54 protein-coding genes are annotated in these 46,961 nt (G+C 72.8%); 29 read left to right on the forward strand and 25 right to left on the reverse strand.

Features of this window, described 5'->3' with window-relative positions; translation table 11 throughout:
- Nucleotides 1-336: 336 nt before the first annotated feature.
- The 3 genes from SNR22_RS27015 to SNR22_RS27025 form a co-directional block, all read right to left on the reverse strand.
- Nucleotides 337-759 (reverse strand): hypothetical protein, encoded by a 423-nt coding sequence (locus SNR22_RS27015; protein WP_320069484.1) that lies wholly within the window; start codon nucleotides 757-759, stop codon nucleotides 337-339.
- 11 nt (nucleotides 760-770) lie between these two features.
- Nucleotides 771-944 carry a hypothetical protein gene (locus tag SNR22_RS27020; protein ID WP_320069485.1) on the reverse strand — a complete coding sequence of 58 codons (174 nt, stop codon included), beginning with the start codon at nucleotides 942-944 and terminating at the stop codon, nucleotides 771-773.
- An 83-nt stretch (nucleotides 945-1,027) separates the two neighbouring features.
- Nucleotides 1,028-1,405, reverse strand: a complete 378-nt coding sequence (locus tag SNR22_RS27025; protein WP_320069486.1) for a DUF2089 domain-containing protein — start codon at nucleotides 1,403-1,405, stop codon at nucleotides 1,028-1,030.
- Nucleotides 1,406-1,661: 256 nt separating this feature from the next.
- On the opposite strand from SNR22_RS27025, the gene SNR22_RS27030 reads away from it, so the two are divergent.
- From SNR22_RS27030 to SNR22_RS27040, 3 genes are all read left to right on the forward strand, one after another.
- Entirely contained in the window at nucleotides 1,662-2,195 is a 534-nt protein-coding gene (locus SNR22_RS27030) for a SigE family RNA polymerase sigma factor (RefSeq protein WP_320069487.1), read from the forward strand.
- 46 nt (nucleotides 2,196-2,241) lie between these two features.
- Nucleotides 2,242-2,910, forward strand: coding sequence for a hypothetical protein (locus SNR22_RS27035; protein WP_320069488.1), 669 nt, complete (start codon nucleotides 2,242-2,244; stop codon nucleotides 2,908-2,910).
- A gap of 202 nt (nucleotides 2,911-3,112) precedes the next feature.
- Nucleotides 3,113-3,958 (forward strand): hypothetical protein, encoded by an 846-nt coding sequence (locus SNR22_RS27040; protein ID WP_320069489.1) that lies wholly within the window; start codon nucleotides 3,113-3,115, stop codon nucleotides 3,956-3,958.
- Between the two features lie 164 nt (nucleotides 3,959-4,122).
- Here the strand turns inward: SNR22_RS27040 and SNR22_RS27045 are convergent, their stop codons facing one another.
- The 3 genes from SNR22_RS27045 to SNR22_RS27055 form a co-directional block, all read right to left on the reverse strand.
- Entirely contained in the window at nucleotides 4,123-6,183 is a 2,061-nt protein-coding gene (locus SNR22_RS27045; protein ID WP_320069490.1) for a glycogen debranching N-terminal domain-containing protein, read from the reverse strand.
- A complete protein-coding gene (locus SNR22_RS27050; protein ID WP_320069491.1) occupies nucleotides 6,180-6,560 on the reverse strand; it encodes an SCP2 sterol-binding domain-containing protein in 381 nt (126 codons plus the stop codon). The genes SNR22_RS27045 and SNR22_RS27050 overlap by 4 nt, the downstream gene beginning before the upstream one ends.
- A 94-nt stretch (nucleotides 6,561-6,654) precedes the next feature.
- Complete coding sequence (locus SNR22_RS27055; protein ID WP_320069492.1) at nucleotides 6,655-7,017, reverse strand: DsrE family protein; 363 nt, start codon at nucleotides 7,015-7,017, stop codon at nucleotides 6,655-6,657.
- A 23-nt stretch (nucleotides 7,018-7,040) separates the two neighbouring features.
- On the opposite strand from SNR22_RS27055, the gene mtfM reads away from it, so the two are divergent.
- The 6 genes from mtfM to SNR22_RS27085 all read left to right on the forward strand — a co-directional run bounded on the left by mtfM (nucleotide 7,041) and on the right by SNR22_RS27085 (nucleotide 11,277).
- Nucleotides 7,041-7,145: a small membrane protein MtfM gene (mtfM, locus tag SNR22_RS27060; RefSeq protein ID WP_036376929.1), complete on the forward strand. Its 105-nt coding sequence runs from the start codon at nucleotides 7,041-7,043 to the stop codon at nucleotides 7,143-7,145.
- A 114-nt stretch (nucleotides 7,146-7,259) separates the two neighbouring features.
- Complete coding sequence (locus SNR22_RS27065) at nucleotides 7,260-7,850, forward strand: FABP family protein (RefSeq protein WP_320069493.1); 591 nt, start codon at nucleotides 7,260-7,262, stop codon at nucleotides 7,848-7,850.
- 19 nt (nucleotides 7,851-7,869) lie between these two features.
- Nucleotides 7,870-8,298, forward strand: a complete 429-nt coding sequence (locus SNR22_RS27070; protein ID WP_320069494.1) for a Fur family transcriptional regulator — start codon at nucleotides 7,870-7,872, stop codon at nucleotides 8,296-8,298.
- Nucleotides 8,295-9,407, forward strand: coding sequence for a folate-binding protein (locus SNR22_RS27075; RefSeq protein ID WP_320069495.1), 1,113 nt, complete (start codon nucleotides 8,295-8,297; stop codon nucleotides 9,405-9,407). The genes SNR22_RS27070 and SNR22_RS27075 overlap by 4 nt, the downstream gene beginning before the upstream one ends.
- Nucleotides 9,408-9,463: 56 nt before the next feature.
- The gene (locus SNR22_RS27080; protein WP_320069496.1) at nucleotides 9,464-10,321 is read left to right on the forward strand and encodes a 3-keto-5-aminohexanoate cleavage protein; all 858 of its coding nucleotides are present in this window, start codon (nucleotides 9,464-9,466) and stop codon (nucleotides 10,319-10,321) included.
- Nucleotides 10,318-11,277 (forward strand): asparaginase, encoded by a 960-nt coding sequence (locus SNR22_RS27085; protein WP_320069497.1) that lies wholly within the window; start codon nucleotides 10,318-10,320, stop codon nucleotides 11,275-11,277. Before SNR22_RS27080 ends, SNR22_RS27085 begins: the two co-directional genes overlap by 4 nt.
- 15 nt (nucleotides 11,278-11,292) lie before the next feature.
- Here the strand turns inward: SNR22_RS27085 and SNR22_RS27090 are convergent, their stop codons facing one another.
- On the reverse strand, nucleotides 11,293-12,090 hold the full coding sequence (locus SNR22_RS27090) for an alpha/beta hydrolase (protein WP_320069498.1): 798 nt from the start codon (nucleotides 12,088-12,090) through the stop codon (nucleotides 11,293-11,295).
- Between the two features lie 113 nt (nucleotides 12,091-12,203).
- Between SNR22_RS27090 and SNR22_RS27095 the strand changes: the two genes are divergently transcribed.
- The 4 genes from SNR22_RS27095 (at nucleotide 12,204) to SNR22_RS27110 (ending at nucleotide 14,913) form a co-directional block, all read left to right on the forward strand.
- Entirely contained in the window at nucleotides 12,204-12,854 is a 651-nt protein-coding gene (locus SNR22_RS27095; protein ID WP_320069499.1) for a helix-turn-helix transcriptional regulator, read from the forward strand.
- The gene (locus tag SNR22_RS27100; RefSeq protein ID WP_320069500.1) at nucleotides 12,851-13,633 is read left to right on the forward strand and encodes a hypothetical protein; all 783 of its coding nucleotides are present in this window, start codon (nucleotides 12,851-12,853) and stop codon (nucleotides 13,631-13,633) included. Before SNR22_RS27095 ends, SNR22_RS27100 begins: the two co-directional genes overlap by 4 nt.
- 81 nt (nucleotides 13,634-13,714) lie before the next feature.
- A complete protein-coding gene (locus tag SNR22_RS27105) occupies nucleotides 13,715-14,029 on the forward strand; it encodes a DUF2516 family protein (protein ID WP_320069501.1) in 315 nt (104 codons plus the stop codon).
- Nucleotides 14,026-14,913 (forward strand): alpha/beta hydrolase, encoded by an 888-nt coding sequence (locus SNR22_RS27110; RefSeq protein ID WP_320069502.1) that lies wholly within the window; start codon nucleotides 14,026-14,028, stop codon nucleotides 14,911-14,913. The genes SNR22_RS27105 and SNR22_RS27110 overlap by 4 nt, the downstream gene beginning before the upstream one ends.
- 20 nt (nucleotides 14,914-14,933) lie before the next feature.
- On the opposite strand, the gene SNR22_RS27115 is transcribed toward SNR22_RS27110, so the two are convergent.
- The gene (locus SNR22_RS27115) at nucleotides 14,934-15,617 is read right to left on the reverse strand and encodes a DNA polymerase beta superfamily protein (RefSeq protein WP_320069503.1); all 684 of its coding nucleotides are present in this window, start codon (nucleotides 15,615-15,617) and stop codon (nucleotides 14,934-14,936) included.
- Nucleotides 15,618-15,694: 77 nt separating this feature from the next.
- Between SNR22_RS27115 and SNR22_RS27120 the strand changes: the two genes are divergently transcribed.
- The gene (locus SNR22_RS27120) at nucleotides 15,695-16,615 is read left to right on the forward strand and encodes an SDR family oxidoreductase (protein WP_320069504.1); all 921 of its coding nucleotides are present in this window, start codon (nucleotides 15,695-15,697) and stop codon (nucleotides 16,613-16,615) included.
- A gap of 68 nt (nucleotides 16,616-16,683) precedes the next feature.
- On the opposite strand, the gene SNR22_RS27125 is transcribed toward SNR22_RS27120, so the two are convergent.
- Nucleotides 16,684-17,673, reverse strand: coding sequence for a YafY family protein (locus tag SNR22_RS27125; RefSeq protein ID WP_320069505.1), 990 nt, complete (start codon nucleotides 17,671-17,673; stop codon nucleotides 16,684-16,686).
- A 97-nt stretch (nucleotides 17,674-17,770) separates the two neighbouring features.
- Between SNR22_RS27125 and SNR22_RS27130 the strand changes: the two genes are divergently transcribed.
- The 3 genes from SNR22_RS27130 to SNR22_RS27140 all read left to right on the forward strand — a co-directional run bounded on the left by SNR22_RS27130 (nucleotide 17,771) and on the right by SNR22_RS27140 (nucleotide 19,850).
- On the forward strand, nucleotides 17,771-18,661 hold the full coding sequence (locus tag SNR22_RS27130; protein WP_320069506.1) for an EI24 domain-containing protein: 891 nt from the start codon (nucleotides 17,771-17,773) through the stop codon (nucleotides 18,659-18,661).
- 1 nt (nucleotide 18,662) lies between these two features.
- Entirely contained in the window at nucleotides 18,663-19,178 is a 516-nt protein-coding gene (locus SNR22_RS27135) for an O-acetyl-ADP-ribose deacetylase (protein WP_320069507.1), read from the forward strand.
- 138 nt (nucleotides 19,179-19,316) lie between these two features.
- Nucleotides 19,317-19,850 carry a hypothetical protein gene (locus SNR22_RS27140; protein WP_320069508.1) on the forward strand — a complete coding sequence of 178 codons (534 nt, stop codon included), beginning with the start codon at nucleotides 19,317-19,319 and terminating at the stop codon, nucleotides 19,848-19,850.
- Here the strand turns inward: SNR22_RS27140 and SNR22_RS27145 are convergent.
- From SNR22_RS27145 to SNR22_RS27180, 8 genes are all read right to left on the reverse strand, one after another.
- Nucleotides 19,833-20,729 carry a GNAT family N-acetyltransferase gene (locus tag SNR22_RS27145; RefSeq protein ID WP_320069509.1) on the reverse strand — a complete coding sequence of 299 codons (897 nt, stop codon included), beginning with the start codon at nucleotides 20,727-20,729 and terminating at the stop codon, nucleotides 19,833-19,835. The two genes, SNR22_RS27140 and SNR22_RS27145, sit on opposite strands and share 18 nt — an antisense overlap.
- Nucleotides 20,726-21,142: a RidA family protein gene (locus SNR22_RS27150; protein ID WP_320069510.1), complete on the reverse strand. Its 417-nt coding sequence runs from the start codon at nucleotides 21,140-21,142 to the stop codon at nucleotides 20,726-20,728. The genes SNR22_RS27145 and SNR22_RS27150 overlap by 4 nt, the downstream gene beginning before the upstream one ends.
- A 120-nt stretch (nucleotides 21,143-21,262) precedes the next feature.
- Complete coding sequence (locus SNR22_RS27155) at nucleotides 21,263-22,270, reverse strand: LacI family DNA-binding transcriptional regulator (protein WP_320069511.1); 1,008 nt, start codon at nucleotides 22,268-22,270, stop codon at nucleotides 21,263-21,265.
- Nucleotides 22,271-22,289: 19 nt separating this feature from the next.
- Nucleotides 22,290-23,672 (reverse strand): GH1 family beta-glucosidase, encoded by a 1,383-nt coding sequence (locus SNR22_RS27160; protein ID WP_320069512.1) that lies wholly within the window; start codon nucleotides 23,670-23,672, stop codon nucleotides 22,290-22,292.
- Nucleotides 23,669-24,502, reverse strand: a complete 834-nt coding sequence (locus SNR22_RS27165) for a carbohydrate ABC transporter permease (protein ID WP_320069513.1) — start codon at nucleotides 24,500-24,502, stop codon at nucleotides 23,669-23,671. Before SNR22_RS27165 ends, SNR22_RS27160 begins: the two co-directional genes overlap by 4 nt.
- Nucleotides 24,499-25,515, reverse strand: a complete 1,017-nt coding sequence (locus SNR22_RS27170; protein ID WP_320069514.1) for a sugar ABC transporter permease — start codon at nucleotides 25,513-25,515, stop codon at nucleotides 24,499-24,501. Before SNR22_RS27170 ends, SNR22_RS27165 begins: the two co-directional genes overlap by 4 nt.
- 77 nt (nucleotides 25,516-25,592) lie before the next feature.
- A complete protein-coding gene (locus SNR22_RS27175; protein ID WP_320069515.1) occupies nucleotides 25,593-26,897 on the reverse strand; it encodes an ABC transporter substrate-binding protein in 1,305 nt (434 codons plus the stop codon).
- A gap of 247 nt (nucleotides 26,898-27,144) precedes the next feature.
- Nucleotides 27,145-27,903 carry a maleylpyruvate isomerase family mycothiol-dependent enzyme gene (locus SNR22_RS27180; RefSeq protein ID WP_320069516.1) on the reverse strand — a complete coding sequence of 253 codons (759 nt, stop codon included), beginning with the start codon at nucleotides 27,901-27,903 and terminating at the stop codon, nucleotides 27,145-27,147.
- A gap of 68 nt (nucleotides 27,904-27,971) precedes the next feature.
- On the opposite strand from SNR22_RS27180, the gene SNR22_RS27185 reads away from it, so the two are divergent.
- The gene (locus SNR22_RS27185; protein ID WP_320069517.1) at nucleotides 27,972-29,063 is read left to right on the forward strand and encodes a UDP-N-acetylmuramate dehydrogenase; all 1,092 of its coding nucleotides are present in this window, start codon (nucleotides 27,972-27,974) and stop codon (nucleotides 29,061-29,063) included.
- A 254-nt stretch (nucleotides 29,064-29,317) separates the two neighbouring features.
- Here the strand turns inward: SNR22_RS27185 and SNR22_RS27190 are convergent, their stop codons facing one another.
- Entirely contained in the window at nucleotides 29,318-30,097 is a 780-nt protein-coding gene (locus tag SNR22_RS27190) for a class I SAM-dependent methyltransferase (RefSeq protein ID WP_320069518.1), read from the reverse strand.
- A 58-nt stretch (nucleotides 30,098-30,155) separates the two neighbouring features.
- Entirely contained in the window at nucleotides 30,156-30,923 is a 768-nt protein-coding gene (locus tag SNR22_RS27195; RefSeq protein WP_320069519.1) for an SDR family oxidoreductase, read from the reverse strand.
- Between the two features lie 192 nt (nucleotides 30,924-31,115).
- On the opposite strand from SNR22_RS27195, the gene mshA reads away from it, so the two are divergent.
- From mshA to SNR22_RS27210, 3 genes are all read left to right on the forward strand, one after another.
- Entirely contained in the window at nucleotides 31,116-32,480 is a 1,365-nt protein-coding gene (gene mshA / locus SNR22_RS27200) for a D-inositol-3-phosphate glycosyltransferase (protein WP_320069520.1), read from the forward strand.
- 52 nt (nucleotides 32,481-32,532) lie between these two features.
- On the forward strand, nucleotides 32,533-33,054 hold the full coding sequence (locus SNR22_RS27205; protein WP_320069521.1) for a YbjN domain-containing protein: 522 nt from the start codon (nucleotides 32,533-32,535) through the stop codon (nucleotides 33,052-33,054).
- 79 nt (nucleotides 33,055-33,133) lie between these two features.
- Entirely contained in the window at nucleotides 33,134-34,084 is a 951-nt protein-coding gene (locus SNR22_RS27210) for a hypothetical protein (RefSeq protein WP_413775719.1), read from the forward strand.
- Nucleotides 34,085-34,451: 367 nt separating this feature from the next.
- On the opposite strand, the gene SNR22_RS27215 is transcribed toward SNR22_RS27210, so the two are convergent.
- On the reverse strand, nucleotides 34,452-35,741 hold the full coding sequence (locus SNR22_RS27215; RefSeq protein ID WP_320069522.1) for an MFS transporter: 1,290 nt from the start codon (nucleotides 35,739-35,741) through the stop codon (nucleotides 34,452-34,454).
- A gap of 152 nt (nucleotides 35,742-35,893) precedes the next feature.
- Here SNR22_RS27215 and SNR22_RS27220 point away from each other — a divergent pair, with 152 nt between their 5' ends.
- The 3 genes from SNR22_RS27220 (at nucleotide 35,894) to SNR22_RS27230 (ending at nucleotide 38,794) form a co-directional block, all read left to right on the forward strand.
- Nucleotides 35,894-36,661, forward strand: coding sequence for a phosphoglyceromutase (locus SNR22_RS27220; protein ID WP_320069523.1), 768 nt, complete (start codon nucleotides 35,894-35,896; stop codon nucleotides 36,659-36,661).
- Between the two features lie 142 nt (nucleotides 36,662-36,803).
- Entirely contained in the window at nucleotides 36,804-38,075 is a 1,272-nt protein-coding gene (locus SNR22_RS27225) for a sensor histidine kinase (RefSeq protein ID WP_320069536.1), read from the forward strand.
- A gap of 35 nt (nucleotides 38,076-38,110) precedes the next feature.
- Nucleotides 38,111-38,794 carry a response regulator transcription factor gene (locus SNR22_RS27230; protein WP_320069524.1) on the forward strand — a complete coding sequence of 228 codons (684 nt, stop codon included), beginning with the start codon at nucleotides 38,111-38,113 and terminating at the stop codon, nucleotides 38,792-38,794.
- Nucleotides 38,795-38,825: 31 nt separating this feature from the next.
- On the opposite strand, the gene SNR22_RS27235 is transcribed toward SNR22_RS27230, so the two are convergent.
- On the reverse strand, nucleotides 38,826-39,635 hold the full coding sequence (locus SNR22_RS27235; protein WP_320069525.1) for a hypothetical protein: 810 nt from the start codon (nucleotides 39,633-39,635) through the stop codon (nucleotides 38,826-38,828).
- Between the two features lie 75 nt (nucleotides 39,636-39,710).
- On the opposite strand from SNR22_RS27235, the gene SNR22_RS27240 reads away from it, so the two are divergent.
- Together SNR22_RS27240 and SNR22_RS27245 are read left to right on the forward strand one after the other, a co-directional pair.
- On the forward strand, nucleotides 39,711-40,655 hold the full coding sequence (locus SNR22_RS27240; RefSeq protein ID WP_320069526.1) for a Ppx/GppA phosphatase family protein: 945 nt from the start codon (nucleotides 39,711-39,713) through the stop codon (nucleotides 40,653-40,655).
- Nucleotides 40,656-40,730: 75 nt separating this feature from the next.
- Nucleotides 40,731-41,537: a sugar phosphate isomerase/epimerase gene (locus SNR22_RS27245; RefSeq protein WP_320069527.1), complete on the forward strand. Its 807-nt coding sequence runs from the start codon at nucleotides 40,731-40,733 to the stop codon at nucleotides 41,535-41,537.
- A 31-nt stretch (nucleotides 41,538-41,568) separates the two neighbouring features.
- Here SNR22_RS27245 and SNR22_RS27250 read toward each other — a convergent pair whose 3' ends face one another.
- From SNR22_RS27250 to SNR22_RS27260, 3 genes are read right to left on the reverse strand one after another with little or no spacing between them, the layout of a single operon-like run.
- Nucleotides 41,569-42,141, reverse strand: a complete 573-nt coding sequence (locus tag SNR22_RS27250) for a CGNR zinc finger domain-containing protein (RefSeq protein WP_320069528.1) — start codon at nucleotides 42,139-42,141, stop codon at nucleotides 41,569-41,571.
- Between the two features lie 19 nt (nucleotides 42,142-42,160).
- Nucleotides 42,161-43,327, reverse strand: a complete 1,167-nt coding sequence (locus SNR22_RS27255) for a glutathionylspermidine synthase family protein (protein ID WP_320069529.1) — start codon at nucleotides 43,325-43,327, stop codon at nucleotides 42,161-42,163.
- 1 nt (nucleotide 43,328) lies between these two features.
- Nucleotides 43,329-43,607, reverse strand: coding sequence for a hypothetical protein (locus SNR22_RS27260; RefSeq protein WP_320069530.1), 279 nt, complete (start codon nucleotides 43,605-43,607; stop codon nucleotides 43,329-43,331).
- 74 nt (nucleotides 43,608-43,681) lie between these two features.
- Between SNR22_RS27260 and SNR22_RS27265 the strand changes: the two genes are divergently transcribed.
- From SNR22_RS27265 to SNR22_RS27275, 3 genes are all read left to right on the forward strand, one after another.
- Nucleotides 43,682-44,602 (forward strand): proline dehydrogenase family protein, encoded by a 921-nt coding sequence (locus tag SNR22_RS27265; RefSeq protein WP_320069531.1) that lies wholly within the window; start codon nucleotides 43,682-43,684, stop codon nucleotides 44,600-44,602.
- A gap of 120 nt (nucleotides 44,603-44,722) precedes the next feature.
- Complete coding sequence (locus SNR22_RS27270) at nucleotides 44,723-46,030, forward strand: hypothetical protein (protein WP_320069532.1); 1,308 nt, start codon at nucleotides 44,723-44,725, stop codon at nucleotides 46,028-46,030.
- A 39-nt stretch (nucleotides 46,031-46,069) separates the two neighbouring features.
- The gene (locus tag SNR22_RS27275) at nucleotides 46,070-46,201 is read left to right on the forward strand and encodes a hypothetical protein (protein ID WP_320069533.1); all 132 of its coding nucleotides are present in this window, start codon (nucleotides 46,070-46,072) and stop codon (nucleotides 46,199-46,201) included.
- Here SNR22_RS27275 and SNR22_RS27280 read toward each other — a convergent pair.
- The coding region (locus SNR22_RS27280; RefSeq protein ID WP_320069534.1) for a WYL domain-containing protein at nucleotides 46,172-46,961 on the reverse strand (790 nt) is incomplete at its 5' end. The genes SNR22_RS27275 and SNR22_RS27280 overlap by 30 nt on opposite strands.

A 46,961-nucleotide genomic window follows, 5' to 3' on the forward strand; every position in this document is an offset into this window, starting at 1 on the left:
CTGAGCCTCGGTGATCATTAAGTTAATGCCACACAAACGGGGGTTTGCTGGCCAGAACAACCAGCTACCCAGACCGGGGCCGGGGCCGGCGCCCCCCCGGGGGGGGGGGGGGGGGGGGGGGGGGGCCCCGGGGGGGGGGGGGGGGGGGGGGGGCTGACGAAACGTTCGTCTCGGTTACCGGTACGCAGACCTCGCCGCGCCCGGTGTTGGTGTCGACCCGGCTGGTCGCGCGGCTGGACTGCAGGTCGGAAGTTCAACTCGTGCCCTGCTGTGGCGGGTGCGGCTTTGGGAGGGTGTTCCAGCACCCTCCTCGGGGTTCGTTCAACCGGGCAGCGTCTACTCGCAGAAGATACGCACTTTGGCATCGGGCTGGTCGACCTCCACGGTCATCTCGTCGAGGTGCTCCACGAGTGCCTCGAGCTGTTCGGGCTTGAGCTGCGTCAGGTCGAACGGCATGCCCGACTTCTTCAGTTCGGCGTTGGCGTGACCCAGTGCCTGCGGCGGGATCAGGGCCGCCAGCCGTACGCCGGCCCGCAGCAGTTGCAGCGGCACCCGCACGTTGACCCGCGCCGACTCACCGTTCTCCAGGGCATCCACCACCACCCGCAGATACTTCATCTTGTCCTTCGGCCGGGCGTCGAGACTCGACGTCGCAGCCGGCTGGTCCCGTTCGAGCGCGGAGATGAGCTGCTCCGCCTCCGCTGCGGTGATTTTGCCCTCGGCCAGGATGTCGAGGATGGCCTTGCGCTGTTCGTTCATCGGAACATCTCCTATCGGATGGTTACCAGCAGAGCCGTACGGCCCTGCTCGACGTCGACCCGGGTGCCGGGCAGTGCGGAGATGACGCGCCAACCGGCACCGAGTGCGCGCCCCACGTTGACGCGATACACGAGGCAGATCACGGCCGCCACCAGCGCGGCCAGGACTACGACCGGTAAGAACACGAGCACTACGGGGAGTACTGGAACCCAGATTCGGATAGGACGACCGTCCGGGCGTTTGATCCGTACGGTCAATAGCTGCGGCATCATGTGCGGCCCTCCAGCTCGGACAACGCCTGCTCTGCGGTGACCTCGCCGCGCCGCAGCCGATCGATGATGTCGGCCCGCGACGGCGCCGGATCGGTCTCGACGAAGTCGAGCATCTGCATGATTCGGTTCAGTCGCGATTTGATCGTCGGGTAGCTCACCCCGAAGACCCGCTCCATCTCCTTGATGGAACCGTGGCACCGCACGAACGCCGTGACGAAGACCTGATCCTCGACGTTGAGCTGCGCCAGTTGCGGTAGGCCGAACTCGCCCTCGATCGCGACGCCGCTGCCCGTCAGGCGCACCCGCTCGACGACGAACGGCCGGCCCTGGGTCAGGTTTGTGAGCTCCTGCCAATCCATCGCCTGATCTGCCATATATAAATTTGTACCCGGCTAGAACTGAACTTTCAAGAAGTTGATCTTAATTTTTTCAAACAATAGGCCCGGTGGTGCGCCCGGGGCCGCCAGTGCCCGCCCGGGGTGGTCCGGATCGTGGCGGCGGGCCTCGGCGGCGACGGGGGCGCCGTGCCCGGGAGAAGCCGGCGTCGAGTCGACCCGAAATCTGATCGCCGCCGTCGTCAACCCTTTGTCTCCGAGGCCCGTCATTGGGCTGTAGGGAGAAGGAGGCAACGTGACAAGCGAACGAGACGAGCAGTTCGGAAAGTTCGTGCTGGACCGGCGTGCCGAGCTGGTACGGACGGCCAGGCTGATCACCGGCGGTGACCATCATCTGGCCGAGGACCTGGTTCAGACGACGCTGACGAAGCTCTACGTCAAGTGGCCGGCGTATCGCCGGGCCGGCAATCCGGGCGGCTATGTGTACCGAATCATGGTCAACGCGCTGACCGATGAGCGGCGTCGCCCGTGGTGGCGGCGGGAACGCTCCACCGCCGCCCTGCCCGATATCGCGCAAGCCGAGTCGGGGCTGGACCGTGAGGGCGTCGACGAACTGATGACCGCGCTCAAGCGGTTGCCGCCGAGGATGCGGGCCACCCTGGTGTTCCGGTACTTCCACGGCCTGGACGTGGCCGAGACCGCCGGCGCGCTGGGTTGCAGTGAGGGCTCGGTGAAGACCCAGACGGCCCGTGGGCTGCAACGGCTGCGCGAAGCCCTGGAGGTCACCCCCGGCCGGTTGAGCTACCTGCCCGGCAACATCCATCCCTGACCCGCGGCCCTGCCCCGCGCCGGAACACCCACCCGAGGAGAAGGCTATGAACACCGACCTGCACGACCGTTTCACCGATATCGCCGGCCCGGCCCCCGCGCCGTCCGCCGCAACGCTCACCGCAGATCTGGAGCGCGGGCACAGTGCCCTGCGCCGGCATCGACTCGCCCAGGTCGGTGGTGCCGGGCTCCTGGCCGCCGTACTGGCCGCCGTGCTTGTCGTGCCCGGAGTACGCACCGGCGGTGTCTCGACGAACATCGCCGGGCCGCCGGCCGCCACCGGAACGGCAGCCGACGAGATGACCAGCCGGTCCCCGGCCAGGCTGGTGGCCTACACCGGCGCGCAGCCCCACGGGTTCACCGTCGACGAGGTGCCCGAAGGCTGGGAGGTCCAGGGCTCGGACGAGTCCGCCTTCATGCTCGCCCCGAAGGGCATCGCCGACCAGGACCCCGCGTCCTTCGTCGGAAAGATCGGCATCACCCTCGAGAAAAGGGTGCCGGATGTGACGACGAAGAAGGTGACCGTCAACGACAAGCCGGCCCTGCTGGCCACGATGGCCGGCAACGACCGGCCCGGCACCGTCTTCATCGCGCAGCCCTCCGGCGCGTACCTGGTGATCCAGGTGTGGAAGACCCTCAACTGGGGCGAGCAGGAGCTCGTGCGGTTCGCCGGGGGCGTACACGTCGGGAAGGATGCCCGCCCGATGGTGGGCTGAGCTCCCCACAGCCCGTCACCCGATCCGTAGCCCGCCCGGCGCGCCCTCGCGCGACGGGCGAGCTGCCTGCCGGCGTACGCGTGGCCTGCCGGCCCCGCCCGACGAGATGGAGCGGGGCGACCAGATCGGCCGGCGCGGCCACCGGACAGGCGCGGCCACCGGCCCCCGTGGCCGGGACGACGCGACGTGACACCATGGCCGCGTGACCGGTCCTGTCCAGACGGGGTACGCCCCGCCCAGTGGTCCCCCCAGTCAGCCGACGCATGGCTGGCCGCGCTGGCTGATCGTGGTCGTCGTGCTCTGGGCGCTCCTGCTGGCGGCGTTGACCTGGGTGTCCGTACGTGATGACGGGCCGACCGTCCGTGAGCAGCGCAGCCTGACCCAGGCCGGGCCGGTGGTCGACCGGGCGGTCGGCGAGCTGGTGGCGGCGGCCGGCGACCGGGTCGTCGCGCTCGAGCCGGACCGGATCGAGCACGGCTGCCGGGTGACCCCCCTGCTCGACGGCGCGACGTTGGAGCGTGGGGTGGAGGTCCTCGACCCCGGCGCCGACCCGCGTACGGTGCTCACCCAGATCGCCGACCGGCTCCCGGCGGGCTGGCTGGCCGGGGTCCGGGTCACCGGCGAGGGCCCTCGGCTGCGCGCCGACGCGGGGGAGTTCGTGCTGGTGGTGGGGCGACCGGCCGGCGACGGCCGGATCCGGTTGACCGTCCGCACCGGGTGCCGCCCGATCGGCGACGGCTACCGTGCACCCGCCGCCCAGGCGGGCCCGGAAGCGGACGCCCTCGCCGCCGCCCTACGCACGTTCGGCTACCCGCCCACCCCGCCCACGCAGCAGATCGCCGCGCCCTGCCCCGGCGCGAATCGCCAGGCCCGCACCGCCCGCCTCACCCTCGACCCCGCCCCGGCGGAGCCGCCCCGCGGGCTCACCCCGGCCGCTGGCGACACCGTCCTTCTCGACACCCCCGAGGTGTACGCCTACCGCCACGCCACGGTCACCATCGCCCTGACCGGCCCCCACCTAACCGCCACCACCCCCTGCACCCCCTGACCCCCTGCACCCCACCCCCGCACCCCCGCACCCCCGTCCGGGCCTCCGTCCGGGCTCCGTGATCATGAAGTTATTGCCATCCACCCCTGGTTTGGGTGGCAATAACTTCATGATCACCGGGCCGGGGCCGGGGCCGGGGTTGGGGTTGGGGTTGGGGGGTTGGGTTAGGGGGTTGGGTTGGGGGTGGGGGGTTGGGGGGTGCGGCTGCGGCCCAGGGCGTCGACGTGGCCCCAGCGGCCGGGGATGTCGAGCAGTTCGACCCGGCCGATGCCCTCCGGTACCGCCGGGTCGATGATCAGATGCTCGCCCTGCGGTTCGAGGCCGAGCATCACCCGTAGCAACAGCAGTGGGGTGCCGGCCGACCAGGCCTGCGGGCTGCACGCGGTCGGGTACTGCACCGGGTAGTTGGTGAGGTTGCGCTCGTAGCCGGCGAAGGCCTCCGGCAGCCGCCCGGCGAAGTGCTGGGACGCGGCCAGCATCGCCGCGCAGATCCGCCCCGCCTCCTCCCGGAACCCGTACCGCCACAGGCCCCAGGCGATGATCGAGTTGTCGAAGGGCCAGACCGTGCCGACGTGGTATCCGATCGGGTTGTATCGGCTCTGGTCGTCGGCGAGCGTCCGTACCCCCCAGCCGGAGAAGAGCCGCGGCCCGAGCAGGTCCTCGGCGACCCGGCCGGCCCGTGACTCGTCGACGATCCCGCTCCAGAGCAGGTGGCCGATGTTGGAGGAGAGGCTGTCGACGGGGTGGCCCTCCGGGTCCAGGGCCAGCGCGTAGTGCTCGCGGTCGGGGAGCCAGAAGTCCCGGTTGAACCGCTCCTTGAGTGCCGCCGCCTCCCGTTCCAGCCGGTCGGCGTACGCCGGGTCGTTCCAGAACGTGCGGGCCAGTCGGGCCCCGCGCAGCTTCGCGTCGTACGCGTACCCCTGGGTTTCGCAGGAGGCCCGGGGGAAGCCGGGCAGCCGGCCGTCGCGGTAGGAGATCGAGTCCCAGGAGTCCTTCCAGCACTGGTTCTGCAACCCCGTTTCCGGGTTGCGGGTCTGGTACCAGATGTACCCCGTGCCGAGTAGGTCGCCGTACGAGTCGAGCCAGTCCAGCGCCGCCCGGGCCTGGAACTCCAACTGCCGTACGAGGGTGGCGTCCCCGGTCCACCGCTCGTACTCGTCGAGCAGGATGACGAACAGTGGGGTCGAGTCGGCGGCCCCGTAGTACGGGGAGTGGGGTTGCTCCTCGAAGCCGGCTGTCTCGCCGTACCGGAGCTCGTGCGGGATCTTGCCGGGTTCCTCGTCCCGGAAGTCGTCCAGCCGGCTTCCCTGAAGACCGGCCAGTATGGCGATCGTCGGCGGTACCAGCTCCGGCAGGAACGGCAGCAACTGGAGCGAGGTGAAGACGCTGTCCCGTCCGAACAGGGTCATGAACCAGGGCAGCCCGGCGGCCACCAGCCGGACCCCTAGGGTGATCGATTCGTAGCGCAGGGCCGCGAGGTCGTTCAGGCTCCGCCGGTACGCCCGGGCCAGCGGCTCGCTGTCACAGCTGAGCTTCGGGGCCCGGTCGAGCAGGTCGTCCTGCTCGGCCTGGATCGCGGCGACCGAGCGGTGGCTGCCGAGCGGCAGGGTGGCCCGGATGTCCTCGCCCCGGGCGCCATAGATCACCGCGGCGACGCGTAGCCGGGTCGTCCACTCCCCGTGCTGGCCGATGCGGATCCGGAACGTCATGCCGGTCTCGTCGATGGCGCCTTCGTCGTTGGTGCTCACCACCGTCTCCCGGTGGAAGCCCTCCCGTCGGTAGGTGAACCGCAGTTCCCGCTCCCCGACGGCGGCGACGGACCGGCCCTGCTTGCTCCGGACGTGTTTGACCTCGAACAGGTCGGCGAAGTCGGCCGCCATGTCGAGGCGGACGGTGAACTCGACCTCCCGCCCGGTGTGGTTCAGCACGGTCAGTTCCTCGGTGAAGCCGCCGCCGATGGATCGGCTCCGGATCACCGAGGCCTTGGCGTCGAGGTAGTGCGTCGGCTCGCCCGGCACCAGGAAGAACCGGTTGCGGTACGAGTTGGCATCGTCGATGGAGAGCACGTGGAGCCGTTCCCCGTCCAGGGTGAGCAGCCAGGCCGAGAGGAACCGGGTGTCGAACGAGAACAGCCCGGCAGGGAAGTCGTCCGACGGCTCGATGTCCCCCTGCCGATCGCTGACCAGGAAGGTGTTGCCGTCGAGGATGCTGACCGGTTCCCTCACCCCGGCCGCCCGGCCTGCTCCCGGGCCACGTCCCGGGGGTCCCGGGTGCCGGGCCGGTCGGGGAAGAACCTGCGGAAGGAGAGGAAGAGCACGACGCTGCCCGTGAACCTGCCCTCGTTGCGCAGCATCGCGGAGACTCCCTGCGCCGCCCCGACGGTGAGCCGGTCGAAGAGGTCGACGCTGCTGTACCAGGTCGCGTCGGCCGGGCCGGCGTCCCGGGTGGCCCGGGCCCAGCCCGGTTTCATCTCGACCCACCAGTTGTCGGTGCGGTCGCCGGCGGAGAGTTCGAACTGGATGATGCCGCTGAGCGGGCCGCGCAGAACCGCCGGGGCGCGCGCCGGCAGTGATTCGAAGAACCTCTCCGTCGCCTCGGTCACAGGGGAAATCGTAGGCAGTGATCGGACGAACCGGGCTGATATCGGCAGTCCGCGCAGAACGGGCGAAGTGTTCGGCGGTGGGCGGTGGGGGCGGTCAGTAGACCAGCGCCTGCGCTCCCTCGGCCATCGCTTCCTCGACGAAGACCGCCGCCCCGGCGATCCGCACCCCCGGCAGTACGTCGTCCGGGCCGATGTCCCGGCGGGCCGCGCACTGGGTGCACGCCGTGACCCTGCCGGTGGTCAGGATCACGTGCAGCAATTCGGCCAGCGGGGCGGAGTGCGGCAGCTCGAACTCCTGTGCCCGGCCGGGCAGCGCGAACCAGGTGGACTCGCCGGTCAGCCAGAGCGAGACGTCCACCCCGGCTGCGGTGGCGGTGGCGGCGACGGTGAAAGCCTGTGCGCACCGCTCGGGCGCGTCGACGCCGGCGGTGACCTTGACGACGAGAGTGCGGGCCATGGCGCCAGCATAGGATGGCCCGGATGGTTACCGAGATCGGGTTCGTCAGCCTGCTCGTAGCGGGCCTGGGCGCGCTCGCCGGTGGCCTGGTCTACCTTGCCGTACGCATGTCGAGAGGACGCTGGTGAGCGCGAGGAGTGAGCCGGTTTTGCGAGCCCCGCAGTCGCGAACGAAGGTGGCCTGGTGAGCGCGAGGAGTGAGCCGGTTTTGCGAGCCCCGCAGTCGCGAACGAGGGTGGCCTGGTGAGCGCCGAGAATCCCCTTCAGCCGCCGTGGCTGAATGCGCCCCCGGTCGACCCGTACCCGTACGAGGAGAGTCACGACCTGCGGGTGGGCCCGAAGCTGCACCCCGCGCTGGACGGCCTGCTGCCCTACGTCGGGGTGTGGCGGGGGCGGGGCCGGGGCGGCTTTCCGACCATCGAGGACTTCGACTTCGCCCAGGAGATCCGGATCAGCCACGACGGCCGGCCGTTCCTGTTCTACGAGTCGCGGGCGTGGATCCTCGACGAGGAGAGCCGGCCGGTGCGACCCGGCGGCCGTGAGGTGGGCTGGTGGCGGCCGGTGCTGGACGACGGCCGGGCCACCGACGAACTGGAGGCCCTGATGTCGGTGCCGACGGGCGTGATGGAGCTGCACGTCGGCAAGCGCAAGGGCACCCAGTTGGAGTTTGTCACCGACGCCGTGGTCCGCACCTCCACGGCCAAGGAGGTCACCGCCGGGAGCCGCCTCTTCGGCATCGTCGAGGGTGCCCTGCTGTACGCGCAGGACATGGCCGCGGTCGGCCAGCCCCTGACCCCGCACCTCTCCGCCCGCCTCATCCGCGTGGCCGGCTGACCCCGCCTATGATCGGACGGTGTCCGAATCCTCCCTCGCGGAAGTGCTCCGCGCCCGTGGGCTACGGCTCACGGCGCAACGGCAGTTGATCCTCCAGGCGGTGCTGGACCTTGGCCACGCCACACCGGAGCAGGTGCATGGCGCGGTTCGTGAGGTGGCCGCCGGCGTCAACATCACTACCATCTACCGGACGCTGGAGTTGTTGGAACGCCTCGGCCTGGTGACCCACACCCACCTGTCGCACGGCTCACCCACCTACCACACGGCCGGCGAGCACCAGCACGTCCACCTGGTCTGCCGTGGGTGCGGCGCGATCGACGAGATCGACCCGGAGCTGTTCCGGCCGCTCGCCGACCGGTTGGCCGGCGAGCGGGGTTTCCGGGTGGACATCGGGCACGTGGCGCTCTTCGGCGTCTGCGGCCGTTGCGAGGACGGGAAGCTGAAATGATCGACATTGCGGGCGCGATCGCCGCCGAGGCCATTGACGAGCAGACGCGGGACCAGCCGGAGCCGGCGCACCGTGCGGCCGGGGTGCGGGGAGTCGCCGCCCACTACGGCGACCCGATGCGGGAGCAGCGCACCCTCGACACCGCGGTCGGACTGGTCGACCGGTCGCACCGGGGGATCGTCGCGGTGCCCGGCGAGGAGCGGATCGGCTGGCTGCATACCGTGACCACCCAGCACCTGGCCACGCTGACCGCCGGTGAGGGCACCGAGTTGCTGGTGCTCTCCCCGCACGGGCACGTCGAGCAGCACGCCATGGTCGCCGAGGACGGCTCGACCACCTGGCTGGACACCGAGCCGGGTGCCACCGGCGGCCTCCTGACGTACCTGGAGAAGATGCGGTTCTTCAGCAAGGTCGAGCCGCGTGACGCCACCGCCGAGCACGCCCTGCTCTCCCTGGTCGGCCCGGAGGCGACCGGCGCGCTCGGCACGCTGGGCGTGATCGGGTTGGCCGAGCCCGACGCGGTCGCGGTGCCGGGCCCGAAGTTCCGCTCCGGCGAACTGCCGGCGCGGCCCACCGTCCGGTACGCCGTCGCGCCGCTGCCGATCGGCGGCTGGGCCCGTCGGGGCCCGCTCGGCGTGGACCTGCTGGTGCCCCGGGCGGCGATGGACCAGGTGGTCGCCGAGCTGCGTGGGGCCGGGGTGCCGGTGGCCGGGCTGTGGGCGTACGAGGCGATCCGGGTGGCCGCCCGGCGTCCCCGGGCCGGGGTGGACACCGACCACCGGACCATCCCGGCCGAGGTGGACCTGATCGCCCCGGCGGTGCACCTGGACAAGGGCTGCTACCGGGGCCAGGAGACGGTGGCCCGGGTGCACAACATGGGGAGGCCGCCGCGTCGCCTCGTACTGCTGCACCTGGACGGGGTGACCACCGACCAGCCGCCGGCCGCCGGCACGCCGGTGACCCTGGACGGCCGGGCGGTTGGTTTCGTCGGCACCGCCGTGCACCACCACGAGCTGGGTCAGGTCGCCCTCGCGGTGGTCAAGCGCAACGTGCCCGACGACGCCCGCCTCCTGGTCGGTGAGTCCGCCGCCGCTATCGACCCGGCCTGAACCGGCGTTCAGTCCAGCGGTCGCCCTGCCCGGGTGGGGCGTCTAGGATCGCCGGCATGACCACAGGAACGTTGATCACGGTTGCCCCCACCGGCGCGGAGTCGGCGAAGACGGAGGTCCCGGCGCTGCCGGTGACCCTCGACGAGCTGCTGCTGACCGCCAAGGAGTGCGAGGCGCTCGGCGCCGCCGTGATCCACGTCCACATCCGCGACGCCGGGGCGAGGCCGACGCTGGACCAGGGGCGGCTGCGGGAGACCGTAGCGGCGCTGCGGGAGGGCACCGACCTGATCGTGCAGCTCTCCTCCGGCGGGGCGGTGACCGACCCCGAGGCCGACCGGCTGGCCGTGCTGGACGCCGCCCCGGACATGGCCTCCTGCACCATGGGGACGCTCAACTTCGGCGACGACGTCTTCCTCAACCGCTGGGAGTTCATCGTCGACCTGCACACCCGGATGCAGGAGCGCGGGATCGTGCCCGAGTACGAGATCTTCGACCTCGGCCACCTCACGGCCCTTGCGCGGCTGCTCGGCAAATACGGCCTGCCGCACGGCGGGCACGTGCACGTCGACTTCGTGATGGGGGTCCCGGGGGGCATGCCGGGCACCCCGCACGCGCTGGTCGCCGCCCACCAGGCGCTGCGCGACCTGCCGGAGGGCACCACGTTCTCGGCCACCGGAATCGGCCGCAGCACCATCCCGGTAATGCTGGCCTCGCTGTCGGCCGGCGGGCATCTGCGGGTCGGCATGGAGGACACCGTCACGTGGGCCAAGGGCCGGCCGGTCGAGTCGAACATGCAGCTGGTGGCGCGGGCGGTGAGCTTCGCCCAGCTCGCCCAGCGGCCCCCGCTCACCACGGCCGAGGCCCGCGATCTGCTCGGAATCGGCTCCCGCTCGCCGGTACCGTCCACTTCGTGAGCAAGACGTACGAGGGCGGCGTGCCGCTCGCCGAGGTGGTCCGCTCGGGCTTCGTGGAGGGGCTGCACCGCGGCTCGGTGGTGGTGCTCGACGCGGCCGGCGTGCAGGTGGACGCCGCCGGTGACGTTACCTCCCCGGTCTTCCCCCGCTCGGCCAGCAAGCCGTTGCAGGCCGTCGGCATGCTCCGCGCCGGGCTGTCGCTGGCCGACCCCGCCGACGTGGCCCTGGTGTCGGCCAGTCACGCGGGGGAGGAGTTCCACCTGGCCCGGGTGGGGGCGCTGCTGGCCGCCGCCGGGCTGGACGAGTCCGCCCTCGGGTGCCCGCCCGACCTGCCGATGGACGAGCTGGCCCGAGCGGCCGTGCTGCGCGCCGGCGGCGGGCCCACCCGGGCCCGGATGAACTGCTCCGGCAAGCACACCGGCATGGTGCTCACCTGCCTGGCCGCCGGTTGGTCCCGGGACGGGTACTGGCGACCGGACCACCCGTTGCAGCAGCGGCTGCGGGAGGCCGTCGAGGAGTTCACCGGCGAGCCCGTGGCGGCCGTCGGGGTGGACGGCTGCGGCGCCCCCGTGCTCGCCGTCTCGCTGACCGGGCTGGCCCGGGCGTACCTGCGGCTGGTCTCCGGCGAGCCCGGCTCGCCGGGGCGCACGGTCGCGGACGCCATGCGGGCGTACCCGGAGATCGTGGGCGGCACCTGGGCCGAGGACAGCCGGCTGATGCGCGGCCTTCCCGGCGCGCTCGCCAAGATCGGCGCGGAGGGAGTGATCGCCGCCGCGTTGCCGGGGGTGGGCGCGGTCGCCGTGAAGATCGACGACGGGGCCACCCGGGCCCGGATGCCCGTCCTGGTCTCCGCGCTGCGCCGGCTGGGCGCCCGGGGGCCGGTCCTCGACGAGTACGCCGCGCCGCCGCTGCTCGGCGGCGGGGTCCCGGTCGGGGCGGTCCGCCCCCTCTGGTGACCGTGACCGTGACGGTCACCGGAGGAAGTCGAGCAGGGCGGAGTTGACGGCGTCGGGGCGTTCCAGGGGAAGCAGGTGGCCGGCGTCCGGGACGTCGGGCAGCCGCACCGCGCCGGGGACCTCGGCGGCGATCCGGTCGGCGAGCCGGCCGATGTCGGGCACGTCGGCCGCCCCGGCGGTCACCAGCACCGGTATGCGCAGCTCGCCGAGCCGCTCGATCGCGGGCGGGTCGAGTTCGGCCACGTCCACGGCGCTCAGCGCCCGTTCGGCGGCGAGGGCCCGCCGGTCCATCTCATCGGCGAACCGGATCAGCTCCGGGTCGACGTCCTCCGGGCGGCGGCCCGGGCCGACCACCCAGAACCGCACCTCGCCGGCCGCACTGGCCGCGAAGTCCTGCGGATCGGTGTCGCCGACCAGGTCGTCCCAGAGGTCGTTGGCCTCCTCGGACCACTCGTTGCCGCCGACCGCCGTGCCGAACAGGGCCAGCGCGCTGACCCGATCCGGGTGTGTCAGGGCGGTGTCGATCGCCACCGCCCCGCCGAACGAACAGCCGACCAGCGCGCCTCGGGGCACCGCCAGCGCGTCCAGCAGTCCGATCACGTCGTCGTGGTGGGCGAAGGGGGCTGCGGGTAGCTCGGAGTCGCCGTAGCCGCGCAGGTCCACGGCGATCACCCGGTGCTGGGCGGCCAGGGCGGGGATCTGCTCCCGCCACATCCGCCGGTCGGCGATGCCGGCGTGCAGCAGCACGACCGGGGTCCCGCTGCCGGTGTCGTCGTATGCGAGGTTCGCGCCGTTGATCTCGATCTTGGTCACGACCGGGAAAGGTACAGACCGGACAGTCCCTGCGCAACCCGGCTTCTGAGACCTTGCTAACTCGGGCTAGCGTTTTGCTTGCAGCAGCTAGCAGTGGTGGTTAGCGTGGGGGCATGGCCAGCTCAGAGCTTCCCGATGTCGGCGGGTTCATCCGCGATCTGCGCCGCAACGCGAAGATCTCGTTGCGACAGCTCGCCGAGCAGGCGGGTGTCAGCAACCCGTACCTCAGCCAGATCGAGCGCGGCCTGCGCAAGCCCAGCGCGGAGGTGCTCCAGCAGCTCGCCAGCGCGTTGCGGGTCTCCACCCCGGCGATGTACCTGCGCGCCGGCCTGCTCGACGACAAGGAGGGGCAGGGCGTGCTCGCCGCCATCGCGATCGACCCCGATCTGACGATGGCGCAGAAGCAGTCCCTCACCCAGATCTACGAGACGTTCCGTCGGGAGAACGCCCGGCTGGCCGAGCCCACCGCCGGCTCGGCCCCGGCCACCGCCCCCGGTGGGGCCGGTGCCCCGGCCGCGTCCACGCCGGCCACCGCGCCGGCGGCCCCCGCCACGGTGGCCCCGGCCGCGACCGGGCCGACCACGCCGGAGGGCACCCCGACCGAGGCGGTCCTGGAGTCGGTCGCCGTCACCGAGGCCGGTCGGGCACCCGCCCCGCCCAGCAGCACCCCCGAGAGGAAGGCCGCCTCGACGGCGGCCCCGAAGACCGCCGACGCGGTCGATGACGAAAAGACCGCCGACGCGGTCGAGGAGGAGAAGTCATGACCCAGCCGAAGACCAACCGCATCCCGGCCCCGATCTACGCCGCCGCCGGCGTCGGCGACCTGGCGCTGGAGCAGCTGCGCAAGCTGCCCACGGTGGTCAGCGACCTGGGGGGCAGGGTCGTCGCCGACCTCGGCGGCAAGGCCGTCGTGACCGGCTTCGAACTGCGCCAGAAGGCCACCGAGACGCTGCGCACGGCCAACCAGAGCGCCGCCGAGCTGCGCGGCAAGGGCGTCCAGGCCGAGCTGAACCGGCTGCGCGAGGCGACCGACGGCCGGCTGCGCGAGGCCACCGACCTCAACCGGCTGCGCGAGGCCACCGACCTCGACCGGCTGCGCGAGCTGGCCACCCGGAACGCGGCCGTCGTCGTCGCCGGTGCGCAGGCCGCCCAGGAGCGGGCCCTTGTCGCATACGCCGAGCTGGTCGCCCGCGGCGAGCGGGTGGTCGGCGCCGGGGTGCTGGAGGCCGCCGACACGGTAAACGCCGACATCGAGGCGACCAAGGCCGAGCTGACGGCCACCCCGGCGGGCACCCCGACCGTGGCGACCGAGGCCGAGCTGACCACCACCCCGGCCGAGTCGCCGGCCAGGGCGAGGACCGGGAACGAGGTCCCCACCCCGGCCGACGTGGCCGAGATCGTCGAGGCCAAGCCGGCCGCCGCCAAGACCCCGCGTACCCGGGCCACCAAGGCGACCGCGACGAAGGCGGCGAAGGCTACCGCCGAGAGCCCGTCGGCCAAGCTGCCGAAGGCCACCGGGCGCACCCGGCCGACCGCCGAGTAGTCCGCCCCGCCGATGCCGCACGGCACGACCCCGGATCCGCCCTGCGGACGGATCCGGGGTCGTCGGCATAAGCTTGGCGGCATGGCCAACGCCGCGCCGATCTTCGCCTTTGAGATTCAGTACTGGATCACCATGCTGCTGCTGGTGTTCGCCCTCGTCATCGAGGGGGTGGCACTGGTGCACGCGATCACCCAGCGTGGCGACGGATTCGCCGCGATCGGCACGCTGCCCAAGGGTGGCTGGATCGCCATCCTCGCGGCCTGCCTGGTGCTCACCGTGCTGACCAGCGCGACCTACATCTTCGGGCTGATCGGCATCGCCGCCGCCCTCATCTACCTGCTCGACGTCCGGGTGGGGCTGCGCGACCTTCGCGACGGTCGGGGGTCGTCCTGGTGAGAGGGTTCCGGTGGCCACCGCCGCCGGACGGCGGGCCGCGGACCTGGGGCCCGGGTCCCGGCGCCCCGCGCACCGGCCGGCCGGCCCTGCCCGAGCCGGCGACCGAGCTGGTCATCACCCCGCACGGGGTGCGGCTCGAACAGTTGGTCACCGGCGTCGGCGACCCGGTCACCGTTTTCGCGCACGGGCTGGGCAACGGCATCGCCAGCACCCGCCCGTTCGGCAGCGGAATCACCGGCCGCAAGATCTTCTTCCAGTTCCGGGGGCATGGCCGTTCCGACGCGCCCCCCGGCCCGTGGAGCTACCTCGACCTCGCCCGTGACCTGCGGGCCGTCGCCGACCTCAGCGGCGCCACCCGGGCCTTCGGCGCCAGCCTCGGCGCGGGCGCGCTCTGCCGCCTGCTCACCGAGAGCCCCGAGCGCTTCGAGCGGCTGGTCTTCTTCCTTCCGGCGGCGCTCGACCGGCCCCGGGGCCAGGTGGCCCGGGACCGCCTCACCGACCTGATCGACGCGGTGGAGAGCGGCGATGCCTCGGCCGTCGCGGACGTGGTCTCGATCGAGCTGCCGCCCGCCGTGCGCAACACCCCTCCCGGCTGGGCATACCTACGACAACGGCTGGACCAGCTCCTCCGCGACGGCCTCGCGGCGGAGCTGGCCTCCCTGTCGGAGCAGGCCCCGCTGGGCGACCGGGCCGAGTTGGCCGCGGTGACCGCCCCCGCCCTGGTGATCGCCTGCGCGGGCGACGACCTCCACCCGGTCGAGGTCGCCGAGCAACTCGCCGCCGCCCTGCCCCGGGCCACCCTGCATGTGTACGACCGCCCGGGCGTGCTCTGGTCGGAGCGCGCCGACCTGCGGGAGCGCCTCTCCGGGTTCCTCAACGGTTGACGGTGCCGGTGTCACGGGCGTCACACCGGTGGCAGGTGGGCGGCCCGCACGTCGAGTAGCCAGCGCTCGACCGTCGCGGAGTCCGGCCGGTCCGGCAGCGGGCTGCGCGCCGTGTCGAAGTCCCGTTCCGCCTCCGCCAACAGGGCCCGCGCCTCGTCCAGTTCGCCGCCGGCCACCCGCTCGCCGAACGCCCGGAACCGCTCCGGGGCGGCCAGCCGGATCTCCAGGACGCCGGTGGCGTACAGCAGCCGGCCCTGGTGCACCAGCCGGGCCAGGTGTCGGGCATGCTTCGCCGTCCGTCGCCGGGTGTCGGCCGAGAACGTGCCGTCGTCCCGCGAGGCCAGCCTGCGGAACTGCTGCACGGCGTACCCGAGGTAGGCGTCGCGGACCCGGGGTGCGCTCAGGAACGCCGAGCGGATGGCGATCAGCCGGTCGCCGAGCTCCGTGCGGGTCTCGTAGCAGTCGTCGGGCAGCCACATTAGCTCGGTGGCGGTCGGGTTGCCGCCCAGCGCCAGCCGGGCGTACTTCCCGGCCTCGTGCAGGGTGACGTCCGGGTCGGTGGTGACCACCGACTCGCGGGGCGGGCGCAGGCCGTGGAAGGCGACCGTCGGTGCGGCGAAGACCCCGATCCGGTCGACGTCGGAGCCGGGTCGGGCCAGCCCGTACGCGACCGAGCCGACGATGCCGGAGAGCAGCAGGTGCATGCCGCCGAGCATGACGCAGCGGACCCGTCCGCGAAACCGGACTTCGGCTGTCAGGTATTGCTGTCAGGGTCGACCGCATGACAACAAAACCCCTGACCGGAAAGATCGCGCTCGTCGCCGGGGCGACCCGGGGCGCCGGCCGGCAGATCGCGGTCCAGCTCGGCGCGGCCGGGGCCACGGTGTACGCGACCGGGCGCAGCAGCCGCGCCGCCGGCCGCTCGGAGCTGGACCGGCCGGAGACCATCGAGGAGACCGCCGAGCTGGTCACGGCGGCCGGTGGCACCGGCATCGCGGTCCGGGTGGACCACCTCGTTCCCGACCAGGTCCGCGACCTGGTGGCCCAAATCGACGCCGAGCAGGGCCGGCTCGACGTGCTGGTCAACGACGTCTGGGGGGCCGACCCCCTGATCACCTGGGAGAAGCCGGTCTGGGAACAGCCCCTCGACGCCGGCTTCCGCACCCTGCGGCTGGCGGTCGACACCCACATCATCACCAGTCACTTCGCCCTGCCACTGCTGATCCGCCGCCCCGGCGGCCTGGTGATCGAGATCGGCGACGGGACCAGGGAGTACAACGACGCCCGCTACCGGCTGTCGGTCTTCTACGACCTCGCCAAGACCTGTGTCAACCGGCTCGCCTTCACCCAGGCGCACGAGCTGGAGCCGCATGGCGGCACGGCGGTCGCGCTCACCCCCGGCTGGATCCGCTCCGAGTTCATGCTGGAGCACTTCGGGGTCACCGAGGCCAGCTGGCGCGACGGCGCGGCCACCGACCCGCACTTCCTGATCTCGGAGACCCCGGCGTACGTGGGGCGGGCGGTGGCCGCGCTCGCCGCCGACCCCGACCGGGCCCGCTGGAACGGCAGGTCCGTCTCCAGCGGCGAGCTGGCCCGGGTGTACGGCTTCACCGACCTCGACGGCAGCCGGCCGGACGCCTTCAGCTACCTCACCGACGTGGTGCACGGCGGCAAGCAGGCCGACGTGGCCGACTACCGCTGACCGTCCCGGCCCTGTCGCCGGCAGTCCCGGCCCCGCCGCCGCTTCCGGCCCTGTCGCCGGCCGCCCGGTCAGTGCGCCCCGTCGCCCGGCCCGCCGTACAGCGCGGCGAGCCGGGCGACGGTCTCGGCCACCCGCGCCCGCAGCTCCGGCGGGTCGAGCACCTCGACCTCCGGGCCGAGGCGCAGCAGCAGCTCGTACGCCACGTCGACGGACTCGACGGGCACCCGGGTGACCATCCAGCCCTGCCCGTCGGGTGGGCCGGCGGCGCGGGTCGCCTCGGCGTACCCGAAGGGGGCCTCCGCAGCCCGGTGGAGGGCGCGCAGGCCGGCGGGGCTCAGCCGCACGCCGACCTCGGTGCGCTGCATGCTCCGCAGGAACGCCTCGGCCTGCTCCCGCCAGTACCCGCCGAGGTCGAAGCCCTCGTCCCGGGTGTACGTCTCCTCGCCGGCCACCACCTCGACCACCCGGTCGACCCGGTAGGTACGGGTGCCGTCGCCGACCCGGCCGACCAGGTACCAGACGCCGCTCTTGAGCACCAGCCCGTACGGCTCCACCCGCCGGACGACCTCCCGCTCGCCGCGCCGGTAGCGCAGCTCCACCACCCGGTCCCGCCACACCGCGCGGGCCAGTTCGGCCAGCCACGGCGGCGCAGTGGCCTCCCGGAACCACCCCGGTACGTCCAGGTGGAACCGCTGCCCGACCCGGGCCGGCGCGTCCCGCAGCATGGGCGGCAGCGCGGCCAGCACCTTCAGCTCGGCGGAGGCAACCGCGTCGGCCAGCCCCATGTCCCCGGCCGGGCCGGGCAGCCCGGTCAGGAAGAGCGCTTCCGCCTCGTCGCGGGTGAGCCCGGTCAGCCGGGTCCGGTAGCCGCCGAGCAGCCGGTACCCGCCGGCCCGCCCCCGGTCGGCGTAGACCGGCACCCCGGCGGCGGAGAGCGCCAGCACGTCCCGGTACACGGTCCGCTCGGAGACCTCCAGCTCCCGGGCCAGCTCGGCGGCCGTCATGGTCTCCCGGGACTGGAGCAGCAGCACCACCGAGATCAACCGCGAGACCCGCACCCGCCCATTGTGCAGGGGAGGGCCCCTTCTTCAACGCCTGCGGTATTGAAGGGAACCCCTCTCACCCCGCGGCGAGGCGTGCCGGTGCGCGAGCCGGATGGGCCGGTCGCCGTTAGGCTCAGCGGTCGTGAACGTACCCAGCAATCTCACCGCGCCGGTGACCGGCGCCGTCGGTCGCTTCTTCTCCGGGGCCGGCCTGCTCCTGCGCGGTCTCGGCCTGTACGTCCGCAGCCCCGGCCTGATGCTGCTCGGCGTCGTGCCCGCGCTGCTCTCCGGGGCGATCTTCGTGGCGGCGTTCGCCACCCTGGTGTACTTCGTGGACGACCTCTCCGCACTGGTCACCCCGTTCGCCGACGACTGGTCGACCACCGCCCGCAGCCTGGTCCGGGTGATCGCCGGGTTGGCCTTCCTCGGGCTCGGCGGGCTGCTCGGGGTGCTCACCTTCACCGCGGTCACCCTGGTCATCGGCGACCCGTTCTACGAGAAGATCTCCGAGAAGGTGGAGGAGCGGTACGGCGGTACCCCGGGCGCGGTGGAGGTGCCGTTCTGGTCGTCGCTGCGCCGCAGCCTCGTCGACTCGCTGCGACTGGTCGCGATCTCCGTGCTGATCGGCATCCCGCTCTTCGTGGCCGGGTTCATCCCGGTGGTCGGCCAGACCGTCGTGCCGGTGATCGGGGCGGCGGTGGGCGGCTGGTTCCTCGTCCTGGAGCTGGTCGGCGCGCCCTTCTACCGGCGCGGCATGCGGTTGCCGCACCGGCGTGCGCTGCTGAAGGCCGACCGGCCCACCGCGCTCGGCTTCGGGGTGGCCGTCTTCGTCTGCTTCCTGATCCCGCTCGGCGCGGTGCTGATCATGCCGGCGGCGGTGGCCGGCGCCGCCCTGCTGACCCGCCGGGCCCTCGGCCAGCCCATCGACGAGCCCCGCCGGTCCCGGGGCGGGCCCGTGGACGAGCCCCGCCGGGTCCCGGGTGGGCCCCACGAGGAGCGCTGACGTGGAGATCAACCTGGTCGAGGGGGACATCACCGCTCAGCGGGTCGACGCGATCGTGAACGCGGCCAACTCCTCGCTGCTCGGCGGCGGGGGAGTGGACGGCGCGATCCACCAGCGGGGCGGCCCGGCGATCCTGGCCGAGTGCCGGGCGCTGCGGGCGTCCCGGTACGGCCGGGGCCTGCCGACCGGCCAGGCGGTCGCCACCACCGCCGGTGAACTGCCGGCCCGCTGGGTGGTACACACGGTCGGCCCGGTCTTCTCGGCCGCCGAGGACCGGTCGGCGCTGCTGCGGGACTGCTACGCCAACAGTCTGGCCGTCGCCGACGGGCTGGGCGCGGCCACGGTGGCGTTCCCACTGATCTCGGCCGGCGTCTACGGCTGGCCGGTGGAGGACGCCGTACGCCAGGCCCTCGCGGTGCTCCGGGCCGCGTCCCTGGCCCACGTCACCGAGTCCCGCCTGGTCCTCTTCGGAGCCGACACGTACGCGGTGGCGCACCGGCTCGCCGCCGCCCGCTGAGCGGTCGCCCGGGCGGGCGACGGGGGACCGCTCAGCGGACGGGGGGAGGCCGGAAATCGACGTATCGCCGGACGTCGGCGGCGCGGGCGACTATCTTGACAATCGGCAAATGGTGCAAAACCGGCAGGAGTGCGTGGCGTGGAAGCTGCCCGGGTCAGGTTCGCGGTCTCGGTGACCACGGCCTGCATGATGGTGCTCGGGGCTGCCGGTCTCGCTCGGGGCGGGGCGGGGTCCGCGTCGTGGCCGGCCGCGCGCTCGGGCGGCGAACGGCCAGTGTCGCTCCCGCCCGGCCCCCGTACCACGGTCGAGCTGGACCCCGCCGACGCGCCCACGACCGCGACCGACCGTGAGCCGGCCTGCTCACCCGCGCTGGGCGGTGGCCCCCACCCCGACGAGGACGTCTGGCTCTTCGGCCTGCCGCCGGGCGGGGTCCCGGCCCGGTTCGTCGCGGTGACGCCCGAGTTCGCCACCCCGGACCAGGGGCGGCTCGCCCCCGCCGTGCCGGCCGAGGGCGGCACGATCGCCGACGACCGGGGTGCCGACGTGGCCTGGCTCCGCCTGCCGGCCGGCTGGACGCTGGTGGGCGGGACGGCAGTGGTGGCCGGGGCCGCCGACCGCTACACGCTCGTCGGGGTCTGCGCGGCGCGTGGACCGTCAGCGCAGCTCGCGTAGGCAGGACCACTGGCTGGCCACCGGCCGGTACCCCAGCCCCTCGTTGATCGTCAGCATCGGCGCGTTCGCCGCGTCGTTCGACGTGTACGCCACGCGTACCCCGGTGGCGGCGGCCCGGTGCAGGGCGGCCGTCTTCGCCAGCCGGGCCAGCCCCCGGCCCCGGTGCTCCGGCACCGTGGCGGTGTAGTCCGACCACATCCGGTCGCCATCCCGCTTGACCAGGCTGAACGCGAGCACCTTCCCGTCGGACTCGACCGCGGTGCTCGCCTCCCGGTCCAGCCCGAGGTTGTTCCAGATCTCGTACCGGAAGCTCTCGTAGCTAATGGCGTCCCTCGACACGTCGCCCGGCTCGTCGACGGCCGTCGCCCGGTTGGCCAGGTAGACCTGGTGCGGGTCGACGTCGGTCAGCGGGGATAGGCGTACATGCGGGGGAGCGGCCGGCGGCGGGGGAACCGGGCGCAGCTCCAGCGCCGAGTAGCGCATCTCCCGGCCCGTCGTGAAGCCGTGCCGACGGGCGAAATCCAGCCCTTCGGCCGCCGCCCAGCCCTGCACCCGGCGGACGCCGAGCGGGAGCAGATGCGCCAGCGCCGCGGCCAGCAGTCCCGAGCCGAGCCCGCGCCCCCGCTGGTCGCCGCGGACGTGCAGCAGTGACACCGAGCCGACCCCCCGCTCGGACGTGGTGCCCACGCGGTACGCCGACACCCAGCCGACCACGGTGCCGTCCACCTCGGCCACGAACGCCGTCCAGGGCTCGCTGGGCGGCGGCTCGGCGATCATCTGCCGGGTCGAGGCCACACCCCGCACGAGGTACGGGTACACGAGCGCCCGCAGGGCCACCACGGCGGCGGCGTCCTCCGGCCGGGCGAGGCGGATCGTCACCGGTCCCGCCCCGGCACGGCGGCGACCGCCTCCACCTCGACGAGCTGGTCGCAATAGCCGAGCACGGCCACCCCGAGCAGGGTGCTCGGCGGGTCGTGGTCGCCGAACGCGTCCCGGACCACCTCCCACACGGTCACCAGGTCGGCCTGCCGGGTCGACGCGACGTACACGGTGGTCTTGACGACGTCGTCGAGGCGGGCACCGGCGGCGGCGAGGGCGAGGGCCAGGTTGGCCATCACCTGCCGGGCCTGCGCCGCCGGGTCGCCCGGTGCGACCGTGCGGCCCTCGGCGTCCAGCGGGCAGGCGCCGGCGGTGAGGACCAGCCGGGCCGTCGGGTCGACGGTCGCCGCGTAGGCGTACTCGGCGGTGTCGGAGAGCTCGGGTACGCGCACCAGCGCCACGGAATCGCTCATCCGCGCGACGCTAGCGCCCGGCACTCCGGGTTGCCACGCAATTACCGCCGCCCGCGCCCCCGACGTCGGGCGTGCGAAGGGGACCCTTCTTGACCGCAGGCGTTAACAAGGTGCCCTTCCCTACCCTGAGGCGCGGATGACCAGCTCCGTGGGGAGAACGAGGGCCACCTCGACCTCCTCGCCGGCCGCCATCCGCAGCAACTGGCGGGCCGCCTCCCGGCCCAGTTCCAGCAGCGGCTGCCGCACCGTGGTCAGCGGCGGCTCGGTGTACGCGGCGGTCTCGATGTCGTCGAAGCCGATCATCGCGACGTCGTCGGGCACCCGCCGACCCGCCTCGCGCAGCGTCCGCATGGCGGCGTGCGCCATCAGGTCCGACGCGGCGAAGACGGCGTCCAGGTCGGGGTGGGCGTCGAGGAGCCGACGCATCGCCGCCGCCCCCGACTCGCGGGTGAAGTCCCCGAACGCGACCCGCTCCGGCAGCCCGGCCGCGGCGACCGTCTCCCGGTATCCGGTCAGCCGTTCCATCCCGGCGATCATGTCCTGCGGGCCGGCGATGGTGGCGATCCGCCGCCGCCCCGAGTCGAGCAGGTGCCGCACCGCCCGACTCACCCCGCCGACGTGGTCGACGTCGACGTACGGCACCCCGACGTCGCCGAGCGGGCGGCCGCTGCACACCACCGGGATGCCCAGCCGGGCCAGCTTCCCCGGCAGCGGGTCCGCCCCGTGCAGCGAGGCGAAGATCGCCCCGTCGACGTGCCGCCCGGTGGTGTACCGCTCCACCCGGGCATGCCCGGCCGGCGAGCCGGCCAGCATCAGCACGAGCTGTTTGTCGGCCGCCTCCAACTCCTGGGCTACCCCCCGGATGATGCTCGGGAAGACCTGGTCGTCGGAGAAGACGCGGGTCGCCTCCTCCGGCAGGACTAGGGCGATCGAGTCGGTCCGCTGGGTGACCAGGCTGCGGGCGGCCAGGTTCGGCACGTACCCCAGCTCGGCCACCGCCCGGCGGACCGCATCCCGGATCGGCTCGGCGACGGTCGTGGAACCGTTCACCACCCGTGAGACGGTCGCCCGGGAGACGCCGGCCCGCCGGGCCACCGCCTCCAGGGTCGGCCGTTGAGCCGTCGTCATCGCCGTGTTCACCACCTCGTCACAGCCCGTTCCGGGAGATCACCTCCTGGTACCACCGGGCACTGGACTTCGGTGTGCGCCGCTGGGTCAGGTAGTCGACGTGGACGATCCCGAACCGCTTGAGGTACCCCTCGGCCCACTCGAAGTTGTCCAGGAATGACCATACGAGATAGCCGCGCAGATCCACTCCCCGGGCGACGGCCTCGTGTGCCGCCCGCAGGTGCCCGTCGAGGTAGGCGATCCGGTCGGCGTCGACGACCTGGCCGGGCCCCCCGTCCGGCCCCGCCTCGCCGGCCCGGTCCGGGAACGCCCCACCGTTCTCGGTGATCATCAGCGGCAGACCCGGGTAGTCGGCGGCGAGCCGCTCCAGCAGCCGGGTCAGCCCCGCCGGCTCGATCGTCCAGCCCATCTCGGTCAGCGACCCGGTCGACGGCAGGAACTCCACCGCCCCCTCGGTGCCCGGGTACGCCCCGCCGCCGGCGCCGTCCGGGCGGCCGGCCACGTACGTCGGGGAGTAGTAGTTGATCCCGAGCAGGTCGATCGGGGCGGCGATCAGCTTCTCGTCGCCGTCCCGGATGAAGGTCGGCTCCACCATCCGGGAGACGTGCTCCAGCACGTCGGCCGGGTAGCCGGCGCCGGTCAGCGGGTCCAGGAAGATTCGGTTCTGCAACCCGTCGACCAGCCGGACCGCCGCCGCATCCGCCGCGCTGGCCGGGTTCGCGGGCTGCACGTCCGCCGGGTTCAGGGTGATCCCGACGACCTCCGCGCCGGCCGCGCGCAGCGCCCGGGCCGCCAGGCCGTGGCCGAGCAGCAGGTGGTGTACGGCGGCGAAGGCCGCCCCCGCATCCCGCACGCCGGGGGCGTGCACGCCGTTACCGTACCCGAGGTAGGCCGAGCACCAGGGCTCGTTGAGCGTGGTCCAGGTGCGGATCCGGTCGCCGAGTCGGCCGTACACCGCCGTGGCGTACGCGGCGAAGTGCTCGGCGGTCTCCCGGTTGGTCCAGCCGCCCCGATCCTCCAGGGCCTGCGGCAGGTCCCAGTGGTAGAGCGTCACGATCGGGTCGATGCCCCGGTCGAGCAGCGCGTCGGTCAACCGGTCGTAGAAGTCCAGGCCGCGCGGCTCGACCGGGCCGGTGCCGTCGGGCTGGATCCGGGGCCAGGCGATCGAGAACCGGTACGCCTTCAGCCCCAGCTCCGCCATCAGGGCCACGTCGTCGGCGTACCGGTGGTAGTGGTCGCAGGCGACGTCGCCGGTGTGGCCGGCCTGGACCTTGCCCGGCGTACGGCTGAAGGTGTCCCAGATGGACGGGCCGCGACCGTCGTCGCGGGCCGAGCCCTCGATCTGGTAGGCCGCCGTGGCCGCACCCCAGACGAAGCCGTCGGGAAATCGGAGCTCGCTCACGCTTTTACCGCGCCTTCCATGATCCCGCCGATGATCTGGCGGCCGAACAGGACGAAGACCAGCAACAGGGGCAGGGTCGCGATGGCCGTGCCGGTGAAGACCTGCGACATGTCCTGGTAGTAGCCGTCCGACAGCGCCCGCAGGGACAGTTGCACCGTCGGGTTCTCCGGGTCGTTGAGGACAGCGTACGGCCAGAGAAAGTCGTTCCAGGTCGTCATGAAGGTCAACAGGCCGAGGACGGCGGCGGCCGGGCGCAGCGCCGGCAGCACCACGTTCCAGTAGATCCGCGCGGTGCTGCAGCCGTCGATCCGGGCCGCCTCGATCAGCTCGGTGCTGACGGCCTGGCCGGCGTACTGGCGCATCATGAACACTCCGAAACCGGTGACCAGCGCGGGGACGATCACCGCCGGCAGCCGGTCGTTCCAGTTCAGCTTCGTCATCAGCAGATACAGCGGAATGACTCCGAGCTGGGTGGGAACCATCATCGTCGCGATGATCGCCAGCAGCAGCGCGTTGCGGCCCCGGAACCGCAGCTTGGCGAAGGCGAACCCGGCCAGGGTGGAGAAGAAGACCACCGACACCGTGACCGTGATCGCCACGATCGCGGAGTTGATCAGGCCGGTGAGGAAGTACGCGTCGGTGTTCGCGAAGAGCCGGGCGATGTTCGCGCCCAGGTTGCCGCCGGGGGTGATCGGCGGCGGTATCTGGCCCATCGCGTCGCTGGACCGGCTCGCCACCACGAACATCCAGTAGATCGGGAAGATCGACAGGAGGGCGGAGGCGGCCAGGGCGGCGTAGGTGAGCCGGCTCGCGGACAGGAGTCGGTTCATCGGGGGCGCTCCTTCCGGGCCCGTCGGGTCTTCGCCGGCCCGTCGGTCCCGCCGAGCCGGCGCAGGAGGACCACGTTGATCGCCGCGACGATCGCGATGAGGGCGAAGAGCATCCAGGCGACTGCCGAGCCGTACCCGAAGTTGTAGTGCGGGGCGAAGGCGTTCTCGAACATGTACATGGTCATCGTCTGCGACTCGCGCAGTGGCCCGCCCCGGATCGGGTTGGTGCCGGAGTGGAACATCCGGGGCTCAGTGAAGAGCTGGAGGCCGCCGATGGTCGAAATGATCACCGCGAAGATGATCGTCGGCTTGAGCAGCGGCACCGTGATAGACCAGAACTGGCGGGTCCGTCCGGCCCCGTCGATCGACGCCGACTCGTAGAGGTCACGGGGGATGGCCTGCATGGCGGCCAGGAAGATCAGCGCGTTGTAGCCGGTCCACCGCCAGTCGACCATGGCGGAGATGGCCACCCAGGAGGCGACCCGGTTCGCCTTCCAGTCGATCGCGTCGAGGCCGACCACGTCGAGCAGCCAGTTGATCATGCCGAACTGCCGGCCGAACAGCACGCCGAAGACGATCGCCACGGCGGCCGTGGAGGTGACGTTCGGGACCAGCACCGCCATCCGCCAGGTGGTCCGGGCCCGGAGCTGCCGGTTGAGCAGGCTGGCCAGCCAGAGCGCGGCGAGCAGCTGCGGCACGGTGGAGATGACGAAGATGCCGAGGGTGTTGACCACCGAGTGCCAGAAGTCCGGGTCGGCCAGCAGCCCGGTGTAGTTCTCCGCCCCGACGAAGGGGTGCTCGGCGCCGAGCAGGTCCCAGTCGTGCAGCGAGACCCAGAACGTGTAGGCCAGCGGGTACGCCCCGAAGACGCCGAAGATCAGGAAGAACGGGGCGATGTAGAGGTAGGGGGAGTACTTCTCGTCGAGCCGGCTGAACCGGAACGCCCGTGACTGGCGGGCGGTGTGCCGTGCCGCCGGTCGCGCCGGCGGCCGGGCGTCGAGCTGGACGCTCATGCCCGGTCACTCCTTTCCGCGGCGCGGGCGGCGCTCCGCAGGACACCGGAGCCCCGCCCGCACACCTGGGTTGGGGCCTACTTGGCGGCGGCCTTCTTGGCGTTGTTCACCGCGTCGGTCCAGCCCTTCCCGGGGTCACGCTGGCCGAGCTCGACCGTGCGGACGGCGTTCTCCACCTCGGTGCGGACGGCCTGGTTTTTCGGTCCCATGTAGACCGGCTTGAGGCTCTTGGCGCCGGCCGCGAAGATCTTGCCAACCGGTGCGTCGGAGAAGTACGCGTTCTTGGAGTCGACCACTGCCGGGTCGTCCAGTGCCTGCGGGCTGGACGGCAGCGGGCCCTTGGCCTTGAACGCCCCGATCTGGCCCTTGGCGCTGGTCAGGAACTTGGCCAGCTCGATTGCCTCGGCCTGGTGCTTGCTCTGCTTCGGCACGGCGAGGAACGAGCCGCCCCAGTTGCCGCCGTTGCCGGGCACCTGGGCGATGTCCCACTTGCCCTTGGCGGCCGGGCCGGCGTGGCCCTCGATGACCCCGGTCATCCAGGCCGGGCAGGCGACGGTGGCGAACTTGGCCTGCTTGAACGCGGAGACCCACTCCTCCGACCAGGAGCCGTACTTGCCGGACAGGCCCGAGTCGATGATGTCCATGGTGATGTCCCAGGCCTGCTTTACGGCCGGGTTGCTGTCCACCACCAGGTTGTTGCTGGTGTCGTAGTAGTGGTAGCCCTGCGCGTTGCCGGCGGTCTGCAGCACGATGGTGTTGAAGATGTTCGTCGCCGCGTCGAGGAACGACGCCCCGGTGTTGGCGGCCTTGAACTTCTCGCCGGTGGCGACGTACTCCTGCCAGGTCGGCCAGAGCTTGGACACCGCGTCCCGCTCGGTCGGCAGGCCGGCCTTGGCGAAGAGGTCCGTGCGGTAGCACATCGCCATGCCGCCGACGTCGGTGCCGAGTCCGATGAGCTGCTTGCCGTCGGCGGTCATCCCCTGGTTCCACTTCCAGTCCAGGAAGTTGCCCTTGAGGTCGGCCGCGCCGTGGTCGAGCAGGTTGACGAAGTTCTGCGGGTTGGCCTTGTACTCGACCAGCAGGCCCTCTTCGATGGCGACGACGTCACCGGCGCCCTTGCCGGCGGCGAGCCACTGGGTGAGCTTCGGGGAGTACTCGTCGAGGTTGCCGCCGGTGCCCCGCTCGACGATCTTCACGTCGGGGTGGGCTGCCATGTACTCCTTGTAGAGCTCTTCGTAGCCCATCTGGCCGAAGACGTCGACGGTCAGCGTGACCGGCCCACCCTCGGCGGGCTCGTCCCCGCCGCAGCCGGCAGTGGTGAGCAGTGCGGTGGCCGCAACGAGGGCCACGGCCGCAAGGCGGCGGCGCGGAAAGACACCCATCTGTTCTCGGACCCCTCTCAGGTCGTGCGGGTGGTGGGTCGGGTAAACCTGCTGGTGGACGAGCCTTGACCACGGGGCGGGCAGGCTCGAAAAGGTGCGTGAGAGCGCTCTCACAAGAGAGTGGTCCCTGACACACCGGATGTCAAGAGAGCGCTCTCATGGTCTCGGCCCGCCCACACCAGAGGGGCCCTCCGCAGGCGGAGGGCCCCTCTGGTGTGGCGTTGCGGCCGGGCTGCGGCCGGGTGCGTCAGCCGGTGCGCAGACCGTTGAGCAGACCCCGGTCCCCGGTCACGCTGAGCGTGTCGAAGCTGATCCGACCCATCAGGGCGAGCAGCAGGTCGCTGGCCGTCCCGCTGACCTCGGCCCGGGCGTGGTGGTCGTCGTGGTCGAGGATCGTGGCGGTGTCCAGCAGCGCCACCCCCTCGCCACGCAGCCGCAGGTACCACTCCTGGCCGGCGTCCGGCGCGGAGAGGTGCACCACCCCGTGCCAGGAGCCGGTCGCCGTGCGCTTCCCGGCGGGCAGCCAGGTGTCCAGCACCTCGCTCACCCCGTCGGCCGCGAGCTTGGCCTCGATCGGCTCGCCGGCGGCGATGGCGAGCTGGGCGTCCCAGCGGTGCACCGCCGTCTCATGCGCCACCCGGCGCGGCCAGAAGCCCGCCTTCTTCGGCTGCGGCGCCCAGTTCCACGCCGGCGCCTCCGGGTCCAGCCCGTCGAAGGCGGTCATCAGCCGGTCGTACGCCTGCTGCCAGTACTCCAGCGGGGTCAGCCCGGCGGGCACGAGGCCCCGCTCCGGGCGCTCCGGCAGGGAGGCGGTGCCGGAGGTCACGATGATGTGCACCCAGCGGTAGACGTCGCCGAGGTGCACCGTCAGGTCGTTGATGGTCCAACCGGGGCAGGAGAGCACGGGTGTCTCGGGAGGAGCTTCCGCGACGGCGGCGGCGAACGCGGGCCCCTCCGCCCGGAGCGCGCCGATCCAGAAGTCCTTCGTGCCGTGCAGTCTGCTCATCAGGATCCTCCCGGGCGACCGCGCCACCAGTGGGTGCCGCGGCTTCCCCTCAGCCTAGGGTGAAAGGCGTGTCAGACGTTAGTGCCCAGCCGGCCACCGAAACCCACGCCACCGACCCGACCCGGTTGGCGAAATACACCACCCTGCGTCTCGGTGGCGCGGCGGGACGGGTGGATACCGCTGCCAGCGCCGAGGAGATCGTACAAAAGGTGCGGCAGGCGCGCCTACGGGACGATCAGGTGCTGATCCTCGCCGGGGGCAGCAACGTCGTGATCGGCGACGCCGGCTTCCCCGGCACCGTCGTGCTGGTGCGCTCCCGGGGGCTTCGGGTGGTCGCCGAGGACGCCGACACCGTCACGGTACGCGTCGAGGCCGGCGAGCCGTGGGACGACCTGGTTGCCGCGACCGTGGCCAACGGCTGGTCCGGGCTGGAGTGCCTCTCCGGCGTCCCCGGGTCGGCCGGCGCCACCCCGATCCAGAACGTCGGCGCGTACGGCCAGGAAGTGGCCGAGACGATCACCGGCGTCCAGGTGTACGACCGCACCGACGACAGCGTGGGCCGGATCGAGGCCGCCGAGTGCGGCTTCGCGTACCGGTCGAGCGTCTTCAAGTACAGCGAGCGCTGGGTGGTGCTCTCGGTCGACTTCCGGCTGACCCGCTCACCGCTCTCCGGCCCGGTCCGCTACGCCGAACTGGCCCGGTCGCTCGGCGTCTCCGTCGGCGACCGGGTGTCGCTGGCCGACGCGCGGGCGACCGTGCTGCGGCTGCGCGCCGGCAAGGGCATGGTGCTCGACGATGCGGACCCGGACACCTGGTCGGTGGGCTCGTTCTTCACCAACCCGGTGCTGGACCGGGAGGGCTACGAACTGCTCCGCGAGCGCGCCGTCGACCTGGGCGATCCGCCGCACTGGACGGGGGCCGGCGACATGGTCAAGGTCAGCGCGGCCTGGCTGATCGACAAGGCCGGCTTCGCCAAGGGCCACCCCGGCCCCGAGGGCGTGGCCATCTCCGGCAAGCACACCCTCGCCCTCACCAACCAGACGGGCACCGCCAGCACCGCCGCCCTCATCGCCCTGGCCCGCGACATCCGCGACGGCGTCCACGCCCGCTTCGGCGTCCCCCTGCACCCCGAACCCGTCCTCATCAACTGCACCCTCTGACCCCACCCCACCCCGGCCCACCCCCCCACCCCCACCCCCACCCCCACCCCCACCCCCACGTCCCGCCCCACCCTGTCCCGCCCCACCCTGCCCCGCGATCTTGCAGTTCCGGCCCCGACATAACGGGCATAAGGGGTGATCGGGAGGCCTCAAGTGCAAGATCGCGGGGGCAGGGCAGGGCGGGGCAGGGGCGGGGCGGGACGGGGCGGGGTGGGGGTGGGACGGGGTGGGGGTGGGACGGGGTGGGGCGGGGGTTAGGTGGGGGCGATGGTGGGCCAGGGGATGGTGAGTTCGCCGTGGCGCCAGCGGCGGGGGCCGTTTAGGACCGGCCAGCCGGCGGCCCGGACCGCCGCGACCGTGTGCAGCCAGCGCTGCCGGGGGCCGAACGGGGCGTACGCGGCGGCGGCCCGCCAGGCGTCGTCCAGGGCGCGGATCAGGTCATGGATCGGTTCGCCCGGCACGTTTCGGTGGATCAGCGCCTTCGGCAGCCGCTCGGCCAGCTCGGCGGGGCTGCCCAGCGAGGCGAGCCGCGCGGCCAGGGTGAGGCTGCGGGGGCCGTCGGCGTCGATCAGCAGCCAACCGCCGAGCCGCCCCAGCTCGTCGCAGGTGCCCTCGACCAACGCCCCACCCGGGGCCAGCCGGCCGGTGACCGTCCGCCAGGCGTCGGCGACCTCGGCCTCGTCGTACTGGCGTAGGACGTTGAACGCCCGGACCAGGGCGGGACGCAACCCCGCCAGCTCGAACCCGCCCCGGGCGAAGGTGAGCCCGGGCGGGTCGGCGGCGGGCTGAGCGGCGGCCACGCGTACCGGATCGATCTCCAGCCCGACCACCCGGACGTCGGCGCGGATTCCGGCGGCCAGCCGGGCGCGCAGCTCCACGGCCGTGACCGGGGTGGCGCCGTAGCCCAGGTCGACCACCAGGGGGTCCGGCGCCGCCCGCAGCCGGTCGCCGCAGGTCTCGACGATCCAGTTGTCCACCCGGCGGAGCCGGTTCGGGTTCGTCGTCCCCCGGGTCACCACGCCCCGGGGCTTCACCGGCGTCGTCCCCGTTCCTGAGCGTGCGGCCCATTCCGGCCGGCTCACTCCGCGCGCCTCACCCGTCGACCCGGTGCACCTTGTGCTGCGCGGCCTGGGCCAGCGGGCGGACCACCAGCCGGTCGACGTTGACGTGTTGAGGGCGGGTCGCGCACCAGGCGACGCAGTCGGCGACGTCCTCGGCGACCAGCGGCTCGGCCACCCCCGCGTAGACCGCCGCCGCCCGGTCGGCGTCGCCGTCGAAGCGGACCAGCGCGAACTCGTCGGTCCGCACCATCCCCGGGTCGATCTCGATCACCCGGACGGGCCGGCCGCACAGCTCCAGCCGGAGCGTGCTGGCGATCGCCGTCTGCGCGTGCTTCGCGGCGGCGTAACCGCCGCCACCCTCGTACACGACGAGGCCGGCGGTGGACGAGATGATCACGATGGTGCCGGCGCCGGACCCCTCCAGCGCGGGCAGCAGCGCCTGGGTGACCCGCAGGGTGCCGAGCACGTTGACGTCGTACATCCACTGCCAGTCGTCCACCGAGCCGGACTCCACCGGGTCGATCCCGCGGGCGCCGCCGGCGTTGTTGACCAGCAGGGTGACCGGCCCGGGGGCCGCCGCGGCGGCCTCGGCCAGGCCGGCGACGGAACGGTCGGAGGTGACGTCGCACTCCACGGCGGTGGCGGATCCGCCGGCCGCCTCGATGCCGGCGACCAACTCGGCCAGTCGGTCGGCCCGCCGGGCGGCGGCGAGCACGTGGAATCCCTCGGTGGCCAGCCGGCGGGCGGTGGCCGCGCCGATCCCGCTGGACGCCCCGGTGACGATCGCGACAGAGGTCATCCGGCCATTCTCACCCCGGCCCGGCGGCCCCGCGTCGGCGGGCGCGTGATCGGCGCCGATGAGGTCCGTCACGCTCGCGGGTCACTTTGACGCATTTCCGATGCCCGATGGGGAAGATGACATCCGGCGCGCAGGTTGACCGGGGTGTGTCGGTCGTGCGGGACGGCATCAACCGTGACAGAGGGAGCGGAAGTGGCGGAATTGCGCACCGGTGTCGGTCGTCAGCGCGGTGCCCGTCCGTGGCCGCGGCCCCGGCGCATCGCCACCCTGTCGGTACACACCTCACCGCTGCACCAGCCCGGCACGGGTGACGCGGGCGGGATGAACGTCTACATCCTGGAGGTCGCGCGCCGGCTGGCCGAGGCCGACGTCGAGGTGGAGATCTTCACCCGGGCCACCTCCGGTGACCTTCCGCCGGTGGTCGAGATGGCCCCCGGCGTGCACGTCCGGCACGTCACCGCCGGCCCCCTCGAAGGGCTGACCAAGGAGGAACTGCCGGGCCAGCTCTGCGCGTTCACGGCCGGGGTGCTGCGGGCCGAGGCGGCCCGGCCGCCGGGCTACTACGACCTCATCCACTCCCACTACTGGCTCTCCGGTCAGGTCGGCTGGCTGGCCAAGGAGCGCTGGGGGGTGCCGCTGGTGCACACCGCGCACACCCTGGCCAAGGTGAAGAACGCCCGGCTCGCGGCCGGTGATCGGCCGGAGCCGAAGGCCCGGGTGATCGGCGAGGAGCAGGTGGTCGCCGAGGCCGACCGGCTGGTCGCCAACACCGAGGTCGAGGCCGACGACCTGCTCAACCGGTACGACGCCGACCCGGCCCGGGTCGCCGTGGTGGAGCCCGGCGTCGACCTGAGCCGGTTCCGGCCCCCCGCCGGGGACCGGCGTGCCGCGACGCTCGACGCCCGCCGCCAGCTGGGGCTGCCCACCGACGGGTACCTGGTGGCCTTTGTCGGCCGGATCCAGCCGCTGAAGGCCCCTGACGTGCTGATCCGGGCCGCCGCCGCGCTGCGGGAGCGCGATCCGCTGCTGGCCGACGAGCTCACCGTGGTGATCGTCGGCGGTCCCAGCGGCAGCGGGCTGGACCGGCCGACCGCCCTGATCGAGCTGGCCGCCTCGCTCGGCGTCGCCGACCGGGTGCGTTTCCTGCCGCCGTGCACCGGGGGCGACCTGCCGGCCGTGTACCGGGCCGCCGACCTGGTCGCGGTGCCGTCGTACAACGAGTCGTTCGGGCTGGTCGCCCTGGAGGCCCAGGCCTGCGGTACGCCGGTGCTGGCCGCCGCCGTGGGTGGCCTGGTCACCGCCGTCCAGGACCAGATCAGCGGGGTGCTCATCGACGGCCACGACCCGGTCGACTGGGCCCGTGCGCTGGCCCGCCTGCTGCCCGACCCGGTGCGCCGGGCCGCCCTGGGCCGGGGCGCCGAGCGGCACGCCCGGAACTTTTCCTGGGACCGCACGGTCTCACACCTGCTCACCGTCTACGGCGAGGCGATCGCCGAGCACCGCTGCCGGCTGGCCGACCGGCTTGCCGCCGACCCCGCCCTCTCCTGTTCCTGGTGAGGCGTTCTCCGGTCGGGATGCGGGAACCGGGCGCGGCCGTACAGTGGGGCGGATGAGCGCGAAGAGCGAAGTCGCCGCCCTGATCGAGTCGGTCTGCGCGGAGCGGGAGTTGGCCGTCGAGTCCACCGGCGATGCGTCGTACGCGGTCACCCTGCCCGGCACCCACAAGCTCAAGACGATCTGCAATTTCATCGTCGGCGAGCACGCGCTGCGGGTCGAGGCGTTCGTGATGCGCCAGCCGGACGAGCGGCGCGAGGAGCTGTGGGCGTGGCTGCTGCAGCGCAACGCCCGAATGTACGGGGTCTCCTTCTCCATCGACGCGGCCGGCGACGTCTACCTGACCGGCCGGGTGAACCTCGGCGGGATCGACTCCGACGAGCTGGACCGGCTGCTCGGCGCCGTCCTGACATACGCCGACGAGTCCTTCGACACCATGTTGGAGATCGGCTTCGGCGGTGCCATCCGCCGCGAGTGGGAGTGGCGGGTCAAGCGTGGCGAGTCAACCGCCAATCTCGCGGCGTTCGCGCACCTCTTCGAGCCCTCGTCAACGGCGGGAGGTTCGGCGTCGTCCTGATGGGTATGCCGCACCGCGCGGTGCGGCACTGGGATCGACCGCGCGCCGAGGACGGACTGTCGAGGAGCGTGAGCATCCCATGGCTCAGCGGAACAGCTCAGGTCGCGGCGGGGCTGCGACCAGCACGAAGCGGCAGGCGGGCAACCAGACGCCGAACACCCCGGGGATCTCCGAGTCGGAGATCTCCCGGATGAGGGCCGACGACATCCGTGGCCAGTTGCGCCGCCACGGCGTCTCCGGGATCTCCGCCCTGCGCAAGCCGGAACTGGTGAAGACACTGGCCCGGACGCTGCGCGTCGAGGGCCGGGCCGGCGGCGCGGCGCGGGGCAGCACCGGGCCGGCGGGCCGCGCCCGCGGCACGAAGGCCACAACCGGCGCTCGGAAGACCACCGGGGGCACCCGCAAGGCGACCCCGGCGCGGGCGAAGGCGACTGCGGCGCGGGCCAAGGCGACCCCGGCTCGGGCGAAGGCGACTGCGGCGCGGGCCAAGGCCGTCCCGTCACGGGCGAAGACTGCCCCGGCGAGGAAGACGACTCCGACGCGGGCGAAGGCTGCCCCGTCACGGGCGAAGGCGGCTCCCGCGAAGAAGGCGGCGGCGCGCGCCCAGCGGACGGCTCCCGTGCGGGCCCGGCCGGCCGGCGCGACTCAGCAACGGTCGGCAGTGCGCACCGGTGGGTCGTCGTCCCGGTCGGTGCGCTCCTCACAGCCGATCACCTCGATCCAGGACCGGCCGGAGCGTCCCGGGCGCAGCCTGGTCACCACCGACCACGACGTGATCCGACGGTGGGCGCGGGAGCGTGGCGCGCGGCCGGCCACGATCGCCGGGACCGAGCGGGACGGTCGGGCGGGGGTGCTGACGTTCAACCTGCCGGGTTACCGGGAGAGCAGCCGGATCCGCGAGATCACCTGGGACGAGTGGTTCCGCACGTTCGACACCCGTCGGCTCAACCTCATCTACCAGGAGCAGTTGCGCAACGGCCGGCAGAGCAACTTCTTCCGTACCGAGTCCCCCGATCGTGAGGACGGCTGAGGGTTTGGGGGAATGTCGGTCGGGTAGACGCTGTTAGCTGGAGACGAGGCCCCATTTGTAGGACGACGATGCTGTGACCGGCGAGACATACAGCGGAGCCGGGTTGAATCAGCAATCGGGGCGAACTAACTTTATTGCACCGCGCCACGCTCGGTAACGTTCGGGGGAGCGGCGGATCGATCAGATCCGTGCACGAGCGAGGCGCAGGAAACGGGTGGATCCCGCCGTTGGGGGACGGCGCCATCCGTGGGAACCGGCGGCGCGAGCGGGCGACGCTTACGGGGGTGAGTGTCGCCCGCCGCCGCCGGGCACGATGCGAGCGCCCACCGAGACCCAGGGTCGAGGTGGGCGCTTTGCGTCGTTTGCGCTAGGCGGGCGTGGCCTCGGCCGGCTGCGGCGCCGGGAACCGGACAACAGCGACCGGCGCGGTCGGCGGGCGCAGCGCGGCGGCCCGCCGCTCCCGGGCCGGGCCGGAGACCAGGTGGGCGACGGCCATCACCACGCCGATCGCCGCGCAGCCCAGCCAGAGCGCGCCGTTGCCGGCCTGCTGCCGGATCAGGCCGCCGAGGATCGGGGCGGCGGCTGCGGCGATCTGCCAGGACAGCGAGAACACACCCTGGTAGCGGCCGCGCAGCTCGGCGGGGGAGAGCTCGGCGATCAGGGTGGAGTTGGACGGTGAGTTGAGCATCTCGCCGAGGGTCCAGATCAGCACGGTCAGGCCGTAGAGCCAGACGGTGTCGGCGAACGCGGTCAGCCCGAAGCCGACCCCCATCACGACGGCGGCCAGGGCGAGCACGTGTGAGCGGCTGCGCCCCCGGATCAGCCGGGGGACGAAAAGCTGTCCGGCCACGATGAGTACCCCGTTGAGCGCGATCACCGACCCGTACATGGACGGGCTCAGCCCGTCGTCGCCCATCGCGATCGGCAGCATCGAGATGTGTTGGAGGAAGACCAGGGCGCCGAGCAGGTTGAGCGCGACGAAGCCCAGGTAGACCCGGTCGGTTCCGATGGTGCGCAGCGCACCCCGGGGGCGGGGCGTCCCGGCGGCGACCGGGGCGGCGCGGGTCGGCACCCGGGTCTCCGCCACCTTCACGAAGATGATCACGGCGGTGACCAGGGTGGTGGCCGCGTCGACCACGAACAGCAGCAGGTAGCTGGCCTCGGCGGCGAGCCCGGCCAGGATCGCCGCGCTGGCGAAGCCGAGGTTGATGGCCCAGTAGTTCAGCGAGAACGCGCGCAGCCGGTCCCGTTCCGGAACCACGTCGATCATCATGGCGGCGAACGCCGGCCGGGCCGCCTCGGCGAAGAGGCCGAGTAGCAGCGCCCCGACGGCGACCGCCCAGAGCTCCCGGGCGAGGCCGAGGATCAGCATCATGCTGGCCGCCCCGAGGTGGGCGGTGAGCAGCGTCGGCCGCCGGCCCCACCGGTCGGCGAGCATCCCGCCCAGCGTGGTGCCGACCGCTCCGCCGACGCCCCACATGCTGAGCACGAGGCCGGCCGCGAGTTCGTCGAAGCCACGCTCCTGGGTGAGGTAGATGGCCAGGAAGACCAGGACGAACGAGCCGAGTCGATTGATCAGGGTGCCGGCCCAGAGGTACCAGAAGGTTCTCGGTAGTCCGCCGGTGGTGTCCCGGAACCAGCCCCGCATCGCCCGCACGCCCGCGCCCCCGAAGTGGTAATGACCGATGTATCTAGTGCGCCTTACAACCTAGTCCCGGCCCTGAACGTCGGTCATCCGCTTTTCCACGTGGTGGTCGTCACCGCAGGTCCTCCGCGTGCCCGTCGATCGCGTGCGGCAGGATGATCGGCATGACTGCGAGCGAAGGGCCTACCGTCGGGACGCTAATCCTGCTGCGGCACGGCGAGAGCGACTGGAACGCGAAGAACCTCTTCACCGGCTGGGTCGACGTCGACCTGACCGCCAAGGGGGAGGGCGAGGCGCGGCGCGGCGGCGAGCTGCTGCGCGAGCACGACCTGCTGCCGGACGTGGTGCACACCAGCGTGATGCGCCGGGCGATCCGCACCGCCGAGCTGGCGCTGAACGCCGCCGACCGGCACTGGATCGCGGTGCGCCGGTCGTGGCGGCTCAACGAGCGGCACTACGGCGCCCTGCAGGGCAAGGACAAGAAGCAGACCCTGGACGAGTACGGCGAGGAGCAGTTCATGCTCTGGCGCCGCTCCTACGACACGCCGCCGCCGCCGATCGCGGACGACGACGAGTTCTCGCAGGCCGGCGACCCGCGCTACGCACTGCTGCCGACCGAGCTGATGCCGCGCACCGAGTGTCTCAAGGACGTCGTCGAGCGGATGCTGCCGTACTGGTACGACTCGATCGTGCCGGACATCCTGGCCGGCCGGACGGTGCTGGTGGCGGCGCACGGCAACTCGCTGCGTGCCCTGGTCAAGCACCTCGACCAGATCAGCGACTCGGCGATCGCCAAGCTGAACATCCCGACCGGCATCCCACTGCGCTACGACCTGGACCCGCAGCTGCGCCCGCTCACCCTTGGCGGGACGTACCTCGACCCGACCGCCGCCAAGGCCGCCGCCGCGGCGGTCGCCAACCAGGGCCGCTGACGCCACGAACCGAGGCCCCGACCCCCGTGGCGGGGTCGGGGCCTCGGTGTCGGCTCGCTCGCCCCGACGGTCTTCCGGGGTATCCCGTTTCCGGCGCTGGCCAGGTGAACTTTGACCCTACGATCGGCCGGTGGGGTGGGCGATGACGACGGTGGTGGTCGTGGCGTTGGTGGCCGGGTTGGCCATCGGTTCGTTGCTGCCCGGGCTCGTCCGGTCGCGGCGCCGTCGCGGCCCGGCCGCCGGCAACGGCGGTGGCCGTCCGTCCCGGACCACGGGGAGCCCCGTGCTGGTCGACAGTCAGCAGGGCGGGCTGTCGGGCCTTGGTCGTCGTACCGTGGACTCGCTGCGGGCCGGCGTCGTGGTGCTCGGCCCCGACGACGCGCCGGTCCTGGTCAACCCCGGGGCCCGGGCGATGGGCCTGCTCAGCACCGGGGCCACCCCCGGTTCCGTCGCGGCCCACCCGCTGATCCGTACGCTGGCCGGGCAGGTGCGGCGCACGGGCGTGCGCCGCGAGATCGAGCTCGACCTGCCCCGGGGCCACGCGATCGCCGGCCCCGACCCGCTCGGCGTGCACCTGCGCGCGAGGGCGATCGGCGGTGGTCACGTGGCCGTCGAGGCCACTGACGTCACCGAGTCGCACCGGTTGGCCCGGGTCCGCCGGGACTTCGTGGCCAACGTCAGCCACGAGCTGAAGACCCCCATCGGCGCGCTGCAACTGCTCGCCGAGGCGCTGCTGGACGCCACCGAACCGGCCGGCGCGGCGGCCCCCGACCTCTCCGAGGACCTGGTCGCCGCGCGCCGGTTCGCCGAGCGCATCCAGCACGAGTCGACCCGGCTGGGCCGGCTCGTGCAGGAGCTGCTGGAGCTGACCCGGCTCCAGGGGGCCGAGCCGCAGCCCGCGCCAGAGCCGATCGCGGTGGACTGGGTGATCGCCGAGGTGATCGACCGCACCCGCACCAGCGCCGCCGCCCGCCGCGTCGAGGTGGTCGTCGAGGGCGAACGCGGGCTGACCGGGTACGGCAGCGACTCCCAGCTCGCCACCGCCGTGGCCAACCTGGTCGAGAACGCCATCCACTACTCGGACGAGGACACCACGGTTCGGGTCCGCACCCGCGCCGACGGTGAGCACGTCGCGATCTCCGTCGCCGACCAGGGGATCGGCATCGCGCCGACCGACGTCGAGCGGATCTTCGAACGGTTCTACCGGGCCGACCAGGCCCGGTCCCGGGCCACCGGCGGCACCGGCCTCGGCCTGGCCATCGTGAAACACATCGCCAGCAACCATGGCGGCCGGGTCGAGGTGTCGAGCACTCTTGGTGGTGGGTCGACGTTCACCCTCCGGCTACCCGCCCGTCCACCGGACGATCTCCTGTCGACACCGTCCTCCGGTGGGATCGAGCCCGGCCCGGCCTAGCTCGGGCAGGCCTGACCGCAATGAAAGGAACCCCGGTGAGCCGCGTTCTGGTGGTCGAAGACGAGGAGTCTTTCTCCGACGCCCTGTCGTACATGCTTCGCAGAGAGGGCTTCGAGGTCTCGGTCGCGGCCACCGGCCCGTCCGCCCTCGCCGAGTTCGACCGGTCCGGTGCGGACATCGTGCTGCTCGACCTGATGTTGCCGGAGATGTCCGGCACCGAGGTGTGTCGGCAGCTCCGCCAGCGCTCCCACGTGCCGATCATCATGGTCACCGCGCGGGACAGCGAGATCGACAAGGTGGTCGGCCTGGAGATCGGGGCCGACGACTACGTGACCAAGCCGTACTCGCCCCGGGAACTGGTCGCCCGGATCCGGGCGGTGCTGCGCCGGCAGAGCCCGGAGGCGGTTGAGTCGGACACGCCGGCCCTGGCCGCCGGCCCGGTGCGGATGGACGTCGAGCGGCACGTGGTCACCGTCGAAGGGGCCGCCGTCCAGCTTCCGCTCAAGGAGTTCGAGCTGTTGGAGCTGCTGTTGCGCAACGCCGGCCGGGTGCTGACCCGGGGGCAGCTCATCGACCGGGTCTGGGGGGCCGACTACGTCGGCGACACCAAGACCCTGGACGTGCACGTCAAGCGGCTCCGCTCGAAGATCGAGCCGGAGCCGTCGGCGCCGCGCTTCATCGTCACCGTCCGGGGGCTGGGCTACAAGTTCGAGCCGTGACCGCGCCGCCGGGGGACCGGGCGCAGGGCCGCTACGACGAGCTGGCCGGGTGCGGCGCGACCTGGCCCTGCCGGAGCCGGGCAGTGCACAGCTCGGCGAGCTGCGCGTAGGCGGGCGCGCCGATCAGCGCGGTCAGCTCCGGGCCGTACGAGATGTACATCGGCTCGGCGCCGACGTGCGCGTCCGTCGACGAGGTGCACCACCAGTCCAGGTCGTGGCCGCCCGCGCCCCAGCCCCGCCGGTCGAACTCGGCCAGGGTGGAGATCAGCACCTTCGTGTCGTCGGGGCGCTTGTGCCATTCCTGGTCCCGGCGGACGGGCAACTGCCAGCAGACGTCCGGCTTGTACTCCAGCGGGTGCACCCCGTCGCGCAGCGCCTGGGCGTGCAGCGCGCAGCCGCCGCCGGCCGGGAAGTCGGCGTCGTTGAGGAACACGCACGGGGCGTTGATGTCGCGGGTGGCGGTGCGCCGGGCCGGTTTCTCGCCGTCGAGGGTGTCCTCGGCCGTCCAGTTCCCGAAGCCGCGCCGGAAGTGCTGCCAGGTCGTCGGGGTGAGCCGCTTGACCGCCGCGCGGACCCGCTTCTCGTCGTCGGCGTCGGTGAAGAACGCGCCGTGCGAGCAGCAGCCGTCGGCGGCCCGGCCGGCGACGATGCCGTGGCAGCCTCGGCCGAACACGCAGGTCCAGCGGGAGAGCAACCAGGTCAGGTCGGCGCGGACCACGTGGGTGGCGTCGGCCGGGTCGACGAACTCGATCCACTCCCGGGGGAAGTCCAGCGCCACCTCGCGGCTGCGCGGGTCGTCGGTGTCGTCGACCAGGCCCTCGATCTCGATCTGGCTCGTCACCCGGCCCAGCGTACGCCCGGTCTTCGGTTCCCACCGGCGAGCCGACAGATCCGGCCAGGCCCTAGTGTCATCAGCATGCGACTGGGAGTCCTCGATGTCGGGTCCAACACCGTGCACCTGCTGGTGGTCGACGGCCACCACGGCGCGCATCCCTGGCCCGTCCACTCCGAGAAGGTGGTGCTCCGGCTCGCCGAGCAGATCGGCCCCGACGGCGCGCTCACCGAGGCGGGGGCGGACGAGCTGGTCAAGGCGGTCGGGCTGGCCCGAGCCGCCGCGGCCGGGCTGGACACCGCCGAGCTGATCGCGTTCGCCACCTCCGCGGTCCGCGACGCCACCAACTCGCGGGAGGTACTGGCCCGGGTGAGCGACGAGACCGGCGTACGGCTGGAGGTGCTCTCCGGCGCGGACGAGGCGCGGATGACGTTCCTCGCGGTCCGGCGGTGGTTCGGCTGGTCGGCGGGGCGGCTGCTGGCGCTGGACATCGGCGGCGGCTCGTTGGAGATCGCCGCCGGCATCGACGAGGACCCGCAGGTCGTGGTCTCCCTCCCGCTCGGGGCTGGCCGGCTGACCCGCGACCGGCTCCGGGTCGACCCGGACAGCGCGGCCCCGCCGTCCGCCGAGGCTGTGGAGGCGCTCCGGGAGCACGTCGACGGGCTGCTCGATCCGGTGGTGGAGAAGCTCGCCGAGGTGGGCTGGGAGCGCGCGGTGGCCACCTCGAAGACGTTTCGCACCCTGGCCCGGCTGGCCGGGGCGGCCCCGTCCGGCGCCGGCCTGTGGGCCCGACGCAGCCTGACCCGGGACGGCCTGCGGCAGGTGTTCGGCTTCATCCGGCACATCCCGCCGCGGCACCTGTGGGAGCTGGAGGGGGTCGGCGTCGGGCGGGCGCACCAGCTGCTCGCCGGGGCGGTGGTGGCAGAGGCGGTGATGCGCCGCCTCGACGTGCCGTCGCTGGACATCTGCCCGTGGGCGCTGCGCGAGGGAGTCGTCCTGCGTCGATTGGATCAGCTCACGCCGATGTGATCTCCCGTGGCGGTTGCGGGGGGTTTGCGACTGCTCGTCACGATGCCGCAACGGAGCCGGGCTACGCTGGCTGGTGTGACTTACCGCGTCCCGGTGCTCCTCTCCACGTCCTCGGTCTTTCCTGAGCGGACCGCGGCGGCGTTCCAGTTGGCCGCGGCGCTCGGCTACGACGGTGTCGAGGTGATGGTCTGGACCGACGCCGTCAGCCAGGACGCCGGCGCGCTACGCGGCCTGGCCGAGCACTACGGGGTGCCGGTGCTCTCCGTCCACGCGCCCTGCCTGCTGGTGACCCAGCGGGTGTGGTCCCCCGACCCGTGGGAGCGGCTGCGCCGGGCCGCCGAGCTGGCCGAGACCCTGGAGGCGCCGACGGTCGTGGTGCACCCGCCGTTCACCTGGCAGCGGGACTACGCCCGGAACTTCGCCGACGGGCTGGCGACGATTGCCGGCCGGTTCGACGGGCTGCGCATCGCGGTGGAGAACATGTACCCGGTGCGGATGGCCGGTCGGCAGTTCGTCCCGTACGCCCCGGGCTGGGACCCGGCCGACACCGGCTACCCGTCCTACACGCTCGACCTGTCGCACTGCGCCGCGTCGCACTCCGACGCGATGAAGATGGCCGACCGGATGGGCGCGGGCCTGGCCCACGTGCACCTCGGCGACGGCACCGGCGAGGGGCGCGACGAGCACCTGGTTCCGGGGCGCGGCACCCAACCCTGTGCCGAACTGCTGCGCTCGCTGGCCGGGCGCGGCTTCACCGGCTCGGTCGCCGTGGAGGTCACCACCCGGGGCGCGAAGAGCCGCGCCGTCCGCGAGGCCGACCTGCGTGAGGCCCTGGAGTTCGCCCGTGCCCACCTCACCGCCCCGTCCCCGGTCGACGCCTGAGCGCTGCGCCGCGCCCCGGGGCCGGGCGAGGTCAGCTCACCGGGGTGAGGTTCTCGGCGGCCAGGGCGGCGACCTGCTCGCCGAGCGCCGCGCGCTTGCGGGCCCGGTGCGCTGCCACGTGCGAGCGGGTCGCGCAGCGCTCCGAGCAGAACCGCCGGCAGCAGTTCGACGAGGTGTCCAGGTAGACGTTGCCGCAGCGCTCGTCGGCGCAGACCCCGAACCGGGCGCTGCCGTACTCGCAGAGCCAGACCGACAGCCCCCACACTGCCCCGGCCAGGTATTCGGCGCTGACCGACGCGCCCCGGCTGGTGACGTGCATGTGCCAGTCGCTGGAGTCGTGTCCGGAGATGCGCGGCTGGACCGGGCATGCCTCCAGCAGCGCGTTCAGCTCGGCCACTGCCTGAGTGTCCCGCCCGGAGGTGCCGTACTCGAAGACGTCGCGCAGTCGCTTCTGCGCCCGCCGGAAGGTCGCGATGTCCCGTTCCGCGACCTCGTCGCGCATCCACGCGTTGTCGTCGGGGAAGATGGCCCGCAGGTCGTCGAGGTCGTCCAGGCGGGTGTTGACGAGGTCAACCCCGGTCCGGGCGTACGCTTCGAAGTTCACGCCTCCAACCGTAGACGACTCACGGGAGTCGCGGCGTGTCGATGTAGTGCGGCAGGAACCTGGCGTAGTTGTCGGTGATCAGACTTCGGCTCTCCCGCAGCCCCGCGCCGGCCGGCTGCCCGTCGACGATCCAGCTGCCCAGCACCACGTGGTTGCCGTCGAAGCACGGCAGGGCCCGGAACTCCTGGTAACAGAAGCCCTCTTCGCCATAGCTGCCCGGATTGCTGATCTCCTTCCCGGCGGTGACGATGCGCACCGAGCCGCCCTCGCGGCCCAGCAGCGGCTTGGCCACGTACTCGGTCAGCTGCCGCGGCGAGTCCAGGTACGCCGGCAGCAGGTACTCGTGGCCCGGATACAGCTCCCAGAGCACGGCGAGTAGCGCCTTGTTGGACAGCAGCAGCTTCCAGGCCGGCTCGATCCAGGTGGTCGGGGCGCCCGGGTCCAGCGCCAGCGGCCCGTACGGCTCGGCCAGCATCCACTCCCACGGGTAGAGCTTGAAGCAGGTGGTGACCGGCCGGTCGGCGGCGTCGACGAAGCGGCGGCCGTCCCAGCCGATCTGCTGGATCGGCAGCAGCTCCGCCGCGAGCCCCGCCTGCCGGGCGGTCTCGGCCAGGTACCCGGCGGTGATCTGGTCCTCGCCCGACTCCTCCTCGTCCGACCAGGCGACGTGCACCTGCCTGTCGTGCAGGCCCGCGCCGATCTTGGCCCAGGCGGCGACGAGGCGCTCGTGCAGGCTGTTCCACTGGTCGGCCTCGGGGCGGGTCTCCTCCAGCCAGAACCACTGGACGATGCTCGCCTCGACCAGCGAGGTGGGCGTGTCGGCGTTGTACTCCAGCAGCTTCGGCGGCCAGCTGCCGTCGTAGCAGAGGTCGAAGCGGCCGTAGAGGCTCGGCGGGCCCTCGTGCAGCGAGCGGGCCACCGCCTCGGCCGCCCAGTCGGGGATGCCGAACTCGGCGTACCGGTGGCGGGCCACGATGTGCTCGGCGGCGGCGACGCACATCGCGTGCAGCTCCGCGGTCGCCGCCTCCAGCCTGAGCACCTCCGCCAGGCCGAAGACGTACGCGGCGGTCTCGTCCCAGTACGACACAATTTCGCCGTCGGGCAGCTCGGTGTCGATGTACACCAGGCCCTGGGAACGGACGGTGGCGTCCCAGCCCGGGCGCGGGACGACCGTCTCGCGCCGCATGTCAGCCGCCGCAGGAGGCGAGGTGGGTGCCGAAACCACCGCGCTCCGGCACGGCCGTGGAGACCGGCTGCGGCGCGGCGCGGGTGGCGTCGGTGGTGGCGCTGACCGGCACGCGCATCGCCAGCGCGACTGTCGTCCCACCACCGATCGGCCCGAGCGCGCAGTCGTCATCGTCGTCGTCGGAGGACATGTTGCAGCCGGAGAGGGCGAGCGCGAGAGCGGTCAGCGTGCCGAGCTGCACGGTGGCCGACCGGAGCCGGCGTCGGGATCGTTCTTCCACGTGCATGGTTGTAGCCGATCCGCGCCACGTCGGCACCCCGGTGCCACCGGGTCCGCGGGCGTTACGCTCGACTCATGCTCCGTTCCGTCATCCTTGCCGCCTCCCGGTCATCCCAGGTCGAGCGGCTCGTCGAGACTGCCCCGTTCACCCGGGACGTCGTCCGCCGGTTCGTCGCCGGTTCCGGCACCGACGACGCGTTGCGCGCGACCCGCGAACTCGTCGCCGACGGCCTCGCCGTCACCCTCGACAACCTCGGCGAGGACACCGTCACCGCCGAGCAGGCCACCGCCACCCGGGATGAGTACCTGAGGTTGCTCAGGCTGCTCTCCGATGCCGGGCTCACCTCGGCCGCCGAGGTCAGCGTGAAGCTCTCCGCGCTCGGCCAGATGTTCGACGAGCGGCTCGCGTACGACAACGTGCGGGCGATCTGCGCGGCGGCCGACGCGGCCGGCACCACGGTCACCCTGGACATGGAGGACCACACCACCACCGACGCGACGCTGGACACCCTGGCCCGGCTCCGCAAGGACTTCCCGGCGACCGGGGCGGTGCTCCAGGCGTACCTGCGGCGGACCGAGTCCGACTGCCGCGAGCTGGCGTCGCCCGGGTCCCGGGTGCGGCTGTGCAAGGGTGCGTACAAGGAGCCGGAGTCGGTGGCGTACCAGTCCGCCCGCGAGGTGGACAAGTCCTACGTGCGCTGCCTGAACATCCTGATGTCCGGCGACGGTTACCCGATGCTGGCCACCCACGACCCGCGCCTGATCGCCATCGGTGAGGACCGGGCTCGCTGGTTCGACCGCGGCCCGGACCGCTTCGAGTTCCAGATGCTCTACGGCATCCGGCCGGAGGAGCAGGCCCGGCTGGTCGGCGAGGGCCACACCGTGCGCACCTACCTGCCCTACGGCACGGACTGGTACGGCTATCTGATGCGCCGGCTCGCCGAGCGCCCCTCGAACCTGGTGTTCTTCGGCCGGGCTCTGGTCTCGAAGAAGTAGCCCCGTCCGACGGCGCCGGCCGGCGCGCGCAACGACCACCGCCGGCCGGCCTGGGCCGTTTCACCCGGACGGCCGTGGCGGCGCTCGCCCGAACGGCCCGAAAGTCGTAACCTTCGCCGGGTGACCGACGGGCTGGACGGGTGGCACGAACGGTGCCGGAGCCGGAGCCGGAGCTGGCCGCTCCGGGCCGCCCTCGGCGCGGTCCTCCTGCTGCTCACCTGCGGCCTCCCGGCGGTGCTGCTGGCCGGCGTCCTGCACGAGGCCGCCGGCCGGCCGACGGTCGGCTGGTCCGGCGCGCCCGTCGGGGATCCCGCCACCCGGGCGGCACGGGAGCTCGGCGAGCGGATCGGCGCCCAGCTCGACCGCCAGGCCGACGCCCTGCTCGGCGGCGACCGGGCCGGGTTCCTCGCCATCGCCGAGCCCGCCGCCCGGCCCGCCCTCACCCGCCGGTACGCCGCTCTGCGGGCGCTGCGGGTCACCGTCTGGCGGCCCGAGCAGACCGGCCTGCCGGCCACCGTCCCCGGCCGGCCCGACGAGTCGCGGCTCGTGGTCCGCTTCCAGTACTGCTTCGTGCTCCCCGACTGCCGACCGAGCCCCGTGCTGATCGGCACCCGGTGGCGGGAGGACGCCGGCACGTCCCGACTGGTCGCCGTCGAGGAGTCCCGGTCCGCCGAGGCCGGCGCCCGGCCGTGGGAGGCCAGCGAGCTGGTGGCGGCGGTCGGCCCGCGTACCGTCGTGGCCACCACCCCGGCGCTGCGTGGGAAGCTGCCGGGCCTGCTCCGACAGGCCGAGGCGGCTGCCCGGGTCGCCGACGGGTACGTGGTCGACGGTGCCCCACCTGACAGGTACCGGATCTTCTACGCCGGCCGGGCCGAGTGGCTGAGCTGGTACGGCGGCGGCCGGCCGAAGTGGACCGGCGGGTACGCGGTCACCGTCGGCGGCGGCCACCACGAGGTGGTGCTCAACGCCGGCGGGCTCTCCGCCACCGGCACCGACGACCTGCTTCGGCACGAGCTGACCCACGCCGCGTCCCTGCCCGAGCGCGGGTACCCGGGCAAGGCGACCTGGTGGCTGGTCGAGGGGATCGCCGAGTACGTGGGTGTCGGCGGAGCGCCCGTGAGCCGGTACGAGGGGCTGGCCGAGGTGCGCGAACTGCTTGCCCCGGCTGGCGGCTGGAACGGCCGGCTGGACGCGCTGACCCCGGCCGACGACGCCCCCGCCCGGCGGGTCAGCGGCAGCTACGGCGTCGGGTACCTGGCCGTACGCCACCTCGTCGACCGTTTCGGCGAGCATCGGTTGCTCGCCTTCTTCAGGGCGGTGGTGCACGACCGCCGGCCGCTCGACGAGGCGTCCGGGCAGGCGTTCGGGCAGCCCTGGACGGCCCTGCACGACGAGTGCGTCGGATACGCCCGGTCGGCGGCCGGCTGACCGTGCCCGCCGCCGGGGCCCGTACCGAGGAAGCCGGCGGTGGAGGCGGTGGAGGCGGAGGCGGAGAGCCTCCGCCTCGACGTGCTCGGCCTCGGGGCGGCCAAAGCGTTCCTCGGCCCGGGCCTGATCGCGGCTCGCAGCTCACGGCTGCTGAAGGTCCGGCGCCGGTGAGCTGGTGCCGGCCGAGAGCAGTCTCTGCGCCAGCGCGCGACAGCGCCCCCGCAGCTCCGGAGGGTCGAGCACCTCGAAGTCGTGTCCCAGCAGGAGCATGTGCATGAGCACGAAGTCGAGGCTGCCGGCGCCACTGAGCACCTCGCAGCGCTCGCTCCCGGCCCGTCGTACGACGGCCGCCGACGCCGGAATCTGCGCGCGTACCGTGTCGGCCGACGCGTGCACCAGGAAGCGCGCCCGGTGCGGGTAGACCCGACTCGCCACACCCTCCTGCACGTACGTCGCCGCATCGGGCGCCGCGCGCGGGCGGAAGCGCCAGGTCCGGGCCGACACCTCGGTCATCCGGTCGACCCGGAAGCTGCGCCAGTCGTCGCGGCCGAGGTCGTAGGCGAGGAGGTACCAGCACCGGTCGGAGGCGACCAGGCGGTAGGGCTCGACCCGCCGCCGTACCTCGCTGCCGGACGGGTAGTCGAAGCCGGCCTCGACCTCATCGCGGCAGGCCCTGGCCAGCGTCATGAGCACCTCGGGGTCGACCGGCGGGCGGCCGCCGCCGAAGGACTCCACCGAGCTGGAGAGCGCACGTACCTCGTGCCGAAGCCGGCCGGGCAGCACCCGGTCGAGCTTGGTCAGCGCCCGGAGTGCGGCGTCGCCGGCGCCGGCGACCCCGCCCCCCGCGCCGGCGCGCCGCGCGACCGCGGTGGCGATCGCCTCCACGGCGGCGCGGGGCAGCGGCGGCCGGTCCAGGCCCGAGCCGAGCGGG

This window comes from Micromonospora sp. RTGN7, from assembly GCF_033804645.1.
In the GTDB taxonomy this organism is placed as follows: Bacteria; Actinomycetota; Actinomycetes; order Mycobacteriales; family Micromonosporaceae; genus Micromonospora.

What these genes read in the sequence shown, in the direction of transcription:
- SNR22_RS27025 (WP_320069486.1), bottom strand. Translation starts at nt 1,405, where the DNA reads ATGGCAGATCAGGCGATGGATTGGCAGGAGCTCACAAACCTGACCCAG.
- SNR22_RS27265 (WP_320069531.1), top strand. Translation starts at nt 43,682, where the DNA reads ATGCTCCGTTCCGTCATCCTTGCCGCCTCCCGGTCATCCCAGGTCGAG.
- SNR22_RS27130 (WP_320069506.1), top strand. Translation starts at nt 17,771, where the DNA reads ATGGGCCGGTCGCCGTTAGGCTCAGCGGTCGTGAACGTACCCAGCAAT.
- mtfM (WP_036376929.1), top strand. Translation starts at nt 7,041, where the DNA reads ATGGTTACCGAGATCGGGTTCGTCAGCCTGCTCGTAGCGGGCCTGGGC.
- SNR22_RS27115 (WP_320069503.1), bottom strand. Translation starts at nt 15,617, where the DNA reads ATGCACCTGCTGCTCTCCGGCATCGTCGGCTCGGTCGCGTACGGGCTG.
- SNR22_RS27080 (WP_320069496.1), top strand. Translation starts at nt 9,464, where the DNA reads ATGACCACAGGAACGTTGATCACGGTTGCCCCCACCGGCGCGGAGTCG.
- SNR22_RS27075 (WP_320069495.1), top strand. Translation starts at nt 8,295, where the DNA reads ATGATCGACATTGCGGGCGCGATCGCCGCCGAGGCCATTGACGAGCAG.
- SNR22_RS27120 (WP_320069504.1), top strand. Translation starts at nt 15,695, where the DNA reads ATGACAACAAAACCCCTGACCGGAAAGATCGCGCTCGTCGCCGGGGCG.
- SNR22_RS27150 (WP_320069510.1), bottom strand. Translation starts at nt 21,142, where the DNA reads ATGAGCGATTCCGTGGCGCTGGTGCGCGTACCCGAGCTCTCCGACACC.
- SNR22_RS27210 (WP_413775719.1), top strand. Translation starts at nt 33,134, where the DNA reads ATGGCTCAGCGGAACAGCTCAGGTCGCGGCGGGGCTGCGACCAGCACG.
- SNR22_RS27180 (WP_320069516.1), bottom strand. Translation starts at nt 27,903, where the DNA reads ATGAGCAGACTGCACGGCACGAAGGACTTCTGGATCGGCGCGCTCCGG.
- SNR22_RS27165 (WP_320069513.1), bottom strand. Translation starts at nt 24,502, where the DNA reads ATGAACCGACTCCTGTCCGCGAGCCGGCTCACCTACGCCGCCCTGGCC.
- SNR22_RS27225 (WP_320069536.1), top strand. Translation starts at nt 36,804, where the DNA reads ATGACGACGGTGGTGGTCGTGGCGTTGGTGGCCGGGTTGGCCATCGGT.
- SNR22_RS27100 (WP_320069500.1), top strand. Translation starts at nt 12,851, where the DNA reads ATGACCCAGCCGAAGACCAACCGCATCCCGGCCCCGATCTACGCCGCC.
- SNR22_RS27155 (WP_320069511.1), bottom strand. Translation starts at nt 22,270, where the DNA reads ATGACGACGGCTCAACGGCCGACCCTGGAGGCGGTGGCCCGGCGGGCC.
- SNR22_RS27095 (WP_320069499.1), top strand. Translation starts at nt 12,204, where the DNA reads ATGGCCAGCTCAGAGCTTCCCGATGTCGGCGGGTTCATCCGCGATCTG.
- SNR22_RS27105 (WP_320069501.1), top strand. Translation starts at nt 13,715, where the DNA reads ATGGCCAACGCCGCGCCGATCTTCGCCTTTGAGATTCAGTACTGGATC.
- SNR22_RS27255 (WP_320069529.1), bottom strand. Translation starts at nt 43,327, where the DNA reads ATGCGGCGCGAGACGGTCGTCCCGCGCCCGGGCTGGGACGCCACCGTC.
- SNR22_RS27220 (WP_320069523.1), top strand. Translation starts at nt 35,894, where the DNA reads ATGACTGCGAGCGAAGGGCCTACCGTCGGGACGCTAATCCTGCTGCGG.
- SNR22_RS27175 (WP_320069515.1), bottom strand. Translation starts at nt 26,897, where the DNA reads ATGGGTGTCTTTCCGCGCCGCCGCCTTGCGGCCGTGGCCCTCGTTGCG.
- SNR22_RS27240 (WP_320069526.1), top strand. Translation starts at nt 39,711, where the DNA reads ATGCGACTGGGAGTCCTCGATGTCGGGTCCAACACCGTGCACCTGCTG.
- SNR22_RS27055 (WP_320069492.1), bottom strand. Translation starts at nt 7,017, where the DNA reads ATGGCCCGCACTCTCGTCGTCAAGGTCACCGCCGGCGTCGACGCGCCC.
- SNR22_RS27205 (WP_320069521.1), top strand. Translation starts at nt 32,533, where the DNA reads ATGAGCGCGAAGAGCGAAGTCGCCGCCCTGATCGAGTCGGTCTGCGCG.
- SNR22_RS27195 (WP_320069519.1), bottom strand. Translation starts at nt 30,923, where the DNA reads ATGACCTCTGTCGCGATCGTCACCGGGGCGTCCAGCGGGATCGGCGCG.
- SNR22_RS27015 (WP_320069484.1), bottom strand. Translation starts at nt 759, where the DNA reads ATGAACGAACAGCGCAAGGCCATCCTCGACATCCTGGCCGAGGGCAAA.
- SNR22_RS27035 (WP_320069488.1), top strand. Translation starts at nt 2,242, where the DNA reads ATGAACACCGACCTGCACGACCGTTTCACCGATATCGCCGGCCCGGCC.
- SNR22_RS27170 (WP_320069514.1), bottom strand. Translation starts at nt 25,515, where the DNA reads ATGAGCGTCCAGCTCGACGCCCGGCCGCCGGCGCGACCGGCGGCACGG.